Origin of the sequence: Thalassospira sp. (assembly GCF_002709775.1) — a bacterium.
Taxonomy (GTDB): Bacteria; Pseudomonadota; Alphaproteobacteria; order Rhodospirillales; family Thalassospiraceae; genus Thalassospira.
In genome coordinates, this window is sequence record NZ_PAQR01000010.1 from 113,134 (window position 1) to 170,804 (window position 57,671).

General features: G+C 55.2%; 45 protein-coding genes (2 of these 45 only partly in view). 16 read left to right on the forward strand and 29 right to left on the reverse strand.

The window, feature by feature from the left end:
- Window positions 1–267, reverse strand: partial view of a molybdenum ABC transporter ATP-binding protein gene (gene modC / locus CMO10_RS05710; protein ID WP_297019487.1) — the 5' end (the start) only. It extends 864 nt beyond the left edge of the window; only the first 267 of its 1,131 coding nucleotides appear in the window; its start codon is at window positions 265–267; the stop codon falls past the left edge of the window.
- Window positions 264–956, reverse strand: a complete 693-nt coding sequence (modB, locus tag CMO10_RS05715) for a molybdate ABC transporter permease subunit (RefSeq protein ID WP_297019491.1) — start codon at window positions 954–956, stop codon at window positions 264–266. Before modB ends, modC begins: the two co-directional genes overlap by 4 nt.
- 135 nt (window positions 957–1,091) lie before the next feature.
- Between modB and CMO10_RS05720 the strand changes: the two genes are divergently transcribed.
- Window positions 1,092–1,457: a winged helix-turn-helix domain-containing protein gene (locus CMO10_RS05720; protein WP_297019492.1), complete on the forward strand. Its 366-nt coding sequence runs from the start codon at window positions 1,092–1,094 to the stop codon at window positions 1,455–1,457.
- Between the two features lie 13 nt (window positions 1,458–1,470).
- Here the strand turns inward: CMO10_RS05720 and modA are convergent, their stop codons facing one another.
- From modA to CMO10_RS05750, 6 genes are all read right to left on the reverse strand, one after another.
- A complete protein-coding gene (gene modA, locus CMO10_RS05725) occupies window positions 1,471–2,253 on the reverse strand; it encodes a molybdate ABC transporter substrate-binding protein (protein ID WP_297019495.1) in 783 nt (260 codons plus the stop codon).
- A 158-nt stretch (window positions 2,254–2,411) separates the two neighbouring features.
- Complete coding sequence (locus CMO10_RS05730; protein WP_297019498.1) at window positions 2,412–2,930, reverse strand: hypothetical protein; 519 nt, start codon at window positions 2,928–2,930, stop codon at window positions 2,412–2,414.
- Between the two features lie 63 nt (window positions 2,931–2,993).
- Window positions 2,994–3,683, reverse strand: a complete 690-nt coding sequence (locus tag CMO10_RS05735) for an exonuclease domain-containing protein (protein ID WP_297019500.1) — start codon at window positions 3,681–3,683, stop codon at window positions 2,994–2,996.
- A 5-nt stretch (window positions 3,684–3,688) separates the two neighbouring features.
- Window positions 3,689–5,557 (reverse strand): DUF294 nucleotidyltransferase-like domain-containing protein, encoded by a 1,869-nt coding sequence (locus tag CMO10_RS05740; RefSeq protein ID WP_297019503.1) that lies wholly within the window; start codon window positions 5,555–5,557, stop codon window positions 3,689–3,691.
- A gap of 123 nt (window positions 5,558–5,680) precedes the next feature.
- Complete coding sequence (locus tag CMO10_RS05745) at window positions 5,681–7,447, reverse strand: sodium:solute symporter family protein (protein ID WP_044827964.1); 1,767 nt, start codon at window positions 7,445–7,447, stop codon at window positions 5,681–5,683.
- Window positions 7,448–7,471: 24 nt separating this feature from the next.
- Window positions 7,472–7,732 (reverse strand): DUF4212 domain-containing protein, encoded by a 261-nt coding sequence (locus CMO10_RS05750; RefSeq protein ID WP_044827965.1) that lies wholly within the window; start codon window positions 7,730–7,732, stop codon window positions 7,472–7,474.
- A gap of 586 nt (window positions 7,733–8,318) precedes the next feature.
- Here CMO10_RS05750 and ettA point away from each other — a divergent pair.
- The gene (ettA, locus tag CMO10_RS05755; RefSeq protein WP_297019509.1) at window positions 8,319–9,998 is read left to right on the forward strand and encodes an energy-dependent translational throttle protein EttA; all 1,680 of its coding nucleotides are present in this window, start codon (window positions 8,319–8,321) and stop codon (window positions 9,996–9,998) included.
- Between the two features lie 146 nt (window positions 9,999–10,144).
- On the opposite strand, the gene CMO10_RS05760 is transcribed toward ettA, so the two are convergent.
- Window positions 10,145–10,783: an MlaC/ttg2D family ABC transporter substrate-binding protein gene (locus CMO10_RS05760; protein WP_297019512.1), complete on the reverse strand. Its 639-nt coding sequence runs from the start codon at window positions 10,781–10,783 to the stop codon at window positions 10,145–10,147.
- Between the two features lie 9 nt (window positions 10,784–10,792).
- Window positions 10,793–11,578: an MlaA family lipoprotein gene (locus tag CMO10_RS05765; protein ID WP_044827968.1), complete on the reverse strand. Its 786-nt coding sequence runs from the start codon at window positions 11,576–11,578 to the stop codon at window positions 10,793–10,795.
- 302 nt (window positions 11,579–11,880) lie between these two features.
- On the opposite strand from CMO10_RS05765, the gene CMO10_RS05770 reads away from it, so the two are divergent.
- The 4 genes from CMO10_RS05770 to metH all read left to right on the forward strand — a co-directional run bounded on the left by CMO10_RS05770 (window position 11,881) and on the right by metH (window position 17,623).
- Window positions 11,881–12,846, forward strand: a complete 966-nt coding sequence (locus CMO10_RS05770) for an ArsR/SmtB family transcription factor (RefSeq protein ID WP_297019515.1) — start codon at window positions 11,881–11,883, stop codon at window positions 12,844–12,846.
- A 76-nt stretch (window positions 12,847–12,922) separates the two neighbouring features.
- Entirely contained in the window at window positions 12,923–13,816 is an 894-nt protein-coding gene (gene metF, locus CMO10_RS05775) for a methylenetetrahydrofolate reductase (RefSeq protein ID WP_082049613.1), read from the forward strand.
- Between the two features lie 43 nt (window positions 13,817–13,859).
- A complete protein-coding gene (locus CMO10_RS05780; RefSeq protein ID WP_297019518.1) occupies window positions 13,860–14,933 on the forward strand; it encodes a homocysteine S-methyltransferase family protein in 1,074 nt (357 codons plus the stop codon).
- Window positions 14,934–14,971: 38 nt separating this feature from the next.
- Window positions 14,972–17,623, forward strand: coding sequence for a methionine synthase (metH, locus tag CMO10_RS05785; RefSeq protein WP_297019520.1), 2,652 nt, complete (start codon window positions 14,972–14,974; stop codon window positions 17,621–17,623).
- A 77-nt stretch (window positions 17,624–17,700) separates the two neighbouring features.
- Here metH and CMO10_RS05790 read toward each other — a convergent pair whose 3' ends face one another.
- A complete protein-coding gene (locus CMO10_RS05790) occupies window positions 17,701–18,903 on the reverse strand; it encodes a multidrug effflux MFS transporter (RefSeq protein ID WP_297019523.1) in 1,203 nt (400 codons plus the stop codon).
- Between the two features lie 338 nt (window positions 18,904–19,241).
- Between CMO10_RS05790 and CMO10_RS05795 the strand changes: the two genes are divergently transcribed.
- The gene (locus tag CMO10_RS05795) at window positions 19,242–21,035 is read left to right on the forward strand and encodes a chloride channel protein (protein ID WP_044827972.1); all 1,794 of its coding nucleotides are present in this window, start codon (window positions 19,242–19,244) and stop codon (window positions 21,033–21,035) included.
- 68 nt (window positions 21,036–21,103) lie between these two features.
- Here CMO10_RS05795 and CMO10_RS05800 read toward each other — a convergent pair whose 3' ends face one another.
- Window positions 21,104–21,691, reverse strand: a complete 588-nt coding sequence (locus tag CMO10_RS05800; protein ID WP_297019528.1) for a hypothetical protein — start codon at window positions 21,689–21,691, stop codon at window positions 21,104–21,106.
- A 315-nt stretch (window positions 21,692–22,006) separates the two neighbouring features.
- On the opposite strand from CMO10_RS05800, the gene wecB reads away from it, so the two are divergent.
- The 5 genes from wecB (at window position 22,007) to CMO10_RS05825 (ending at window position 31,620) form a co-directional block, all read left to right on the forward strand.
- Entirely contained in the window at window positions 22,007–23,104 is a 1,098-nt protein-coding gene (wecB, locus tag CMO10_RS05805) for a non-hydrolyzing UDP-N-acetylglucosamine 2-epimerase (protein ID WP_297019530.1), read from the forward strand.
- Window positions 23,105–23,235: 131 nt separating this feature from the next.
- Window positions 23,236–25,590: an ATP-dependent helicase gene (locus tag CMO10_RS05810; protein ID WP_297019611.1), complete on the forward strand. Its 2,355-nt coding sequence runs from the start codon at window positions 23,236–23,238 to the stop codon at window positions 25,588–25,590.
- 74 nt (window positions 25,591–25,664) lie between these two features.
- Entirely contained in the window at window positions 25,665–26,546 is an 882-nt protein-coding gene (locus CMO10_RS05815) for a 50S ribosomal protein L11 methyltransferase (protein ID WP_297019534.1), read from the forward strand.
- Window positions 26,547–26,915: 369 nt separating this feature from the next.
- Window positions 26,916–28,001: an HD domain-containing phosphohydrolase gene (locus CMO10_RS05820; RefSeq protein WP_297019537.1), complete on the forward strand. Its 1,086-nt coding sequence runs from the start codon at window positions 26,916–26,918 to the stop codon at window positions 27,999–28,001.
- 19 nt (window positions 28,002–28,020) lie between these two features.
- Window positions 28,021–31,620: a PAS domain S-box protein gene (locus CMO10_RS05825; protein ID WP_297019539.1), complete on the forward strand. Its 3,600-nt coding sequence runs from the start codon at window positions 28,021–28,023 to the stop codon at window positions 31,618–31,620.
- 187 nt (window positions 31,621–31,807) lie between these two features.
- Here the strand turns inward: CMO10_RS05825 and CMO10_RS05830 are convergent, their stop codons facing one another.
- Entirely contained in the window at window positions 31,808–31,999 is a 192-nt protein-coding gene (locus CMO10_RS05830; RefSeq protein ID WP_152630638.1) for a hypothetical protein, read from the reverse strand.
- A gap of 266 nt (window positions 32,000–32,265) precedes the next feature.
- Here CMO10_RS05830 and CMO10_RS05835 point away from each other — a divergent pair, with 266 nt between their 5' ends.
- The gene (locus tag CMO10_RS05835) at window positions 32,266–34,290 is read left to right on the forward strand and encodes an aminopeptidase P family protein (protein WP_297019548.1); all 2,025 of its coding nucleotides are present in this window, start codon (window positions 32,266–32,268) and stop codon (window positions 34,288–34,290) included.
- A 157-nt stretch (window positions 34,291–34,447) separates the two neighbouring features.
- On the forward strand, window positions 34,448–35,500 hold the full coding sequence (gene mgrA / locus CMO10_RS05840; RefSeq protein WP_297019551.1) for an L-glyceraldehyde 3-phosphate reductase: 1,053 nt from the start codon (window positions 34,448–34,450) through the stop codon (window positions 35,498–35,500).
- A gap of 81 nt (window positions 35,501–35,581) precedes the next feature.
- Here the strand turns inward: mgrA and CMO10_RS05845 are convergent, their stop codons facing one another.
- Window positions 35,582–36,487 carry a LysR family transcriptional regulator gene (locus CMO10_RS05845; RefSeq protein ID WP_044827980.1) on the reverse strand — a complete coding sequence of 302 codons (906 nt, stop codon included), beginning with the start codon at window positions 36,485–36,487 and terminating at the stop codon, window positions 35,582–35,584.
- Window positions 36,488–36,627: 140 nt separating this feature from the next.
- On the opposite strand from CMO10_RS05845, the gene CMO10_RS05850 reads away from it, so the two are divergent.
- A complete protein-coding gene (locus CMO10_RS05850; RefSeq protein WP_297019555.1) occupies window positions 36,628–37,662 on the forward strand; it encodes a DMT family transporter in 1,035 nt (344 codons plus the stop codon).
- Between the two features lie 22 nt (window positions 37,663–37,684).
- On the opposite strand, the gene CMO10_RS05855 is transcribed toward CMO10_RS05850, so the two are convergent.
- Window positions 37,685–38,224: a thermonuclease family protein gene (locus tag CMO10_RS05855; protein ID WP_297019558.1), complete on the reverse strand. Its 540-nt coding sequence runs from the start codon at window positions 38,222–38,224 to the stop codon at window positions 37,685–37,687.
- A 219-nt stretch (window positions 38,225–38,443) separates the two neighbouring features.
- Between CMO10_RS05855 and CMO10_RS05860 the strand changes: the two genes are divergently transcribed.
- A complete protein-coding gene (locus CMO10_RS05860; protein WP_297019559.1) occupies window positions 38,444–39,640 on the forward strand; it encodes an EAL domain-containing protein in 1,197 nt (398 codons plus the stop codon).
- Window positions 39,641–39,688: 48 nt separating this feature from the next.
- Here CMO10_RS05860 and CMO10_RS05865 read toward each other — a convergent pair whose 3' ends face one another.
- The 14 genes from CMO10_RS05865 to murD all read right to left on the reverse strand — a co-directional run.
- Entirely contained in the window at window positions 39,689–40,081 is a 393-nt protein-coding gene (locus CMO10_RS05865) for a hypothetical protein (RefSeq protein ID WP_044827982.1), read from the reverse strand.
- A gap of 27 nt (window positions 40,082–40,108) precedes the next feature.
- Window positions 40,109–42,217: an NAD-dependent DNA ligase LigA gene (ligA, locus tag CMO10_RS05870; protein ID WP_297019562.1), complete on the reverse strand. Its 2,109-nt coding sequence runs from the start codon at window positions 42,215–42,217 to the stop codon at window positions 40,109–40,111.
- Between the two features lie 49 nt (window positions 42,218–42,266).
- Window positions 42,267–43,937, reverse strand: a complete 1,671-nt coding sequence (recN, locus tag CMO10_RS05875) for a DNA repair protein RecN (RefSeq protein WP_297019565.1) — start codon at window positions 43,935–43,937, stop codon at window positions 42,267–42,269.
- 252 nt (window positions 43,938–44,189) lie between these two features.
- On the reverse strand, window positions 44,190–45,014 hold the full coding sequence (locus tag CMO10_RS05880) for an outer membrane protein assembly factor BamD (protein ID WP_044827985.1): 825 nt from the start codon (window positions 45,012–45,014) through the stop codon (window positions 44,190–44,192).
- Between the two features lie 223 nt (window positions 45,015–45,237).
- Window positions 45,238–46,206 carry a UDP-3-O-acyl-N-acetylglucosamine deacetylase gene (gene lpxC, locus CMO10_RS05885; RefSeq protein ID WP_297019569.1) on the reverse strand — a complete coding sequence of 323 codons (969 nt, stop codon included), beginning with the start codon at window positions 46,204–46,206 and terminating at the stop codon, window positions 45,238–45,240.
- A 335-nt stretch (window positions 46,207–46,541) separates the two neighbouring features.
- A complete protein-coding gene (gene ftsZ, locus CMO10_RS05890; protein ID WP_297019573.1) occupies window positions 46,542–48,188 on the reverse strand; it encodes a cell division protein FtsZ in 1,647 nt (548 codons plus the stop codon).
- A 188-nt stretch (window positions 48,189–48,376) separates the two neighbouring features.
- Window positions 48,377–49,588 (reverse strand): cell division protein FtsA, encoded by a 1,212-nt coding sequence (ftsA, locus tag CMO10_RS05895; protein ID WP_297019576.1) that lies wholly within the window; start codon window positions 49,586–49,588, stop codon window positions 48,377–48,379.
- Window positions 49,589–49,860: 272 nt separating this feature from the next.
- Window positions 49,861–50,724, reverse strand: a complete 864-nt coding sequence (locus tag CMO10_RS05900; protein WP_297019578.1) for a cell division protein FtsQ/DivIB — start codon at window positions 50,722–50,724, stop codon at window positions 49,861–49,863.
- Entirely contained in the window at window positions 50,712–51,626 is a 915-nt protein-coding gene (locus tag CMO10_RS05905) for a D-alanine--D-alanine ligase (protein ID WP_297019581.1), read from the reverse strand. The genes CMO10_RS05900 and CMO10_RS05905 overlap by 13 nt, the downstream gene beginning before the upstream one ends.
- A complete protein-coding gene (gene murB, locus CMO10_RS05910; RefSeq protein WP_297019584.1) occupies window positions 51,623–52,567 on the reverse strand; it encodes a UDP-N-acetylmuramate dehydrogenase in 945 nt (314 codons plus the stop codon). The genes CMO10_RS05905 and murB overlap by 4 nt, the downstream gene beginning before the upstream one ends.
- A 7-nt stretch (window positions 52,568–52,574) precedes the next feature.
- On the reverse strand, window positions 52,575–53,984 hold the full coding sequence (murC, locus tag CMO10_RS05915) for a UDP-N-acetylmuramate--L-alanine ligase (protein WP_297019585.1): 1,410 nt from the start codon (window positions 53,982–53,984) through the stop codon (window positions 52,575–52,577).
- Window positions 53,981–55,180, reverse strand: a complete 1,200-nt coding sequence (gene murG / locus CMO10_RS05920) for an undecaprenyldiphospho-muramoylpentapeptide beta-N-acetylglucosaminyltransferase (protein ID WP_297019587.1) — start codon at window positions 55,178–55,180, stop codon at window positions 53,981–53,983. The genes murC and murG overlap by 4 nt, the downstream gene beginning before the upstream one ends.
- 154 nt (window positions 55,181–55,334) lie before the next feature.
- Window positions 55,335–56,474: a putative lipid II flippase FtsW gene (ftsW, locus tag CMO10_RS05925; RefSeq protein ID WP_297019590.1), complete on the reverse strand. Its 1,140-nt coding sequence runs from the start codon at window positions 56,472–56,474 to the stop codon at window positions 55,335–55,337.
- A protein-coding gene (murD, locus tag CMO10_RS05930; protein ID WP_297019593.1) for a UDP-N-acetylmuramoyl-L-alanine--D-glutamate ligase crosses the window boundary here: on the reverse strand, window positions 56,471–57,671 show its 3' portion. Its footprint extends 206 nt past the window's final position; the window shows 1,201 of its 1,407 coding nt (coding positions 207–1,407); its start codon lies beyond the right edge, outside the window; its stop codon occupies window positions 56,471–56,473. The genes ftsW and murD overlap by 4 nt, the downstream gene beginning before the upstream one ends.

The following is a 57,671-nucleotide window of genomic DNA, read 5'->3' on the forward strand; positions in this document are numbered from 1 at the left end:
AAACAGGCGGTTGTCCTGAAACACGCAGCCAACGCGACGTTCGCGCACGGGTAAATTGATGCCACGCGAATGTTCAAACAACACATGATCGTTGATCTGGATGTGGCCCCGGTTCGGGCGGACCAGACCAGCAATCATGTTCACCAGTGTGGTCTTGCCGCTGCCGGACGGGCCAAACAGGGCGGTGATGCCGGGTTCGGGAATGTTGAATTCCGCCGAAAGCCCGAAGTTCTTGAGGTGATATTCTACATTAACCCCGATGCTCATGACGCGGCCCTCTTGCGGATGCGGCGCAAGGCCAGTTCGGAAAGAAGCAGGCCGGTAAAGGCGAGGCCAATGGAAAGGGCAGCAAGGCGGGCTGCGGCCAGTTCACCGCCCGGCGTCTGGATCGCGGTATAGATCGCAAGGGGCAGGGTGCGGGTTTCACCCGGCACATTCGAGACAAAGGTAATGATGGCACCAAATTCCCCGAGACTTGCGGCAAAGGCCGTAATGGCACCGGCAATAATGCCGGGCAGGGCGAGGGGCAATGTCAGTGAAAAGAACCGGTCAATCGCCCCGGCACCAAGCGTTTCGGCCGCCTGATACAAACCATGATCGATGTTCTCAAGGCTGAGCCGAATGGCGCGCACCTGAAACGGGAAGCTTACGATGGCTGATGCCAATGCAGCACCCGTCCAGCTAAAGACAAAGCGCAGATCAAAGGTTTCGTAAAGCCAGGCGCCTAAAGGCGCGCGTGTGCCAAAACCGATCAGTAGCAAATAGCCCATGACAACCGGCGGCAGGATAAGCGGCAAATGCACAATGGCATCAAGAATGAAACGTCCGGGAAACCGGCCAAGTGCAAGTGCGGTGGCAACGGCGACCGCAAATGGCAGGGCACAGGCAACCGCAACCCCCGAAATGCGCAGGCTAAGCAGCAGCGCTTCGATTTCTGCGGGCGTCAGGCTAATCATGAGGGATATGTATCTCTGCGTGTTGTGTAGATCGCGATAAGCTCATAGTCGGCAAATTTGATGCGTTCGTCACGTAAAATAACGCCGCGATGCGTTGCACTGGCATTTGGACTAAGGCGAGGATAGTGTGTGGCCATGACAAGTGACGATTTGAAAATTCGTTTGAAGATTGATCTGCCCGGCAACATTCGCCTTGGTTACGGGAAGGTCGATTTGCTGCGTGCTGTTTTGGAACATCAGTCAATTTCGGCTGCTGCGCGGTCGATGGGGATGTCCTATCGCCGTGCGTGGCTTCTGATTGATGAACTTAACAAGTGCTTCACATCACCGGTGATTGAAACCCATGTCGGCGGACGCGCACATGGTGGCGCGCAATTAACCGACATGGGCAAACAAGTGATCGCCTTGTATGACCGGGCCTGTGAAAGGGCCGAAAGCGCATTGCAAGATGACCTTGATCAGCTTGCCGCCGTTCTGAAAGATCCTTTGCAAGACGCGTGATCATTTTCCGTGATCAGTTTGGTTCCGCCTTCGGTGATGCGAAGCCGAATTCAGCAAAAATGACGCCTGCTTCGTTTCCCAGAAGCCATGCCTGCAGGTCGCCCGCGCCTGCTGCTTTGGCATCCTTGATCATTGCGATGGGATAGGTGATTGCTGGGTGGGAGCCTTCCGGGAAGGTGGCGATGATTTTGACGTCCTGGGCAATTGCGGCATCGGTCCGATAAACAATACCCAGCGGTGCTTCGCCACGTTCGACCAGTGCCAGCGCAGCCCGGACGTTATCGGCGCGCGCCAGACGGTCTTCAACCGCATCCCATTGCCCCAGATGTGAGAGTGCCTGTTTGGCATAAATGCCGGCCGGAACGTGCTCAGGATCGCCAACAGCGATGCGATCTTCCGGGCTGATCAGATCAAGGAATCTCGTCTGATCATTGATCGTTATCTGCCCCAGCGAACTGTCGGTCGGTGCAATCAGAACCAGACTGTTTGCCAGAATATCCTGACGGCTTTCGGCCGCGATCAGGTCCTGATCTACCAGCCAGTCCATCCATTTCTGATTGGCCGATATGTACAGATCGGCGGGCGCACCTGCCGCGATTTGCCGGGCAAGGGTTGATGAGCTGGCAAAGGACAAACGCACATGGTTGCCGGTTTCGGCCTCATAGGTTTCTGCGGCCTTGGTCATGGCATTGGTCAGACTGGCAGCGGCGAAAACAGTGATGTCTTCGGCATTTGCGGCGGTGCTGGCTGTAAGGACGAGTGTGGCGGCAAACAGATTGCGGAGTAAGCGGTTCACGGTGGGGCTCCCGGTGAGTGATTCAGTATCGCTATATTTTTATGAATATAGCGATGTGTCAAGCAACGGATTGATAAAACCGCATCGATCTGGAAACGGGTAGAAATGAAAACAGCCCGCTCGTGGCGGGCTGTCTGGTTTAAATGCCAGAGCGTCGGTTACTGGCAAACCGCGGCACGCAGCGGATCATCAGCGCCCATATCGAACCATTCATCCATCCCGGTCGGGAAGCCGTTGCTATCAAGTGCGGTGTCCGGGGTGATATAGCCGCGCCGACCTTGTGCACAATCGACAAGGTGGGTCAGGGCAAGGGTTTCACCACCCTTACGCAGTAGCAAGGTCATGACACGCTTTTCGTCCGGGTTTTGCGGGTTGGCAACCAGCTTGTCGTGGTCAATCGCAGTAAAGCGATTGGTTGGCGCGGAAACCAGTGTCCAGGGCGCGAAGATGTTTTCGTCGGTGAATGTTTGAATGACGCTGATGGTTTGCGGCAGGCGTGCCTCATAGCGATCAAACCAGGTGTATTCATCCCAGATCATGTAGCCGAACATCGCAATTGCGGCGACAAAGGGAACGACATATTTCGGTGCTTTGCGGCCCCACAGGCGGAACAGCAGCATGACCACACCAGCCGATGCAAACCCGACAACAACTGTCGTGAAGATGAAGACGTACATACGGGGGTGGCTCCCAATTCGCTGTTATTGTTGGTGGGGCATTTGTTTAACCCTGATAACCGATTAGCGCAGTATCCGGTCGAGCTCAAGTTCGCCTTTTGGATCACGTTTGGCGATCTGCGCGAGAAACAGGCCAGAGGCGGCAATCGCATCGGATAGCGCATTATGTGCCCTAAAGGGTGGCAGGTTGTGATTTCGACGTAGGGTATCAAGGCGAAGGGCACCGGCCTTCATCGGCTCCCCACTGCGCCGGATGTCACGCAGTGCGAGCACAAGGGTATCGACTGTCGGGATTTGCAGTGGTGCGCCAAAGCAGCGTTTGCATGCCTGACCAAGAAAGCCCAGTTCAATCGGTGCATGATGGGAAATCAAAACGCGCCCGGCCATTTGCGGCAACAGATGTTCAAGGGCGGCTTCAATATTCGGGGCATCGGCGACGTCGCTATCAAAAATCCGGTGTACCACGACCGAGCTTTCACTGAGCTCCTTGGACGGCCTGACCAGAATATGCTCGCAACTTGAAAAATCGACCGCAAGCTGGCGAATGATCACCCAGCCAAGGCTGACGATTTCAGCCTTTTTGGGGTCGAGGCCCGTGGTTTCGAGATCAAGGGCGATAAATTCGGTTTCCATCACCGATCTGTCGGGGTCGGCTGGTGGGACATCGTAATAGGTCCGCAAAGCCCCGGTGGCCTTGCGCTGGATGAAATCACGGTACAGGCGGCTATCAAGGATCTTTTCGCGCAATCCCATATCGATCAGGTCCCGCTTTTGCCAAAGGCGTGCTCAAGCGCGCTCTGAAGGTTCTTGATCACCGAGAAGGCATCTTTCAGGTGGCTGCGCTCAAACGCTGACAGGCTTTCGGGTTGCAGGAAGTTATCGGGCTTTTCACCGCGCCGGATTTGCCGGACCTGATGTTTGAGACGTGTAATGCTGACAAATTCAAAGGCATCCAGAAGGTCGGACGCCCCCTGATTGCTAATCGATGGGAAGGCCTTGACGGCATTAAGGCGTTCATAGGTGTTTACCGCCTCAACCCCATTGGCAAGGGCATGGATGCGCGCCAGATCAACAATCGGCACGACACCATTGTGTTTCAGATCAAGGGTCTTGTCATGCTCGCCGCCACGGATCATGACGAAGTTCTTGAAGAAGCCAAGCGGTACATGATGGGTCAGGGCGTTGCCGACCATATAGGCCTGGAAAATGCGGTTGTCCTTGGCCTTGGAAACGATCATGCGGTGCAGGTCATCAAACAGGCTTTTGGTGCCATGGACTGGCCGCAGGTCAAACCAGACGGAACATAGCATCAGGGATTTTGGTTCGGGCTGTTCGATCCATTTATTGAAATATTGCTGCCAGGTGCGGGCCGGTTGGCGCCATTCATCGATCTTGGCCATCATGTCGCCCGGGCAATAGACATAGCCAACCTTGTGCAAGCCATCACAGACGTAATCAGCCAGCTTCTTGAAATACGCGCCGTGCTGTTCAGCATCATAGGCGTCATCAATGATCAGGCAGTTATCCTGATCCGACAGGGCGGTTTGTTCCTGTCGTCCTTGCGATCCGCCAGCCATCCAGACGTACGGAACAGGTGGCGGGCCAAATTCTTCTTCTGCCAGTTGCAGAAGGCGGGCAGTTGCCGCGTCCGACAGGGTTGTCACGATATGCCCGGCATTATGCGATGTCGCGCCCGCCTCGATCAGGTGGCTCAGGAGTTCGGGGACCTGGGCAATGACCTTTGCCATTTCTTCGGGTTCGGTCAGCTTGCCGATGCGGCCCGCCATATAAACAGCCGACAGCGATTGGCGGGCGAGCAGGTTATTGGTGGTGATCATGCCAACCGCCTTGCCATCCTTCATGACCGGCAGGTGGCGGATATTGTTGCGCGTCATGGTCAGAAGCGCATCGAAGGCGTATTGATCCGGCGAAATCGAGATCGGCTTTTCGGTCATGATGGCTGTGACCGGCTCGTCATAGCTGCGGCCCTTGGCAATCACGCGGTTTCGCAGGTCGCGGTCGGTCATGATGCCGGCAACGCCATCATCGCCCTCGGTGATCAGCAGGCAGGAAACACGTTCCTTGCTCATCAGCTGACCGGCTTCAAGGATCGATGCGGATTTGTCGATGCTGACCAGATCACGTGCGATCAGGTCGCTGACCTTCACACTCATCAGTTTGAGCTGATCGTCATCGCGGCTTTCAAGCAGTTGCATGCCGCTGCGCAGGCGATCCCCGCCCATCTGCGAGAAGAAATAGCTGAATTGCGGATACTTGCCCGTCAGGTCATGGAAGTCCTTTTCGGGCAGCAAGTAACACAGGCTGTCTTCAAGGGTGGTGATGTTGTTGGCAGCCCGTCCGTTCTGATACATCGCGCGTACGCCAAAACATTCACCCTCCGACAGGCGGGCAAGCAGTTGCCCGTTCGGATCACGAGTTTCGGTGCCGCCGGTGCGAATAATGTAAAGATGCAGGCATTGCTGTTCGGGCGACAGGACCTTGGTCCCAGCACGGAAATAGCGGGCCTGAAGACGCTTGGGCAGGGCGTTGATTTCTGCGTCGGGTAGCAGATCGAACGGGTGATGTTGTTTCAGAAATTCGGCAATTTCTTCGAGTTCGATGCTCATGACCTTTTTTCCTCCGCGAGGGCACGCCCTGATTGCATTGTTGCCTGAGTGAGGCCGAAAAGAAAAGCCCCCGGATCAAGGATCCGGGGGCCTGCAACAGTTTTTGGCAAACTGGTTGACCGATTAGTGGTCAACCGCGCCACCGGCCCCTTTCGGAACGCGGATATCTTCAATCATGTGCTGGATATGCTCTGGCGGCTCGGCGGTGACTTTCGACACAGCGAAAGCAACGATGAAGTTCAGAACCATACCAACCGCACCAATGCCTTCCGGCGAGATGCCAAACAGCCAGTTTTCAGGCGTGTTTGCAATGATCGGGTCGAAGAACACACCTTTATAGGCAAGGATATAGCCCATGGTGAAGACCAGACCGGTCAGCATGCCGGCAATCGCGCCTTCGCGGTTAACCTTCTTGGAGAAGATCCCCATGATGATAACCGGGAACAGCGAGGATGCGGCAAGACCGAAGGCGAAGGCCACCACCTGTGCCACAAAGCCCGGAGGATTGTAGCCCAGATAACCGGCAATCAGGATCGCGACCGCAGCGGCAATACGCCCTGCCATCAGTTCCTGTCCTTCTGTCATGTTTGGTGTGAATGTACCTTTGAGAAGGTCATGCGATACGCCAGACGAAATCACAAGCAACAGACCAGCAGCCGTCGACAGGGCAGCGGCGATACCACCTGCTGCAACCAGTGCGATGACCCAGTTCGGAAGCTGTGCGATTTCCGGGTTGGCCAGAACCATGATGTCACGGTCAACCTTCAGCTCGTTACCCTGCCAGCCGAACTCGGCTGCCTTGGCGGCGAACTCTGCGTTTGCGTCGTTGTAGTACTGGATACGGCCATCGCCGTTTTTGTCTTCAAACGACAGGAGGCCGGTAGCTTCCCAACGTTTCATCCAGTCCGGACGCTCTTCAAAGACAAGGTTACCTTCCGGATCGCCGACTTCGCCTGTCTGGATGGTTTCGGTCAGGTTCAGGCGAGCCATTGCACCAACTGCCGGAGCGGTGGTGTAAAGCAGCGCGATGAAGACCAGTGCCCAACCAGCCGAGGAACGTGCGTCACGAACTTTCGGAACGGTGAAGAAGCGAACGATAACGTGCGGCAGACCTGCGGTACCAACCATCAGGGCAACGGTGATTGCAAAGATATCAATCGTTGACTTGCTGGTGGTGGTGTATTCGAGGAAGCCGAGTTCCGTCACAACCTGGTTCAGGCGATCAAGCATGAATTCGCCGGTGCCATTCACGGTCGAGCCGAATGCCAGCTGCGGCAGCGGATTGCCGGTCAGCTGGAAGGCAATGAAGATTGCCGGAATGGTGTAGGCAACAATAAGAACGCAATACTGTGCAACCTGGGTATAGGTAATGCCCTTCATGCCGCCAAGAACGGCGTAGATGAAGACGATGCCCATGCCGACGATCAGGCCGGTCAGGATTTCAACTTCAAGGAAGCGCGAGAACACGATACCAACGCCGCGCATCTGACCTGCCACATAGGTGAACGAAATAAAGATCAGGCAGATAACAGCAACGATACGGGCTGCTTTGGAATAATAACGATCCCCGATGAATTCCGGCACGGTGAATTTGCCGTACTTGCGGAGATACGGTGCCAGAAGCATTGCCAGTAGGCAGTAGCCGCCGGTCCAACCCATCAGGTAAACCGAGCCGCCATAGCCAAGGAAGGCAATGAGGCCAGCCATAGAGATAAAGGAAGCAGCTGACATCCAGTCTGCTGCAGTCGCCATGCCGTTGACGACCGGGTTAACACCTTTGCCAGCGACATAGAATTCGCCGGTGGTGCTTGCCTTGGCCCAGATCGCGATGCCGATATACAGCGCGAAGCTCAAACCGACGGCAATATATGTAAGGGTAGTAAGATCCATCTTGTCTGTCTCCCAGATCCTGCGTCAGTCGTCGTCTTCGTGAACGCCGAATTCGCGGTCCAGTTTGTTCATCTTGGCCACATAGACGAAAATCAATGCGACAAAGACGTAAATGGACCCCTGTTGAGCAAACCAGAAACCAAGCTGGAAGCCCGCTATTTCGATCGAATTAAGGGCATCGACAAACAAGATGCCGAAACCGTAGGAAACGATGAACCAGATCACCACAAGTACCGAGACCAGTTTCACGTTTCTCTTCCAGTAGGCTGCGCTTTGTTCATCCATCGCGCGTCTCCTTCCTAGAAATGATAACTTTCCCTGCCGACATCGTTTTTGGATTGTTTTTGCCGGCCGCTTAAACGCGTGGCGTTGAGTGCATTGGGACACACTCATTGCCTGTAAAGGTCGATATCAGCTTTCTAGATGGGCCATAAGCTAATCATTAGTCGTATAGAACAGGGTGTTAGAGGCCTTTGCTCGGCAGCTGCGAACGAAAATAATGACAGAATTCGGTCAGTTTTCATTGTGTGCGATGCAGCATTTCAGGGTTGAAAAACTTGGCGCATTCATGCCTAAAAAGTGACGTTTTCGTACCGTAAAGGGCGCGTTGTCAGTCTTTTGATGGCATTTCTGACCGGAATCGGCCCCGCGTCGTTCTGGTTGGTATGCGTGCGGCTGAGGGCCAGCTCTTCACGCCATGACCGCATGCCAACCGTCTTGTTGTGACTTCGCGCTGGGTCTCTGCGGTTTGAAGTTGTTAAGAGACTGCCTGTCGGTTACAAACGGGCACAGTATTTCAGGTGCGCCTTGGGCGTGCCGGAGTGTTCCGACCCGACGGGGCGGACCCAACGACTTTTGGATGGGGAATTTAATGGCATCCTACCAGTATATTTACGTCATGAAGGACCTGACCAAGATCCTTCCGGGCGGTCGCGAACTTTTCAAGGGCATCACGCTGTCCTTCCTGCCGGGCGTAAAAATCGGTGTTCTCGGGAACAACGGCGCAGGTAAATCGACCCTGCTGAAAATCATGGCCGGCATCGAGAAGGATTATGCCGGTGAAGCCTGGCCTGCTGATGGCGTCAATGTCGGCTATCTTGAGCAGGAGCCGAAGCTTAATCCGGAAAAAGACGTTCTTGGTAACGTCATGGAAGGCTGTGGTTCTATCGTCGACGATCTTGCACGTTTCAACGAAATCAGCGGCAAATTCGCCGAGCCGATGACCGATGACGAAATGAATGATCTCCTTGCCGAGCAGGGCGAACTTCAGGAACGCATCGATGCGGCCAATGGCTGGGATCTGGAACGTACCCTTGAGATCGCGATGGACGCACTGCGTTGCCCGCCCAAGGATGCCGACGTTTCCAAGCTTTCCGGTGGTGAACGTCGTCGTGTGGCTCTTTGCCGTCTTCTGCTGGCAAAGCCTGACATCCTGCTGCTTGACGAACCGACCAACCACCTTGACGCTGAATCGGTTGCCTGGCTTGAACGTCACCTTGAAGATTATCAGGGTACTGTCATTCTGGTTACCCACGATCGTTACTTCCTTGATAACGTCACCGGCTGGATCCTTGAACTTGACCGTGGTCAGGGCATCCCGTTCGAAGGCAACTACTCCTCGTGGCTGGAACAGAAGCAGAAGCGTCTGGAACAGGAAGCCCGTCAGGAAGGCAGCCGTCAGAAACAGCTTGCGACCGAGCTTGAGTGGATCCGTCAGAACCCGAAAGGCCGTCAGGCAAAATCCAAGGCCCGTGTTCGTGCCTATGACGATCTTGTCGCCGAGGCCGCAAAAGCCGTTCCGGATTCAACCAAGATCGTTATTCCGATTGCCGAGCGTCTTGGCAATGAAGTCATCACCGCCGAAGGCCTGACCAAGGCTTACGGTGACAAGCTTCTGTTCGAGAACCTTGATTTCCGCCTGCCGCCGGGCGGCATTGTTGGTGTCATTGGTCCGAACGGTGCTGGTAAAACAACGCTGTTCAAGATGCTGACGGGTGCGGAAACGCCGGATTCAGGTGATCTGAAGATCGGTGAAACCGTCAAGATGGGCTATGTCGATCAGTCGCGTGACTCGCTTGATCCGAACAAGACCGTCTGGCAGGAAGTCTCCGATGGTCTTGACGAGATCCTTCTGGGCAAGCGCCCGATGAGCTCGCGTGCTTATGTTTCGCAGTTCGCCTTCAAGGGTGCGGATCAGCAGAAGAAAGTCGGCCAGCTGTCTGGTGGTGAGCGTAACCGCGTTCATCTTGCCAAGATGCTGAAGTCCGGCTCGAACGTCCTGCTGCTTGACGAACCGACCAACGATCTTGATGTCGATACCCTGCGTGCGCTTGAGGAAGGCCTCCTCGAGTTTGCCGGTTGTGCTGTGGTTATCTCGCACGATCGCTTCTTCCTTGACCGTATCGCGACCCATATTCTTGCCTATGAGGGCAACTCGCATGTCGAGTGGTTCGAAGGGAACTATCAGGAATATGAAGCCGACTACAAACGTCGCTATGGTGAAGAGGCCAGTCGCCCACACCGCATCAAATACAAGCCGCTGACCCGCTAAGGCGGACAACCGGTTTCAGATCAAAGGCCACCTTCCTCGGACGGTGGCCTTTTTTCATGCGTAAGCAGTGCCAGAGTGACGCAACAAAAAAAGCCACCGTCCGAGGAAGGTGGCTTTCGTATTCGATATTTGAGACGGGCTTTGTCTTAGAGGCCGGTCTTTGCCTTCAGTGCTGCGGTCAGTGCGCCGACATCATCGTTATTCTGCTGAATAACTGATGTGAACTCGTCACGCTGGGTGATGCCCATGCTCAGACCTTCGATGGAAACATCAATGATCTTGTAGCTGTCATCAAACATCCGCATCCGCCACACGATATTGATCGGCGGGCCGTCCGGACGGACAAACTGCGAATCGACGAAGGGGTCCTTGTTCTTCTGGGTCTCGTCACCAACGACAAACTGTTCGCCGTTGAATTCCTTGAACTGGTTGGCGTAATTCAGCGCCAGATAGTTCTGCAGAAGGACAGAGAACTCTTCGATTTCCTGGCTGGAAATCGTACGCCAGTAACGACCAAGAACGAAGCGCGAGACAACATCCATCTCGAAATAACGGTCCATAAGGGACACGAACTTTTCGCGGCGGACTTCGTCAGCAAGGGTATGGTCGGTGAGTTCGGCCATGGCCTGATCAGCCATGGTTTGAATAACATCGGCAGCGCTGGTTTCAACAGCGACTTCGGCAACGACGTCAGAAGACAGGCTCGTTGCCGACGCGTGGCCAGACCATGCTGCTACGATGGCGATCATCGCGGCAGCTGGTATGGCGATCTTGTTGTTTGCCATGATGGGCTCTTACTGGCTTGCTGCTTCGACGGCATCATCAAAGTCGAAAGATGCACTTTCATCTTCGACGGCGGATGCCGGTGCCGGGGCGCCGTTGCGAATCAGCGTATTACGCTGCTGACGATACAGGCTGCGCAGAGCTGCATAATAGTCGATCGACGATTTCTGCAGTTCGTTCAGCTGATTGATCGTGGCGTAACGCGTATGCAGCGCAGTCAGACCAAGAGAACCCCAGTAAAGCGCTTCTGCGGTGTCGCTGTTTTCGGCACCCCAAGTCAGCGGGTTGGCAACATAATCAACAGCAATACCCGTCGTGTCACGCAGGTTGGACGGACCAATCAGCGGAAGCACGATGTAAGGGCCGCCGCCGATGCCATAATGGGCAAGGGTCTGGCCGAAATCTTCGCGACGATACGGAATGCCGAAATCAGTCGCGACATCGTTAAAGCCAAGAAGACCAATCGTCGAGTTCATGATGAAACGCTGGAACGAGGCAGCAGCCTGATCCGGATCACCTTGCAGCAACGCGTTGAACGAGTTCAACGGTTCGTTGATGTTGCGCACAAAACTCGCGACGGAGGTTTTGACAGGTTGCGGGGCAATGTCGCGGTACCACATTGCAGCGGGATACAGGACCATGAAATCAACAGCGCCGTTAACGCCGTGAACCACGCGGTTCACCGGCTCAAGCGGGTCGTAATCACTCGTGTCCTGCGCTGGTTCTGTCGATGCGCACGCGGTCAGCAAAGACAGCGATCCTGCGGCACAAAGCGAAAGCAAAGTTCGGAACTTCATTATTTTTAGCCAACCGATGTTCGATACACAGACTTCCCCTGACCCAAAACGTTTTCAGTGAGGGACACCAAAAAACGTTACCGATCAACCTTCTGCTCGAAAGGGCGACCATGTAACGCACACGCCTTAGATATCCATCTGGTTAGCATAGGGGGAATTTAAACACCAGCATACAAAAAGTTGATCGCAATCAAGCAGTTTTCTGGTGTTGCATTTGAGCAACATGTTTTGCTGTGAAAATAGTCCTTGAACAAATATAAACATATCTTTATATCTTTCTCACCGACATGGAGGGTACTGGTATGGAACAGGTTCTGGCAAGATTGCGCGCAGCTGCAGAAGCAACGCGGCTTCGTCTGCTGGCGATCTGTGCCGAGTGCGAACTGACCGTAAGCGAGATCACCCAGATCATTGGTCAAAGCCAGCCCCGCGTATCCCGACATCTTAAACTATTGTGCGAAGCGGGCCTGCTTGTCCGGTTCCGTGAAGGCACGTGGGTATTCTATCGCACCCCCCATTCTGGTCCGGGTGCAGACCTTGTTCAGCCGGTGCTGGATCTGTTGCCCAAGGACGACGAAACCCTTTCGCTTGATCGTGCCCGTCTTGAGCAGGTGAAGGCGGAGCGTGAGAAGATCGCGACCGAGTATTTCCGTGCCAATGCCGAGGATTGGGATCGGATTCGATCCCTGCATGTCGATGAGGCCGTGGTCGAAAAGGCCTTGCTTGAGACGGTTGGTGATCTGACCGGCGGGCGTATTCTTGATGTCGGAACTGGCACCGGTCGGATCCTTGAGCTTCTGGGGCGCAATGCCGAGGAAGGCGTTGGCGTTGATATGTCGCGCGAAATGTTGGCGGTCGCACGTGCCCGTCTGCAGCGCGCGGATCTGTCGAACTGCCTTGTCCGGCAAGCCGATATGTATCAGCTGCCTTATCCGGGCGGCATGTTTGATGTCGTGACCCTTCATCAGGTGCTGCATTTTGCCGAAAAACCTGACGCTGCCCTTGCCGAGGCGGCGCGCGTTTTGGCGCCCGGTGGCAAGCTTGTGATCGTTGATTTTGCCCAGCATGAACATGAAGAACTGCGCGAAGAACATGCGCACCGACGTCTTGGTTTTGACGATGCGTCGATCAATGCGTGGTTCCGCGCCAACGGGCTTGAGCCAGACAATGTCGTAAGCCTGCCAGGCAAGCCGCTGACCGTTCGGATTTGGGTGGCGCATCCGATGTCCGATCAGGCGCAAAAGAATAGTGAGAAGGCTGCCGAATAACGCGCAGCCGTTACCAAAATACCTAAATAAAAAGACCCGACCGACGGGAACGTGAAGACAGGATTGAGATATTGATATGATGACGGTTCCAGAAATCAAGGCAGTACGCAAGAACCTGCGGGTTTCGTTCGAATTCTTTCCTCCGAAAACGGAAAAGATGGAAGAAACCATGTGGCGATCGATCCACCGGCTTGCGCCGCTCAATCCGTCTTTTGTCTCGGTGACTTATGGGGCAGGCGGCACCACGCGTGGCCGCACCCACGGCAGCGTGACCCGCATTCAAAAGGAAACCGGCATTCCGGCGGCGGCCCACCTGACCTGTGTTGGGCACACCAAGGAAGAGATCGATGAGATCGCACGCAGCTATTGGGACGAAGGCATTCGTTCCATCGTTGCCCTGCGTGGGGATATGCCCGAAGCGACTGGCAAGTACGAGCCGACCCCGGGTGGGTATGCCTATGCGGTTGATCTGGTTGCCGGGCTTAAGGAAATTGCCGATTTCGATATTTCCGTTTCCGCCTATCCGGAAACCCACCCGGATGCGCCAAGTGCTGATTTCGAGATCGAGTATCTCAAACGCAAGATCGATGCGGGTGCGAACCGCGCGATCACGCAGTTCTTCTTTGATAACGAAACCTATCTGCGGTTCCGTGACAAATGCGTTGCGGCCGGGATTGATGCGCCGATCGTTCCGGGAATTCTGCCGGTAACCAATTTTGCCTCGCTCTTGAATTTTGCGGGCATGTGTGGTGCTTCTGTTCCGCAGCGTTTGCATTGGCGTTTCGAGGGGCTTGATGAAGACCCGGATACGCGCCGCATGGTTGCTTTCCACGAAGCCATTTCACAAGTGGAAGGTTTGATCAGCGAAGGCGTGACCGACTTCCACTTCTATACGCTTAACCGTGCCGAACTGACCTATGCCATCTGCCATGCGCTGGGCATTCGCGGGACCGAACAGGCAGCTGCCTGAGGGACCCGTTGTTCTGTAACCGGACGCATGAAGATTTGATTGGATGAAAAAGATGAATGATCGCAAGGAACGCATTGCCCTGCTGCGCAAACGGGCCGAGGAAAAGATCCTGATCCTTGATGGCGCAATGGGCACGATGATCCAGAAGCACAAGCTGACCGAGGAAGACTATCGCGGTGAACGCTTCGCCGACTGGAAGCAGGATGTGAAGGGTAATAACGATCTTTTGTCGCTAACCCAGCCGGACATCATCAAGGACATCCACCTGCAATATATTGCAGCCGGCGCGGACCTGAACGGCACGAATACCTTTAGCGCGACGACGATTGCCCAGGCCGATTACGGCATGGAAGATCTGGCTTACGAGATCAATTTCGAAAGTGCTAGGATCGCGCGTGCCGCCTGCGACGAATGGGAAGCCGCCCATCCCGGTGATGTGCGATTTGTCAACGGCGCGATCGGCCCGACCAACCGTACTGCTTCGATTTCGCCGGATGTGAATAATCCGGGCTTCCGCGCGATCACCTTTGATCAGCTCAAAGAAGCCTACAAGGAAGCAGCAAACGGTTTGCTTGATGGCGGGGCGGATACGCTTCTGGTCGAAACCATATTTGATACGCTCAATGCCAAGGCCGCACTGTTTGCCATTGATGAGGTTCTTGAAGAACGCGGTGAAGATGTGCCGGTAATGATTTCTGGCACGATCACGGATGCATCGGGCCGGACCCTGTCGGGGCAGACGACCGAGGCGTTTTATAACTCCGTGCGTCATACCAAGCCGTTCTCGATTGGCCTTAACTGCGCATTGGGGGCTGCTCAGCTGCGTCCGTACGTGCAGGAACTTTCGCGTATTGCCGAATGCCGCGTTTCGGTTTACCCCAATGCTGGCCTGCCGAACGAGTTCGGCGAATATGATCAGTCGGACGCCGAAATGGCAGCTTTGGTCAAGGAATGGGCTGAAACCGGCATGGTCAACCTTCTGGGGGGCTGCTGTGGAACGACGCCGCCGCATATCAAGGCGATTGCCGATGCGGTTGCGAATGCCAAACCGCGCACTGTGCCGAAGTTCGAACCGCGTATGCGTTTGTCAGGCCTTGAGCCGTTTGACGCCGCATAATCCCGATATTGATTGCTGAAAAGAGATCGAAAAGACCCATGACCGACATTTCCAGATTTATCAATATTGGTGAACGGACCAACGTTGCCGGATCGCTGAAATTCAAGAAGCTGATCGTTGAAGAAGATTACGATGCAGCCCTTGAGATTGCCCGTCAGCAGGTCGAAAACGGCGCACAGATCATCGACATCAACATGGATGATGCGATGCTGGATGCTGAAACCGCGATGGTCAAGTTCATCAACCTGATCGCGGCCGAACCCGACATTGCCCGTGTGCCAATCATGGTCGACAGTTCCAAATGGAACGTGATTGAGTCCGGTCTGAAATGCCTGCAGGGCAAGGGGATCGTCAACTCGATCAGTCTGAAGGAAGGCGAAGAACCCTTCATCGCACAGGCCAAGATGCTGCGCCGTTATGGGGCGGCTGTTGTTGTCATGGCCTTTGATGAAAAAGGTCAGGCCGATACGGTTGATCGCAAGTTTGAAATCTGTAAACGCAGCTATGACGTGCTGGTCGAAAAAGTCGGCTTCCCGCCCGAAGACATCATTTTCGATCCGAACATCTTTGCTGTCGCGACCGGGATTGAGGAACACGACAATTACGCCGTCGATTTCATCGAGGCCTGCCGCCTGATCAAGACGCATCTGCCCTATGCCAAGATTTCCGGCGGTGTTTCAAACGTGTCCTTCTCGTTCCGTGGTAACAACCCGGTGCGTGAAGCCATGCATTCGGTGTTCCTCTATCACGCCATCAAGGCGGGACTGGATATGGGCATCGTCAATGCCGGTCAGCTGGTTGTTTACGAAGAAATCCCTGCGGAACTGCGTGAACGCGTTGAGGACGTCATCCTCAACCGTCGTTCGGACGCAACCGACCGCCTGCTTGAAGTGGCCGAGAAATACAAAGGTACCGGCGGGCCCGAGAAAAAGGCTGATCTTGAATGGCGTAAAAAGCCGGTCAATGAACGTCTGGCCCATGCGCTGGTCAATGGTATTGCCGAGTTTGTCGAAGAAGACACCGAAGAAGCCCGTCAGCAGGCAGACAAGCCGCTTCATGTGATTGAAGGGCCGCTGATGGATGGTATGAACATTGTTGGTGACCTGTTTGGCGCTGGCAAGATGTTCCTGCCGCAGGTTGTGAAATCTGCCCGTGTGATGAAAAAGGCTGTCGCCTATCTGATCCCGTTCATTGAGGAAGAAAAAGACGGCAAGCACGAAACCAATGGCAAGATCCTGCTGGCAACGGTGAAGGGCGATGTCCATGACATCGGCAAGAACATCGTCGGTGTGGTTCTGCAATGTAACAACTTCGAGGTCATTGACCTTGGTGTGATGGTGCCGACCCAGAAAATCATCGAGACCGCCAAGGCTGAGAAGGTCGACATGATCGGGCTTTCGGGCCTGATTACGCCGTCGCTTGAGGAAATGACCTATGTCGCGGCCGAAATGGAACGCGAAGGTCTTGATATCCCGCTTCTGATCGGCGGTGCGACGACATCGAAGGTCCATACCGCGGTCAAGATCGCGCCGAACTACCTGAAATCATCGGTGGTTTACGTGATCGATGCATCGCGTGCGGTTGGTGTTGCAAGCCAGTTGCTTTCCGAAACCCATCGCGAACGTTTTGCTACGGAAATTCGCAATGAATATGTCGCGATGGCGGAAAAGCACGCAGCACAACAGCTGCAGAAAAAGCGTTTCTCGCTTGCCGATGCACGCGCCAACAAGGCGCAGCTTGATTGGGAAAACTTCGAGGCACCGGTGCCGCTCAAACCGGGTATCACCCTGTTTGAAGAGTTCGATCTTGAAGAGCTGGTATCGCGCTTTGACTGGAAACCGTTCTTCGAGACCTGGGAACTGCATGGTCGCTTCCCCGATATCCTTCAGGATGAAAAGGTCGGTGAGACCGCACGCAGTCTTTATGAAGATGCGCAGGCGATGCTCAAGAAAATCATTGCCGAGAAATGGTTTAAACCCAAGGCGGTTGTCGGTCTGTGGCCGGCCAACTCGGTCGGTGATGATATCGAAGTCACCCCGGCACCGGATCACAATGAACCGGTAATGCTTCATACCCTGCGTCAGCAGATGTTCCGTGAAAATAACAAGCGCCCGAACCGTGCGTTGGCCGACTACATTGCGCCAAAAGACAGCGGCAAAACCGACTATATCGGTGCCTTCGTTGTTACGGCCGGACCGGAAGTCGAAGAAATTGCCGGCAAGCTTGAAGCAGAGCATGACGATTACAATGCCATTCTGGTCAAGGCCCTTGGTGACCGATTTGCCGAGGCCTTTTCCGAGCGCATGCATGAAGAGGTCCGTAAGGAGCTTTGGGGCTATGCCCCGGATGAGACGCTTGGCAATGATGACCTGATTGCTGAAAACTATCGCGGTATCCGTCCGGCACCGGGTTATCCGGCCTGCCCGGAACACACCGAAAAGGGCATTCTTTGGGATCTTCTGGATGCTGAAAAGAATGTCGGTGTGTCGCTTACCGAAAGCTATGCCATGACGCCGACCGCATCGGTCAGCGGGCTTTATTTCGCCAACCCGGATGCGAAGTATTTCGGTCTTGGCAAGATTGAGCGCGATCAGGTGGAAAGCTATGCCGAGCGCAAGGGCATGACCCTGGCAGAGGCAGAGCGCTGGTTGGCGCCGAACCTGAATTACGATCCGCGTCAGGCAAAATAATCGCCTTACCGGTCGCAATGAAAAGCCCCGCAGACTGCACTCTGCGGGGCTTTTTTATTGGGTGCGTTTAACGCGGTCTAGTGTGTAGGGCGACAGAACTTGCCACGCTCGGTAATGCCGACAATCACAATGCCAATCAGACCGAGCGAGAAGTAACCTGCCAGAAGCGGGATCACCGTGCCATTGAACTGCTGTCCGATAATGCCGCCCGCGATCACGCCGATCAGGGTGCTGTAGACACCAATCATCGAAGATGCGGTACCGGCAATCGCGCCGACCGGTTCCATTGCGAGTGAATTGAAATTCGGCATGGTCAGCGAGAAGCAGAACAGGATCGTCGTCAGGCCGATGCCAAACAGCAGCAAGGGCGGCTGCCCGTCAAACCAAATCGCAATAAGAACATTGATCAGGCTGCTGCCCGTCATGATGAACAGAGCAACATGCGAAATCTTGTGCATGCCGATCTTGCGCACGAGCCGCGCATTGACGAACGAAGAAACGCTCATGCAGGCAGCAATCATCCCGAAGACCAGCGGGAACCATACCCCAAGACCGTATACTTCGGTTTCAAAGATTTGCTGGGCCGATCCGATATAGGCCATCAGGCAGGCAAACATCATGCCCATGGCGGTGGCATAGCCGAGCGTCTGACGGTTGGTCACGGTGGTTCTGATGTCACGCACGATCCGGCGCATCGAAAGCCTGTGTCGGTATTCCGGGTGCAGGGTTTCCGGCATGCGCAGCAGATACCAGCAGACAATCGCAATCGCCAGGACAAGCGTGCTGACAAAAATCATGTGCCAGTTGGCCAGTGCCAGAATAAGGCTGCCTGATGCGGGGGCAAACACCGGCAGGATAATGAATACCATCATGACAAACGACATAACGCGTGCCATTTCGCGACCTTCGAAACAGTCACGCGTTATCGCCATGGTCAAAACGCGCGGCGCAGCAGCCCCAAGGCCCTGCACAAAACGTGCGACCAGAAGATGTTCAAAGCTGTCGGCAAAGATCGCCATGATCGTGCCGATGCAATAGATGCCAAGGCCGGCAATCAGGGTGGGGCGACGGCCGAAGCTGTCAGCAAGCGGTCCATAAACAATCTGCATCAGGCCAAATGCGATCATGAAAACATAGATCAGCATCTGCATACGGTTGCCGTCTTCGATCCCATAATCCTGTGCAATCGGCCCAAAGGCCGGCAACAGGTTATCAATCGACAGTGCAACCAGCCCGATGGTGATCGCCATCAGGCAGATAAATTCAACAAGTCCTGGCAACGGCCGAGCCGCCTGCGTACCCGTTGGTCGAGGGTCATTCATTATTTTTGGTTCCGTTGAGAACAATTGGTGGCGTCTCTGGCCCCGCTTTCACGCAGCGCGGGCAGAATGATGCATTTCGTGTGTTTTTGGCAATGACGGTTTTCTTAAACGGGATCGCGGCACTGGGGCTGCCCTGAACCCGGGTCACTTGTTGTTACACATCCACCCGGATCAATCAATGGGTGTCAGAAATGCGAAAATAACCGTGGTATTGCTTGTCTTTACCCTTTATTCGCAGGAAAAGCTGATCCTATGATCATTCCAAATCCCGCGTTGCCAACCCCGGTATAGTTGAAATGGCTGAAAAGCTTCTGAAATCGAACATCTTTTTGAACCGTCTACGCCGCATCGTCAAAAGCGAGCAACTGGTTCTGTCGATTTTGGCTTTGATTGTCGGCGCACTGGCCGGGGGTGGAACGATCCTGTTTCGTGACGGTTTGTTGTTCATCCAGTCGCTGTTTTTTGGAACCGGCGAAGAGGCCCTTCACCGTCATCTAAGCGAAATTCCGGTCTGGCAGCTTATTCTTGCGCCGACGGTCGGCGGTCTGATTGTCGGTGTTTTCATCTACAAGTTCCTGCCCGAAAAGCGCCCGCATGGGGTTGCCGACGTTATTGATGCTGCATCCTTCCATGATGCCCGCATGTCGACGCGCTGCGGGATCAAAAGTGCGATTGCCAGTGCGGTCTCGCTTGGCAGTGGGGCGTCCCTTGGCCGTGAAGGGCCGGTAGTCCATATGGGGGCGTCCTTTGGGGCGTGGCTTGCGCGTATTCTTCATTTGCGCCGTTCGGCCTCAAGAACCCTGTTGGGGTGTGGCGTCGCATCTGCGGTGGCGGCATCGTTCAACGCGCCCCTGGCTGGCGCGCTGTTTGCCCATGAAGTTGCCCTTGGCCATTACGCCCTGACAGCCTTTGCCCCGATTGTTTTGGCGTCTGTTACCGGGACGGTGATTACGCGGATTTATTTTGGCGATGAAGTCGCCTTCCTGATCCCCGGTCACGATATCCAGTCGTTCTGGGAATTTCCGGCCTTCGCCCTTTTGGGGATCATTGCCGGTATCGCGGCCGTTCTGGTCGTGCGCGCCATTCCGATCGTGCAAAAGACTGCTAACCGCACCAACGCACCGCTTTGGATCCGTCCGGCGGTGGCGGGGCTTGTGGTCGGATTGTTGGCCCTGATCTTTCCGCAGGTTGTTGGCGTCGGTTACGGTGCAATGAACGATGCGCTTAATGAAAGCTATAACCTGACCTTCCTGATCGGTTTGCTGCTTGCCAAGGGTTTTGCTGTTTCGATCTGTATGGGGCTTGGTTTTGCCGGTGGCATCTTCAGCCCGGCGCTTTTCCTTGGTGCGATGCTGGGCGGGGCGTTCGGGATTATCGCCACCAACGTCTTCCCGGATTTGTCATCGGGCTATTCGGCCTACACGCTTGTCGGCATGGGGGCCTTGGCCGCAGCCGTTCTTGGCGCGCCGATTTCAACCACACTGATCATCTTTGAATTGACCGGTGACTATGCCCTGACGGCGGCGGTGATGGTGGCATCTGTTCTGGCAACAGTGATTATGGATCAGTTCCAGGGCGGCTCGTTCTTCCAGTGGCAGCTGAAATGCCGTGGCGTTTCGACCCGTTGGGGCCGGGAAGTCAATTTGCTTCGAACGATCAAGGTTGCCGAGATCATGAAGCGTGAATACGAAACCGTCCCGCTTGACGAGGGGCTGCCGATGGTGCGCGAAAAGCTGATCAATGCGCCCTATTCGGAACTGTTTGTCATTGATGATCAGGGCAAGCTGCATGGCACCATCACGCTAACCGATTTGCGCCACGCGGCCTTTGATCCGAAGCTGGGCGATGAAGTAACGGCAGGCCAGGTCGCCCGATCAAAGCCGCCGGTGCTGTATCGCACCGACAGTATCGAAAAGGCCATCAAACTGATGGAGCAAACCGGTGAAGAACATCTGCCGGTCCTAAATAGTGCAGAAGAGCGCCATATCATCGGCTTCGTCCATGAAAAGGACGCGATGATGGCCTATAACAACGCATTGCTTGAACTTCAAAGTGAAGAGCGCGGCGACGCGCCGCCCAAACTGTTCTAGTCCGTAGCGCAAAAGAAAGAGCAGCGCCGTTAAGCGCTGCTCCGTTCAAGGTTTTATAGCCGATGTGATCAGGCGGCCAATGCGGGTTGCTGTCCTGCTGGCTGACCAGACATGACCTGGGCTGCGACCCGGCTATCAAGACCGGCAACGTTTTCGGGAAGATCGGTTGCGGCCTGCTCGGCTGCGTTATCGATCTCCTGACGTTCCCTGCGTTTTTCAATCTCGGCCTTTTCGTTCTGTTTTTCGTCCTTTGGTGGCGGACTCAAACTGTCACGAAGGGCTGATTTGAATTCCTCCTCGGCATCCTGCTCTGCAAGTGCAGGATCGTCATTTTCCGGATCGGAATTCGAAGAAACGACGCCGTCATTGGTCTTGATACCGTTTGCGCTGTCATTGGCTTTGACTGCGTCCATGGCCGCAGCAAAGCTTGATGACCCGCTTCCGATATCCTGAAATTCAAGCATGACGGACTGAACCGCATCGGAAAGCTGACTTTTCGACGAGCCACCTTCCGGTCCGATTGCCGCAACACTTGAAACAGGTGCAGCGCTACCTGCGCTAAAACCTTCGATACCTTCGTGTGCACCTGGCCGTTCCGCAGAACTGGCCCGGGTTGATATCGGCAACCCGTTGCCCAATCCAAAAATAGTACTCATTGCGAGATACCTTTCTCTGGGATGCACAAAGCACGACCAGCACCCCCGGAACGTCGCCGAGGGTGTCAGACATGCTTACCATCAGAAATCAAAGCAATTTTCAGACCATGGATGCGGGACGTAAGGGTTCGCAAATTACATGCGAAGACCATTGAGAAGGTTGATGCCTGTACTTGGCATTCCTGACACCCTACCTGTGATGGTTGGCGGCAGAAAATACCGATACCAAAGAAGGTTACGGGGAGCCGGACTTATCTATTAGGCTATGGGAGGACGGTCGAATTTTCCCAGAAGCAGGATGCGTGTCGATAAGATATGAAACTCCACCTCATTGCCGGCGCCAGACCCAACTTCATGAAGATTGCACCGCTTTGGCGCGGGTTGGTGGGCCATCCATTCCTGCGCCCGTCTTTTGTTCATACGGCACAGCATTGCGATGATGTGATGTCTTTGGCGATTTGGCGGGAACTCGGACTGCCGGATCCCGATCATGTCCTGAATTGGGAGCCGGCAGAAAACAGCGACCCAGTTGAGGACATGATGCGGGCGTATGAGGCGCTTTGTCATACCGATCGTCCCGACATGGTTCTGGTCGTGGGGGATGTGAACTCATCGCGGGCGGCCGCGCTGGTCGCCGCAGAAATGGAAATTCTCCTTGTTCATCTCGAAGCGGGCTTGCGCTGCTTTGATCTCGACATGCCCGAGGAACAAAACCGTATCGCGATTGATCACAAGGCGGATCTTTTGCTGACCCCGTCAGCGGATGCAGATCAGAACCTGTTGGCCGAGGGCATCGAGCCAGGCCGTATCAAGCTGGTTGGCAATATCATGGCCGACACACTGGCAATGATGCGGACGCAGATCAATCAGGAAGATGCTGCCAGTAAGGTTGGTGTGAATAAGGGGCGCTATGTGCTTGTGACGCTGCATCGGCCAAGCAATGTCGATGACCCTGAAAGGCTTCGCCAGATATGTCAGGCGTTCAAGGAACTGGCCGCAGAGGCAGAGGTTTGCTTTGTCCTTCACCCCCGGACTCAGACACGTCTCGCAGTACAGGGCTTGATTAAGGAGCTGAGTGCAGCAGGTGTCCGGTTGTTGCCGCCGATGGGGTATGTCCGGTTTGCCAGTTTGATGCGTGATGCCGGTGTCGTTGTTACCGACTCTGGCGGCGTTCAGGAAGAAACGAGCTGTTTAGGTGTGCCTTGTTTGACGCTGCGCACATCAACAGAGCGACCGATTACGATGACGCAAGGGACCAATCGACTTGTTGAAGTCGATCAGCTGACCCATGCGGTGACCTCAGTACTTCATGCTTCCTGCGATCGCGCACGTATCCCGGCCAATATCCCGGTATGGGATGGCAAGACAGCGTCTCGCGTCGTTCGGGAGCTTGAAGCCTTTTGGCGGGGCTAAGCCGGGTGGGGTAAACGATCTGGCGAAAGACTTGGTTGATGCGGGTGATGTGGTGCAGAATGTAAAAATCGTCGGGTCGATATGGAACGAGACTGGCCCCCTTTGCACAGCGTGATATATATGCTGTCATGATGGATGATCCCTTCGAAATTGATGAATTCGCCGCCAGCCCCGAAATGCGTCTGGCCGACACACCGACCCCGGCATATCTCGATAATCTGAATGCCGAGCAGCGCGATGCTGTCGAAACCCTTGATGGACCTTTGCTGGTTCTGGCGGGTGCCGGCACCGGGAAAACGCGCGTGCTGACCACTCGGCTCGCGCACCTGCTTGAAACCAAGGCGCAGACCGAACGCCTGCACCCGCAGCAGATTCTTGCTGTGACCTTTACCAATCGTGCGGCAAAGGAAATGCAGGAACGTGTCGCACAGGCTCTGGGGCGCCCGGTGGAAGGCTGGTGGCTGGGAACTTTCCACTCGCTTTCGGCGCGCTTGTTGCGCCGCCACGCCGATCTGATCGGGCTGCAGTCAAACTTCACCATTCTTGATAGCGATGATCAGGTCCGCCTGCTTAAGCAGATCATGGATGCCGAGCAGATCGATCCGAAAAAATGGCCAGCCAAGCAGCTGATGGGCATCATTCAGCGTTGGAAGGACAAGGGCCTGACGCCTGATCGGGTCAATGAGAGTGTCGAGTTCGCCAATGGCGGGGCAAAGCACCTTTACAAGATCTATCAGGAACGTCTCAAAGTCCTGAATGCCTGCGATTTTGGTGATCTTTTGCTGCATTGCCTGACCCTTTTCCAGCAGCATCCGGAAGTCCTGAAGCAGTATCAGAACACCTTCCGCTATATTCTGGTCGATGAGTATCAAGATACCAACGTTGCCCAGTATCTGTGGCTGCGCGCGATGGCGATGGTTCATCGCAATATCTGCTGCGTTGGTGATGATGATCAGGCGATCTATAGCTGGCGCGGGGCTGAGGTCGGTAACATCCTGCGCTTTGAGTCTGATTTCCCAGGCGCGAAAGTCGTTCGCCTTGAACAGAACTATCGTTCCACCCCGCATATTCTGGCCGCGGCATCCAAACTGATCACGTTCAATGACGGACGTTTGGGCAAAGAGCTTTGGACTGAAATCGATACCGGCGAGAAAGTCTTTGTCAAAGGTGTCTGGGATGGCGAGGCGGAGGCACGCCTGATCGGTGAAGATATCGAAGCCCTGCAAAGCAAGGGTGTCGGCGCATCCCAAATCGCCATTCTGGTCCGTGCCGGTTTCCAGACCCGTGAGTTTGAAGAACGGCTGATCACACTTGGCATTCCCTATCGGGTTGTTGGTGGCCCACGTTTCTATGAGCGTCAGGAAATTCGTGATGCGCTGGCTTATATCCGGCTTGTTGCGCAGCCAGAGGACAGTCTGGCGTTCGAGCGCATCGTCAATGTGCCCAAGCGTGGGGTTGGCAAGGCAACGCTTCAGACGCTGCATCAATATTCCCGCGATCAGGCGATCTCGCTTCCGGCGGCGGCGCGTGATCTGATCGATACCGAAGAACTCAAACCCAAGATGCGCCAAAGCATCGGTGGTCTTCTGGGCGATTTCAAACGTTGGCGCGAAATGTTGTCGGGCAGCAGCCATGTCGAGGTCGTCGAAACCGTCCTTGATGAGAGCGGCTACACCGACATGTGGCGCACATCCAAGGAGATTGATGCGCCGGGCCGTTTGGAGAACTTGAAGGAACTCGTTTCCGCGATTGGCGAGTTTGAAAACCTCACCAGCTTCCTTGAACATGTGTCGCTGGTGATGGAAAACGCGCAGAACGATCATGAGGAAAAAGTCACGATCATGACCCTGCACGCCGCCAAGGGGCTTGAGTTCGACTATGTCTTCCTGCCGGGATGGGAAGAAGGCGTATTCCCCCATCAGCGTGCCATGGATGAAAGCGGGGTCAAGGGCCTCGAGGAAGAGCGTCGTCTGGCCTATGTCGGGATTACGCGTGCGCGCAAACGTGCAACCATCTGTTATGCCGCCAATCGTCGTATCTATAACCAGTGGCAATCAGCCCTTCCTTCGCGCTTTGTCGATGAGTTGCCAGACGAGCATATCGAACGGATCAGTGATACCGGCCTTGGCGGGCATGGTGGTAACCACTCGCCGGGTGCCTGGGGTGCCGATGACTGGATGAAAATGCCAAGCTGGGCCAGTGACAGTGCGTCGGATCGCAACAAGACATTGGGTGCCGGGGATCGCAAATTTGCCTCAAGCGGTTGGCAGGATCGCGTGCGCAAGAATGTGATTGATGTGAAGCCCGATGGTGAAACCAGCTATTCCACCAGTTCGAAATCATCGAAATACAAGGTCGGCGACACTGTGCGTCATCGCAAGTTCGGATCGGGCACGGTGCGGGCCGTTGATGGCAACAAGCTGGAAATCCATTTCGAGAGTGTTGGCACAAAGAAAGTGGTCGACAGCTTCATCCTGCCGGGGTAAGCCCCAGCCAACTTTTTCGGATGACCGATTAACCGGGCAGAGCACCTTCGCCGCCCACACAAACGAGAAGTGATATGACCGAACCCGTTCTTTGCTACAACTTCCAGTTCGAAGTTGATGGCGCCTACGCGCAAGCCTTTGCCGACGCGCTGTTTGATTACTGTGATGCGCTGTCGCATTTCGAACGCGAAGGTGATCCGAGTGCCCCCTGGCGGATTGAAGGTTTTGCTGGTGAGCTGTTTGACAAGGGTGCGGTGGAAACAGCGGTTTCTATCATGGCGTCGGCTGTTGGTATTGAAACACCGACTGTGACCTTTGGAACCTATGAGCCAAAGGACTGGGTCAGCGAGAACCTGCGCAGCTTCAAGCCGATCTCGGTCGGGCGCTTCTTTGTGCATGGTTCGCACTGGGATGAAGAAATCCCGGTTGCAAAGACAGCACTTCAGGTCGACGCCGGTCTGGCATTCGGTTCCGGTGAACATCAGACGACCAAGGGTTGCCTGGCTGCTATTGACTGGTTGGCCAAGCGTGGAGCACGTCACAACGCGCTTGATATGGGTTGCGGGTCGGGCATTCTCGGCATGGCTTGCGCCAAAACCTGGCGCTGCCCGGTGATGATGGCCGATATTGATCCGGCATCGGTTCGGGTTGCCCGGGAAAATGCCAAAACCAACAAGGTTGCGGATCTCGTCACCGCCATTCATTCAAACGGTTTTCAGGATTCCCGTATCCGTGACGCCGGATATTACGACATTGTTTGCGCCAATATCCTTGCCCGCCCGCTGCGTGGTATGGCACATGACCTGACCAATACGCTTTCGGAAAACGGTGTGGTAATCCTTTCGGGTCTTCTGGCGCACCAGGAACAGTTTGTTCTTTCGGCTTATCGCGAAGTCGGTCTTTCGCTGGTCAATCGCTTCAAGGTGGAAAACTGGACCACACTGGTTGTCGGGTAAGCCACAGACGCACTGATAAACGCTATTACGGCTGTCCATCGTGTATGATGGGCAGCCTTTTTTTTGTGCCGTCTCGGTTCCGCATTTGAAGAGGTGGATCGTGTCGTTTGTGTGCAATCCACCATCCGCACACCTCCGATTCGCGTGCTGGCCTGGCGGCATCGACGGAAATCTTGTCGTCGGCAGAACTTCCCGGTCAGGTTTCAATTGCAGGTTTATCCGCTATTTTCCGCGAAATATCTGGGAATTGGGGGAAACAGTGCGTGAAATCCAAACATTCATCTCCTGCGTATGTTGCAATATACAATACTAACGGATAGGGTGTTGCTATTCTGTTGTACGATTTTTATTCGGCATGGAGCAGACTGTTTGAGCGAGCTTGATCACCGCATTCTCGTTGTTGATGACGAACCACCCATTCGGAAATTACTGGCGCGCATATTGGAGCGCGCCGGTTTTGATGTTGTGGTTGCATCCGATGGACTTGAGGCGCTTGAGAAAATAAAAGCAGACGCATCATTGCGTCTGGTTGTTTCTGATTTGCGTATGCCCAATTGCAGCGGCCTTGAATTCGTCAAGCGCGCGATCAATGAATACAAGCGAGACTTTGAATTCATTCTGCTGACCGGTGATGGCGACAAGTCCGACGCGGTGACGGCGCTGCGTCTTGGTGTGCGCGAGTTCCTTGATAAACCGATCGAGCGTGCCGAGCTCGAGCGTGCGGCTCTTGATGCACAAGCACGTCTTCTTGAGCGAGATCGTGAAGGCGAACGGGTTCGCAAACTCGAACTTGACAATATCACTCAGTCCAGGACCCTTGACGACATCAGCCGCAAGCTTGGCGGTGCCGAGCAGGAAATGATCGACCGGCTTAGCCTGATTTCACAGTATCGCGATATCGAGACGGCTGAACATTGTGTGCGGGTCGGTCTTTATTCCCAATTACTTGCCGATATGGCCGGGCTTGATCAGGATGTTCAACGGACAATCCGCCTTGCCGGCATTCTTCATGACATAGGCAAAGTCGGCGTGCCCGATGAGGTGCTTCTGAAAAACGGAAAGTTGACTGACGAAGAGTTCAAGGTCATGCAGCGTCATACGGAGATCGGCTTTGCTATGTTGAATTCTTCTGGCAATCCGGTTCTGGAACAGGCCGCCATTATTGCCCGATATCACCATGAACATTGGCAAGGGTCGGGCTATTGCGCAGGACTTTCGGGAACAGATATTCCTATGGTGGCGCGGATTGTATCGTTGGCGGATGTCTATGATGCTCTGCGAAGTGCACGCCGCTATAAGCCAGCCTATGGTCATCTTGATGCAGTTAACATCATCACCAAAGGTGACGACAGGACATCGCCGGAAATGTTTGATCCGAAGCTTCTGGGACTGTTCGCCGAAAATCACCAGCGCTTTGAAACGATCTATAACAGCATGCCCGACCAGTTGGTCTGAGAACGGAACCTGACAGCTCATGCCAAAGAGATTAAGCGCCACTCTTGACCGGACGCGGAACCGTATCGCCGACTTCATGTTGTTTGTGATGTCGATCGGTGGTCTGCCCGCATTGGTGTCATCAATGTTGCGCGAAGCAAGCCAACGTTCGATGACGGTCGAGGTTGTCCATCTTCTGGTTTTTCTGGCGGTCCTGACATGCCTTGTCCTGCGCAAGCGACTGTCGACCTATATCAAGTCGGTTGTGATCGTCGCAGCGATGACTTCAATGTCGCTGCTTTATATCGTCTGGTTCTCGCCCGCCAGCGGGATGGCGATGATGATTGTTTCAACCGTGATCGTCGGGTTGTTCTGGCGACTTTTGGTCACGATCCGATACGCGGTGTTCTGTTTCCTGACGATTGTCAGCGTCGCCGTGATGCGTATCTATGATCTAGACGGCGGCTTGATAACTGACAGTGGGACTGTGCCTCATACGATACCGGTCTGGGGTTCTGCATTGTTTGGCTACATCTGGATGACGGCGTCGCTGGTTGTTGGTGTCGTCTGGATGCGTCAGGCGCTTTTGCAGACCAGTATGGATCAGGTGCGTTCGCAGAACGAACTGATGTCTGGCAAGAAGTTCCTTGAGCAAATCCGCGAAAGCGCGTCTGAAGTTGCCAACCATTTCTCGTCCCTTGATCGCATTGAGAACGCATCCTTCAGGCCAACTCTGAAGCGTTTTGCTGATCTTATGAATTGCGAACGCGCAAGCCTGTGGCTGCAAAGGGATGATGGTGATGTAGAGTGTGTTGGTTTGTTTGATGCCAACAATCCGTCTGCGAAACATGATGGCATGCTTCTGAAAAAGTCGGATCTGCCACGGTATTTTGCCGCCCTTGAAACCGGGCAGGTCATTGATGCGGATAATGCGGTTACCGACCCACGTACCTCGGAACTGGCAGATGCCTATCTGATCCCGATGGATATCCGGGCGATCCTTGATGTGTCGCTGATTTCTGCGGCCGGTCGCATGGGTATCCTGTGCTTTGAGTCTGTTGGACGGGCAAGAATATGGCGCCCCGAGGAAATCGTCTTTGCCCATATGGCGGGCGGGCTTCTGGCGGCTGCGGCTGGCATGAAAAACGTTATGGAAGCCAATGACGAACTCAGCTTCTCGCGCCGGCGGTTTGAGGCGGTGGCCAATTACACCGTTGGCTGGGAAAGCTGGATTTCACCGGAAGGAAAATTGGTCTGGGTAAATCCCGGTATCGAGCGTGTTCTGGGCTACACGGTCGAAGAATGCATGGCGCTTGATGACTATCCGCTGTCATTTGTCGCAGTCGAGGATCGCGACCGCGTCCGTCACTACATTGACGAGGGGCTTGATGGCCTTTCGGGCAGTGACCGCGAATTTACAGGCCTTCACAAAGACGGCCGCAAGGTCGGGATCGATATGTCCTGGCAGCCGATTGCTGATAGTGACGGTGGAAACTTGGGCATCAGGGTCAGTTGCCGCGATATTACCGAGCGTATCCGCTATCGCCGCGATCTTGAAGTTGCCAAGACTGATCTTGAAGCCAACCAGCGCCGCCTCCGTGCACATTTCAACAATGCCAAGATCGGTGTGTTCTACTGGACGCCTGATCGGACAATCATCGAGGTCAACGAAACCGCCTGCCAACTGTTTGGCTATAGCGCGGAAGAGATGGTCGGCAAGAAGCTTGAACTTCTGGTTCCGGAAGAAGACCGCGCGCGTCTTGGAAGCCTGATCCAGCGGATCATGGAAACGCAAAACAGCGTCAATAACCGGTTTGAAAACCTCAAGAGTGATGGCTCGCGGATTATCTGTGAATGGTACGAAAGCCCGATATTTGATGCTAATGGCGATCTTGATTGTATTGCCAGCTTCGCATTGGACGTGACCGAGCGCGAACGCCATCAGGAAACGCTGGAATCAATTTATCGTGGCATTCGCTATCAGGTTGGAACCGGCTTCTTTGACAACCTGACACAGGTTCTGTGTGAAACCCTTGATATGACCTATTGCCATATCGCCGAGATTGTTGGCGATCGGGTTAAGTCAGTCGCCTTCCATTCGCCAGACAGCACGCGAGAGGGGCTTGATTTTCCCTTGGCCGGGTCGGCAGCCGAACGCGTTATCAAGGAAGGCGTTTTTGTCTGCAAGGACGATTTCAAAAGCGTGATGCCTGATGTGCTCATGGTGACCGACATCGATGTGGTCGGTTATGTTGGTGCTGCCCTTTATGACAGCGACGGAAACGTAAACGGCATTCTGGTGACCGTATCAGACAAGCCGCTGGCGGATCCCGAACTGGCGAGGTCAATTGTCGAAGTCTTTGCGTCGCGCGCGTCTGCCGAACTGCAACGCCTACAGTCCGAACGCAAACGTGAAAAGCTTGAACAGCAACTGCGGCATTCCCAGCGAATGGAAACCATGGGTGTGCTGGCAGGCGGCATCGCGCATGATTTCAACAATATCCTCCAGCCCATCAGTGGCTATGCCGAGTTGCTGTATTCCGATCTGCCAGAAGATTCGCCGCTGCGTGACGATGTCATGGAAATCCGGCAGGGCGCCGATCGCGCGCGTGATCTGGTTCGCCAAATTCTGGCATTCAGCCGCAATTCCGAAACCGAACGTTCGCCCATTGATGTCGGGTCGATGATCACTGGTACTGCGCGTTTTGCGCGTGGTTCGCTGCCATCCAGTGTCTCGCTCAAGGTCGAGTTGGGGGCAAAGGGCATGACGGTCATGGGCAATGCGACCCAGCTTGATCAATGTTTGATGAACCTGATCACCAACGCCTATCACGCGGTTGGTGATCAGGGCGAAATTCGCGTCAAGGCCAGCCCGTTTGAAGTCACCGAAGACAGTCTCGAAGTGCACCCCTTGCTGACATCGGGGCGCTATATCCAGATCTGTGTGGTCGATAACGGTGTCGGTATGGAGCCGGAAATCGCCAAGAAAATCTTCGATCCGTTCTTTACGACCAAGGAACCGGGCAAGGGGACGGGGCTTGGCCTGTCGACCGTGCACGGGATTATCGCCGGTCATAAGGGCGAGATTTCTGTTTATAGCCGTCTGGGGCAGGGTACCCGGTTCTCGATCCTGTTGCCCGAACATGACCGCGAAGCCTGTGATGAAAAACGCGATACGCGTGGTTTGTCGGTTGGTGCGGGCGGCCACCTTGCCGTCGTCGATGACGAGGAAAAGAACCTTAAACTCTGCGCACGCATGCTTGAGCGGATCGGATATTCGGTGGAAACCTTTAACGAGGCCGCCAAGGCGCTTGAGGCACTGAGCGCACCGGATGCCGATTTTGACGGGATTCTGACCGATCAGACCATGCCGGGCATGACCGGTCACAAGATGATCGAAAAGTTGCGTGAAGCCGGCAACAACATCCCCGTTGTCGTGATGACGGGGTATGCCTCAGACGAGGTGACAGCATCCTTCAAGGCCCTTGGGGTGGCCCGTATTCTTGCCAAGCCGCTTGATATCATCGAGCTGCATGACGGATTGGCTGCCGTGTTTGGGGAAACCAAGGACGCGGAGCCGGCACCAGCCATTGCGGCAGATGCGCCGGACTCTGATACGGACCTGAAACCGGTTGAGTAGGGCGGTGGAAAGACTTCTACCGCCCGCCCGATACCGCGCAAGGCGGGAACCGGTCAAAAAGAAACGGCCCTGCTGTGGAGAAGCAGGGCCGTTTCAGAGGGAAAAGACAAAAATGCCGCAAGGATCATGAACCGTGATCCTGCGCGTCGTCATTTGATATCAGACCAACCCGGGCGGGACTGATCCGTTATTCCGTGTCCTGGGCGTCGTGCTGATCATATGGAATACGATCTGCAATGTCGTCTGCCGGATGGGCAGGGCCAGTATCAAGACCGAGCGCAGCTTTTTGACCCAGGGTCAGGCGCTCAAGGCCATCATAGGCCGTCTGGCGACGACGGGATTGTATGACGCTCAAGGCAGTAATAGGAAAACGGATCACCGTTCATGGTCTCCAGCAAATTGACGTCCCGACGGGCCATCTTTTTGTCATGGGACTGTCATACGTTAACCTTTGGCTAATGTGCATTGCGAAGCTTGCAACGCATTCATTCGCGAGATGCATGCACAGCTGTTTTGCGGGTGAAAAATGGCCTAGCATGCGGGCATGGTCTTTGGTGCTTGCGCGACATCGGTACTAACCCTTACATAGGTGTAGGTCCTGCGCCTAACCCGCCTACCGCCCCACATGTTTTAAAGAGGATCTTCATGGCCATTTCCGGTGATGCTCAACTTGCCAAACTGCTTGAAGCCGCCAATGTCGACAAGGATGTTAGCGCTGTCATCGATCTGATTGACGGTGTTCTGGCCGCCGCCGAAGGCAGCACGCGAGAAGACTGGATCGATCTGATCTGCCAATCCCCGGGTGATGAATTGCGGGCTGAATTGCTTGCACTGCGTGATGAACGCAAAAGCCGCTTTAAAATGGCCAAGGATGATTTTGACGCAGCCCACAGACTGGATGCCTTGCGCACCTATCTTTCGGCCAAGGGCGTTGATGGTTTTGTCGTGCCGCGTGCCGATGAGCATCAGGGCGAAAACGTGCCGGCCCGGGCCGAGCGCCTGGCATGGTTGACAGGCTTTACCGGCTCTGCCGGGGCGGCTGTCGTTCTGCGCGACAAGGCAGCTGTCTTTGTCGATGGTCGCTACACCATTCAGGTTCGTCAGCAAGTTAGCCGGGATCTTTTTGAATATCGCCATTTGGTCGAAGAACCGGTGGTCGGCTGGTTGCACGACAATCTGAAATCCGGGCAGAAGCTTGCCTATGATCCGTGGCTGCATACCGTGCAGCAGGCAACACATCTTCGTTCTGCCTGCGACGCGGTCGGGGCGGAACTGATTGCGATTGACACCAACCCGATTGATGCCATCTGGCATGCCCAACCACATCTGCCACTTGGTCCGGTGCGTCCGCATCCGATGGAATATGCCGGGAAGTCCAGTTTTGAAAAGCGCACCCAGATTGCCGAAATCCTGTCACGCATTTCATGCGATAGCGCCATTTTATCTGCACCTGACAGCATTGCCTGGCTTTTGAATATCCGTGGTGCCGATGTGCCGCAAACGCCGCTGGCACTTGGCTATGCGATCATTAACGGGGATGCTTCGGTTGATCTGTTCATGGATGAACGCAAGGTTGCAGCGGAAACCTTCGCATGGTTGTCGGGCGAGGCCAATCTGCGTGCGCCGGGCGAACTTGCAGACGCCCTGCAGGCAATGGGCAATCAATCCGTGCGTCTGGATGAAGCAACGGCGGCCGACTGGCTTCGCATGCAGCTTTCCGATGCAGGTGCGACTGTTCGTGTCGGGCGCGATCCGGTGGCCATTCCCAAGGCGTGCAAGAATGATGTCGAACTCGAAGGATCGCGCAAGGCCCACAAGCGCGATGGCGAGAAGATCATTCGGTATTTCAAATGGCTTGATGAAGCCGCCGCCGGTGGTGACATCGATGAGCGTGCGGCAGCCGACATGTTGCTGTCGATGCGGGCCGAAGACCCGCTGTTCCGCGACTCAAGCTTTGAAACCATTCCGGGCAGCGGTCCGAACGGGGCGCTTTGCCATTACCGCAATACCCCGGAAACCAACCGCAAACTCACACCGGGCGAGATTTTCCTGATTGATTCCGGTGCGCAGTATCTTGATGGCACCACCGATATCACCCGAACAACCGTGATTGGCGAGCCGTCTCAGGAACATCGCGATCGCTTTACCCGCGTGCTCAAGGGCCATATCGCGCTTGCCCGTGCTGTGTTCCCGGTGGGAACCACCGGCCAGCAGCTTGATACACTGGCCCGCATGCCGCTGTGGGAAGCCGGGCTTGATTTTGACCATGGGACGGGGCATGGCGTTGGCAGTTACCTTGGCGTGCATGAAGGCCCGCAACGTATTTCCAAAGCTCCGAACAAGGTGGCATTGAAACCCGGCATGATCGTCTCAAACGAACCGGGCTTCTATAAGGAAGGCGAATACGGCATCCGGATTGAAAACCTGATTGCGGTAACCGAAATTGATGCGCCGATTGGCGCAGATCGCAAGATGCTTGGCTTTGAGACGCTGACCTTCTCGCCGATTGAGCGCAAGCTGATTGATCCGGAATTGATGACCAGGGACGAGCTGCAGTGGCTTAATGACTACCACGCGCAAGTCTATGCAATGTATGCCGATGATCTTGATGATGATCATCGGGAATGGCTGCAAAACGCGACGGCGCCGATCAAAAAGAAGCAGGACTGACCCGGGTAATGGGTGAGATGTAGTAAAAGGCCGCGTCGGTTTATGGCGCGGCTTTTTGCATCCTCGACACTGACAAACAGGATCGAATGCCGTTATAAGACGGTATTGGATCGATTCAAGGAAAGCGGCAAACCGCTTCTGAAAGCAGGAGGAACATATGGCTGAAGTCGAAGCCCAGTGGATGGCAAATCCCGATCGCTATGATGACGAGAATTGGAACCGTTGCGGGCGCAGTGGATTGCTTCTGCCGAAAATCACGCTTGGTCTGTGGCAGAATTTCGGTGGCGTGGATGTTTATGAAACTCAGCGCGCGATGATCCGCCGCGCCTTTGACCGTGGTGTGTTTCATTTCGATCTTGCCAATAACTATGGCCCGCCGCCGGGTTCGGCCGAGGAAAACTTTGGCAAGGTTTTATCGCAGGATCTGAAACGCCACCGGGACGAGTTGGTGATTTCGACCAAGGCAGGTTACCGCATGTGGCCGGGACCGTTCGGAGAATGGGGTTCGCGCAAATATCTGATCTCCAGCCTTGATCAAAGCTTGAAGCGGATGGGGCTGGATTATGTCGATATCTTCTATTCCCACCGGGTTGATCCCAATACGCCGCTTGCCGAAACCATGGGCGCACTTGATCAGATCGTACGGTCCGGCAAGGCGCTTTATGTCGGGATTTCGTCCTATTCACCGGAAATGACCCGCGAAGCACATGCGATCCTCAAAGACATGGGAACGCCATGTGTCATTCATCAGCCGTCCTATTCGATGGTCAATCGTTGGGTCGAGGATGGGCTGCTTGATACCCTGTCCGAGCTCGGCATGGGATGTATTGCCTTCTCGCCGCTGGCACAGGGGCTTCTGACCAACAAGTATCTCAATGGTGTGCCCGAAGATTCCCGTGCCGCACTCGAAGGATCCTTCCAGCCGGGCATGTTGTCAGACGAGAACCTTGATCGGGTTCGCGCCCTGAATGAAATCGCCAAACGCCGTGGTCAGACCCTGGCGCAAATGGCGATTGCCTGGGTGCTGCGCCGCCCAGAGGTTACATCGGCCCTGATTGGTGCACGTCACGTCCAGCAGCTCGATAACAGCCTTGATGCGCTTAATAACCTTGAATTCAGTGCAGAAGAACTGGCCGAGATCGACAAATATGCCGGGGATGCGGGTATCAACCTCTGGCAAAAGTCCTCGGACAGTCAGGCTCCTGTCTGATCCTGACGTCTGCATAATCATGATGAAAACCCCGACCGGAGCGTGCTCTGATCGGGGTTTTCTAATTGTGGCTAATCCAGCTTATTGGTTGGCCATCGGAACGGTCCCGGCCAGATCGCGCAAGGTATCGACAACGGCCTTGCCCCCGGCACTGAGCGGGCGGTCTTGTAACCAGGACAGCATCACCTTGCGTGACAGCTCCGGATTGGTGATCCGCCGTGCCTTGAGACGCCCGGTAGAAAGTTCCTGAACCAGCGAACTGCGCGGAAGAACCGTGTGCCCGACATTGCGGCTAACCAGATCGACCAACACACGAAGGGCGTCGGCCTCTACCACCGGGGTCAACGGACGACCGGCGCGAAAGGCCGCTTCTTGCATCATGGCGCGTAGTCCGTGCTTGTTGGTTGGCATGATCAGGGGCAGGGACAGGACATCCTCATAGGCGATTTCGGTTTCCTGCTCGCCGACCTGCGACGGATGGGAAATCAGAAACAGGTCTTCACGCCAAAGCGGTTCGGCATGCAGGCTGCGCGAAATCATGCCGTCATGAAGAATGCCGATATCAAGGCGCCCCGAAAGCAACCCTTCCTGCACATCACCGGTCAGGTCTTCGGCAACCGTGATGTTGAGATCGGGATAGCGATCGCGCAGGGTTTCGATCAAGGCCCCGGTAATCACGATCCCGGCACTGGGCGGGACACCGACATGAACGTGACCGGTAATCTGGCTGCTGCGCGCGGACAGGTCGGCCTCAAGCCGGGCAAGGTCGGTCAGGATGACACGGGCGCGTTCGGCCAGCATCTGGCCGGCCTCGGTCAGTTTGACGCCACGCCCGGTGCGTTCGAGCAGTTTGGTATCAAGGGTTTCTTCAAGCAGGTTCAACTGCCGACTGAGTGCCGGCTGCGACAGGTTAAGCCGCTCTGCCGCGCGCGACAGGCTTCCGAGTTCGGCAATATGAACAAAGCTTCTGAGTTGTTTGATATCCATGCGTCACGATCCTGCACGGGTTCCTGCGGTGGTTTTGCTATCTGATATAGCCAAAGCTGATATCTGATAGCAATTAATTCGAATTGAATAATGGCAGCTTGCAGGTGACTATGGCAACCAAGAGAGGATCGGAGAAACTCATGACGCCACCATCGTCACCCTCAGAGCCTGGGCAACAGAGCATCCCGGCATCAGACGCCAATGTGGCTGCGCCGTCAACTGCACCTGTCGTGTCGCCAGCGGGTTCGGCCCTGACCATTGTTTTGCTGGCGACTGTCGCCTTGGCCATGAAAGGCCTTCTGGCCAAGTTTGTCTATGCCACCGGCATGACCGTTGATGGCTTGTTACTGCTACGGTTTCTGATTGCGATGCCGTTCTTCTGGCTTGGCGTGGTTATGTTTGGCAAGAACCGGCCTGGCGAACGCAAGATGAAACCGGTCGATCTGGCTTGGGGCGGGCTTTATGGCGGCATGTTTTTTCTGGCCGCCCTGTTTGATTTCACGGCCGTTTCGCTGATTGATGTCACGGTGTCGCGGATTGTCTTGTTTACCTTCCCCGCGATCGTGATGATCCTTGAAGCCCTTCACAAGGGACGCTTCCCGCCATTTCGCCAGATCGTCTGCTTTGTCATTACCTATGTCGGGTTGGTTCTGGTTCTGGCACCGGGCGGGTTTGGTGAGGTATCTCAGACATTGTGGTACGGGGCGGCCTGGGCTTTTTGCTCCGCACTGACCTATGCGATTTATCTTTATTTCGGGCAGCGGATGATTACGACCGTTGGCTCCATGCATTTTGCCGCCCTGATCAATACGGCGGCGGGTATCTGCATGGTGGTTTACGAGCTGATCGTGCAGAACCCGCTGAACCTGAATATGGCGGGGATCATGTGGACGGTGGGGATTTCGATCTTTTGCACCGTTATCCCGTTCTTCCTGCTCTATGAAGGCATCCGCCGGGTCGGCGAAACACAGGCATCGCTGATCTCATTGTCCGGTCCTGCCATGACATTCTTTGCTGCATGGCTGTTCCTGGGCGAGGTCCTGACAATCCCACAATTGATCGGATTTGCGGTGGTTACGATCGGCGTGGCGTCATTGAAAAACAGCTTTACACTGGCGGGGTTGGGGCGGTTGCTTGCACGGCCTTTTGCCTCTGGCGGGCCAACGCAGCGCTAAGCGATCTTGGTGATCCGTCGGTTTACCAGCGGCGGATATCAATTTCGTGTTCAGGCAGGCGTTCACCTCGGCGCCATTTTAGCGGATCGATAAATTCCCCGGCCCAGACACCACTGCGGGCTTGGCGGGCCTGATTTTCATAGGCCTCGTATTCTGGCACCTGATCGGGGCGGGCAACCGCCATGCCACGCAGGATCAGGCTTTGCCCAATGTCGACCCCATTGGCATTGCGACAGACGGCCATATTGCGATTATAGCGGTTCTTGCCGCGCATTTCGCAAGTGATCGGGGTGGCGACCAGAAGGTTGGTGGTAAGCTGCCATGCCTCGGCCCCGCAGGCTGTGCTTTGACCATTGACCAGACATTTCTGGAAACGGTTCATCGCATCCGCCCCCCACAGATCAACACGCTTGAAGCCAAACTCCAGCGTATCGGCATCAATGGCGCGTGCTGGACCGGACAAAGTGTCAAAGTCCGGATCGGCAAATCCGTATGATGGGCGCAGGGTAAAAAACGCAATAAGGACAAGTGCAAAAACGCCTGTGAAACGGTGGTTTTTCATTTCGATACTTATCCTTAAGGGCGGGTCATTCGCGGTCTAGGGTATTGGCAAATAATACAATTTTGACCCAGCGCAACATTTCTATCAGCTCAGATTGATATAAGTTCCCTTCATTGAAGGTCAATGATCGCAGTTTGTGCTTTCCGGGTAAATCCTTTGCCGATTTTCCCCGTCATCACACTGTTTGCGGCTTTCAATATGCTGCCACGGAGGTGTTCCTTGAACAGATCTCTTTCCAAGGAAATGCTGGAAAGTATTCGAAAATCGGGTTTGCATAAGCCCGGTCACAGTGCATTCGTTCTTGATTTTGCGGGTATACCTGCTGCTCGGAACCTGACGGTCTTTTGTGCGATTGTGCGCTATGTCGAAGACAGTTGCTTGTCAGGTGTGCGGGCGAAACTGCTTTCACGCTACGCGATATCGGTTCTGGTTCCCCATGAAAACCGGGGCAGGATGGTTGAGTTCGTTGAAGGACTGAACGGTTTTCTGTTGTCGCGGCGTTATGGCGGCATTGATATCCGGTTGTTTGATCTTGACCATGAAACACCGCATTTTGCGATGCTTTGTATCGAGTATTTGCGCTCTGCCTCTATCGGGACTGCGCAAGAGTTCCTCGATTTCCATACGGAAAGCCCGGACTGCGTTTCCAAACTAGGCGAGTTGATAGAACTCGAACGTGTCGTCGGGCAGGCGGACATGTCCATGCATTTACGGTTTCAATCCCTATGGCATCTCGAGCCTGGAATGGCGCCCAGCCAGTATGGCGAGGAAATGTGGGTATCCATGGCCGCGATGGAAGAGATCACCGGTAAAAGCATCCTTCATGATCCGTGGATGTTTTCCCGGTTTACCGAGTTTCTGGATAACAGGGTTTTATCCCATATCACCAAGGAACGAAGTACGCCGCGCGGCCGGCAATTCCTGAACCTTAATCCGGTGGCAGCGGTAAGTGCCAATTTTGATCGCATGATCAAAACGCTTCCGATGACACAGATACGCCAATTGATTGTCGAATTTGCTTTGCCGGTTTGGCGCGATAACGCCAAGGTCGCGGCCTCGATCCTCAAGCGTTTTGAGCGTTTCGGTATCGGGCTTGCCCTTGATGCAATACCGATCCAGAACCTTGCCGATATGTCTGATGAGGAGCTCAGCGTCGCGCGGTTTCTGAAGCTTTATGTCGCAACAGTTCAGCCTGACGTGATCACGAGCTGTATGGCCAAAGTGCCTAAGGACGTTCTGGATCGCGTTGTGCTCTGCCGATGTGAAACCGTTGAACAGATCAAGGCCGGCGTGCAGGCGGGGGCGAAGTATTTTCAGGGATACGGTTTGCCGGAGTTCCTGAATAAACCTGATGAGGTCGAAAGCGTCCTTGGAACCGGTCGGGTGCGAAAACTTCACCTTGTCGGGAGACGCTAGATCTCCGCTGGGTGCATCCGGTGGCAGGTGGTGGCAGGTATAAGCGACCTAATACAGGTCGCTATATCTGATTTCATCAAGCTGCGCGAAGATGACTTTCCATTGGTCATCCTGCTTAAGCAGGGCAAAGGCGTAGTCACAATCAAAGATCAGGTTGTTTTCCGAATTGCCAAAGCGGAAGGAGACAATCGCACGTGCGCCGCCGGGAAGAGCGGAATGCTGTTCAACCACCATGGATTTTGCCATGGCCAGATCGGCGTTTTTCAGTTCTTCGAAAAAGGACTGGTGATATTTGTGCAGGTCTGACGAGTTCGCAATTGCCTGAACACCGGACAGATCGTTGATCAGGCACGGGAAGTGAAAGAAATCATCAAGCGCGTTTTCTTCGAGCTTGAGATGGGCGTCGACATAACGGCGAAAAAAATTTCCAAGGTCTTCCATCAGCACACTTCCCCAGTGAGAACGTTTTTATTCAGCTGCAATCAGATCAAGCCATCCTTGTTCATCAAGCACTGTAACACCTAATTCTTCTGCTTTCTTTAATTTGGAACCCGCACCCGGTCCCGCAACCAGATAATCGGTTTTTGCTGAAACCGATCCCGCGACTTTTGCACCCAAGCTCTCGGCTTTGACCTTGGCCTCGTTGCGCGAAAACAGTTCCAGCTTCCCGGTAAAGACCACGGTCTTGCCATTGACCGGATTGTCGCTGACTTGCGGGGCTTCGACATCGGTGATGGTCAGAAGGCCTTGCAGGTCATCAAGGACCTCGCGATTGTGATCCTCGGCCATGAATTCGATCAGGTCCTTGGCGACACCCGGGCCGATCTGATCAATATTGATCAGTTCACGCAGGGCTTCGCTGTCGGCCTCGTTGGCGGCGACCATTGCGCTGCGCCATTCGGAAAGTGACCCGTAATGACGGGCGAGAAGCTTTGCAGTGGCTTGCCCGATCTGACGAATGCCAAGCGCGTAGATGAAGCGGTCCAGCCCAATGGTGCGGCGTTCATTAATGCCGTCAAACAGCTTGGTGGCGGACTTGTCGCCCCAACCGTCAAGCTTGCGGATGGCATCGCCATGATCACTTTCAAGGCGGAAGATATCGCCAGGCGACTTAAGCCAGCCCAGTTCAAAGAACGCCTCGACATTCTTGGCCCCCATGCCATCGATATCAAAGGCATTGCGTGACACGAAATGCTTCAGACGCTCAACCGCCTGTGCCGGGCAGATCAGGCCGCCTGTGCAGCGCGTGACAGCTTCGCCTTCTTCGCGCATGGCGTGGCTGCCGCATTTCGGACATTCGCTCGGGAATTCATAGGGGGTGGCGTCCGCCGGATGTTTGCCATCGTCTTCGAGAATGACTTCAACGACCTGCGGGATGACGTCGCCAGCACGCTGGACGACCACCAGGTCGCCAACCCAAACGCCCAGACGATCGATCTCGTCACGGTTATGCAAGGTAGCGTTCGATACCACGACACCGCCCACCGTGACCGGTTCCAGTCGCGCGACCGGGGTCAGGGCACCAGTGCGCCCGACCTGAATGTCGATGGCCTTGATCCGGGTGCGGGCCTTTTCGGCCGGGAATTTATGGGCGATTGCCCAGCGTGGTGAACGGCTAACAAAACCAAGGCGCAGCTGCAGTTCGAAGTCATTGACCTTATAGACGATGCCATCAATGTCATAATCAAGGTCCGGGCGCTGTGTGCCCAGTTCATCATAGAACGCCATGATGTCATCGGCATCATTAAGCAACCGGGTCAGCGGGTTGGTGACAAAGCCCCATCCTTCGACCTTGTGCAGGAAATCCCACTGGGTCTGGGCAAGGCTTTCAGACAGTTCACCAAAGCTATAGGCAAAGAAGCGCAGGGGGCGCTTGGCGCTGATCGACGGGTCAAGCTGGCGCAGTGAGCCTGCCGCTGCATTGCGCGGATTGGCAAAGGTCTTGCCGCCGGTTTCGGCCTGTGTCGCGTTCAGCTTCTGGAAGGCAGAGCGCGCCATATAGACCTCGCCACGGATTTCAACCACGTCGGGTGCATCATCGGGCAGGGTCTTGGGGATGTCGTCGATATGGGCGACATTGGCCGTCACATCTTCGCCTTCGGACCCGTCACCACGGGTGGCAGCCGTTACCAGTTTACGGTTCTCATAACGCAGCGACAGGGAAAGGCCGTCGATCTTGGGTTCCCCGACCACTTCTACCGGGCTGTGCGCCGTCAGGTTCAGGAAACGGCGAATACGGGCCAGAAAATCAACGATGTCTTCGCGCGAAAACGCATTGCCCAGCGACAGCATCGGGCGGGCATGCTTGACCTTGGCAAAACCTTCTGCCGGGGCTGCGCCGACTTCCTGTGTCGGGCTGTTCTTCTTAAGCGTTGGATAGTGTGACTCAAGTTCGATCAAACGATTGAACAGCGCGTCATAGGTCGCATCGGAGACCAGCGGATCATCATTAACGTGATAGGCCTCGTTATAAGACCGGATACGTTCGGAAATTTCCGCATGCTGCTTGCGCGCTTCAGTGCTCGAAGACGGCATTTCAGGAAGGTCGGAGATGTTTGACGCTTGTTCGGCGCTCATATTCTTTTTGTTCCGTATTCAAGGTTTGGCCGACATTGTGGCGTCGGGATCAATTGGGTTGTTCAAGCAGGCTGTCGGCGGCCGCGCGGGCCTCGGCGGTCACGGAATGACCGGCCAGCATGCGGGCAATTTCCTCGCGCCGGGCGCCATCGACCAAGGCATCGACACGGGTGACCATGGTGCCCTCTGCCTCGCGCTTGGCGATATAGAAGTGGGTTCGGCCGCGGGCTGCGACCTGTGGGCTGTGGGTAATGACAAGGATCTGGCGTTCCTGTGCCAGAAGATGCAGGCGCTGACCAATGGCCGCTGCCGTAGCCCCGCCTACACCACTATCGACTTCGTCAAACACCAGGCTGGGCACTGCAGATACGCGCGCCAGAACGACCTTAAGCGCAAGCAGGAAACGCGAAAGTTCCCCGCCCGATGCGATCTTGTTGAGTGCGCCCGGTGGACTTCCGGGGTTGGTGGCGACGGTGAATTGCACCCGGTCAATACCGTCCATTCCCCAGTCGGCTTCTTCGAGTTCGGCAATGTCGGTGACGAAGCGCGCCTTTTCCATGCGAAGCGGAGGTAGCTCGGCATTAATCGCGCCATCAAGCTTGGCCGCAGCATCTTTGCGGGCGGCATGAAGCTTCTCGCCGGCTTCGATATAGGCCTTGCGATACTCGCCAACGGATGTGGTCAGGCGGTGCAGTTCCTTCTCGCCGAATTCCAGCTGATCGATCTGGGATCGGAAATCCTTCATCAGCGGATTAAGGCCGTCGACCGGGACATTGTATTTGCGGGCGGCAGCACGCAGTGCAAACAGGCGTTCCTCGACATTTTCCTGATGGCCGGTATCGAGATTAAGATCGGCCAGGGTGGCCGAGATTGCCCGGTTGGCTTCTTCAAGTTCGATGGCTGCGCGGTCAAGGGCCTCAATGATCGGTTCAAACCGGCCATCGGCCTTTTCAAGTTCGCGTTCAAGGCAGCGCTGCGCACTACGAAGCGCACTTTCTGCCCCCTTGCCACGTGAAAGTTCCGATCCGGCATCATTCAGGGCGGCAACCAGCTTTTCGCCATGCATCAGGAACTGGCGTTCCTCGGCCAGGCGTTCTTCCTCGCCTTCTTCGGGGGCGAGCTTTTCAAGTTCGTCCACGGCGTGGCGCAGCCATTCTTCCTCTTCACGGGCCTTATCAATCCGGGCACGTGCAGCGTTCAGTTCCTTTTGCGTTTCACGCCAGGCGCGCCAGTGATCGCGCACGGTCATCGCAAGTGTGCCAAGATTGCCATGGGCATCAAGGGTCGCGCGGTGCGTGGTCGGATCAAGAAGCCCGTGCTGGTCAAACTGCCCCTGAATTTCAACGCAGTAATTGCCAACGTCGCGCAAAAGACCGACCGACACGGACTGATCATTCACATAGGCGCGCGATCGCCCATCGGACGTCACCACACGGCGCACGACAAGGTCTTCGCCTTCAAGGTCGATATCCTGATCGGAAAGCAGGGTGAAAACCGGATGGCCCTGCGGCAGATTGAAGGTTGCCGTCACACTGCATTTGTCGCAGCCATGGCGGACAAGGCCGCTATCGGCGCGCGCACCCAAGGCAAGTCCAAGCGAATCAAGCAGGATCGATTTACCAGCACCGGTTTCACCTGTGAGCACGCTAAGCCCGTCGTGAAAATCGAGATCCAGTTTGTCGATAAGGACTACATTCCGAATGCTGAGGCGTCGAAGCATTGCTGGGTACTGATGTTGTTAACGGAGCAGCAGACAGGTACTTGTTGGTGAATGTGCAGAGTGCCCAATCCCGCCCGGCCTTGCAAGCCTTGCGAAGGCGAAACGGTCTGCAATTCAGTCACGGCAACGGCGTTTGGTTAAACTGCAGTAATTTCAGATGCTAACCGCAAGTTGTTCTTTTTTTGTTCTATATTGTCGCAAGGCGGATTGTCAAGCAAACCCTTGGCCTTGCGACGGTTTGGTTAGCTTGATTCAGAAAAGGCTTGAGATGGAGTTTGTGGTGGCGTCCCACCAGCTTTCCTCTTCGCGCTCCGGGGCTTCTTCGCCCAGCATGAGGCTATAGGATTCGCTGTAATATTCACTGCCCGGGAAGTTGTGGCCAAGAACCGCTGCCGTGCGTTTGGCTTCACCCTCAAGACCAAGCGAAAGATAGCATTCGGTCAGACGTGCAAGGGCCTCGGGAACGTGGGTGGTGGTCTGATAGTTTTCGATCACCGCCTTGAACCGGTTGATCGCTGCCAGATACTCGTTGCGGTCCTGATAGTAGCGCCCGACATCCATTTCCTTGCCAGCAAGGTGATCGACCGTCAGGTCCTTTTTCAGCTTGGCATCGCGGGCATATTTGCTATCGGGGAAGCGGCGGATGACATCATCAAGCGCATCCATCGCATGCTGGGTCATCTGCTGATCACGGCCGACATCGGAAATCTGTTCGTAATAGGACAGCGCCTTGAGGTAATAGGCGTACGGCACATCCGGGTTCGCCGGATGGAGCGAGATAAAGCGATCCAGTGCATTGATCGCATCATCGTATTTGTTGTCCTGATAGTACGAATAGGCCGACATCAGGGTCGCCTTGGTCGCCCAGACGGAATAGGGGTGCTGGCGTTCGACTTCGTCAAAGGCCTCGGCAGCCTGCTGGTATTCCTTGGCATCCAGCAGGTCCTGCGCGCCGTTATACAGTTCGGAAACCGGACGTTCGACATATTCCGGTGCCTCATTGCTTGAACATGCCGCAAGCATCAGCGACACGCCGCAAATGGCAATGAGTTGTTTGGCGCGAACGGTACTTAGCACTGTGACCTATCCTCGAAATTTGTGATGCACTCACCGTAAAATCCGCCGGACTATATCATGTGAAGGGCGTGCTTGGGCAAGTAGTTGTGTCGCCAAAAGGTGACTTTTATTCGACATCATTTGTTCCGGCCATGATCGGATCACCGAAAACCGGGATGTAAAACAAAAATGGCGACCACACAGGCCGCCATTTTTATATTTCTTATGCCAGCCCGTCCTGAACTCAGGCGGTGGCAAGAACCGGTTCGGAAACGCCGCGCAGGGCCGACTTGGTCAGTGGCACAACCCGATAAGCATCTTCATCAGCGAGCAATGCCTGCAGCAGCAGGTTGTTGACGTGATGGCCTGATTTATAGGCGGTAACCTTGCCCTGCAGCTGTTTGCCGGCAGTGTAAAGATCGCCCAGCGCATCAAGGATTTTGTGGCGGACGAATTCGTCCTCGTAACGCAGGCCTTCTTCGTTCATGACCTCGTCACCCGAAAGGACGACCGCGTTATCAAGCGAGCCACCACGTGCCAGACCGGCAGAGCGCATGGCTTCGACTTCGTGCAGGAAACCAAAGGTGCGGGCACGGGCGATATCGGCAACAAACACGCCGTCATCAAATTTGACGGACATGCGCTGGTTGGCAATCGCCTTGCTGGCGAAATCGATTTCGAAATCAATTTCGAAACCATTGGCCGGTTCGACGCGCGCGGTGCAGCCGTTATATTCGACTTCAACGGATTTAAGGACTTCGATGACCTGACGCGGCGCATCGAGTTCTTCGATGCCAACGCAATCAATCAGGAAGTTAAACGGTGCAGAGCTGCCATCCATGACCGGAACTTCATCGGCATCGATATCAATGAGCACGTTATCAATGCGCGAACCGGCAAGGGCAGCCATCAGATGTTCGATGGTCCCGATTTTGATGCCCTTGGATGCATCGCCAAGGCACGTGCAAAGACGGGTGTCGATCACACCATCGTAACGTGCCGGGAACAACGGCTGGTCATCCAGATCCGTGCGGCGAAATACGATGCCATGATCAGCAGGGGCAGGGTGCAGGGTAATGCGAATCTTCTGGCCGGAATGCAAACCGACACCGGCACAACCGATGGAGGCCTTCAACGTGCGCTGGGCCACATAGCCGTCACCGGAATGGCCTGTCTGCGCGATGGCAGCACCAAGATCGGCAATATTGTTCACAGGAACCCCCAAATCAGGTCAGTCAGTTTGTCATCAATCACGGTCAAAGCATGTTCAAAGCCGTCTTCAAATTCATCGGCCCCTGCTTTGTTAGTTTGAAACACTACTGAGGATCGAACAATCACTCAAATCACTCTTTGTTACGCTTTGTAAACTTCATAGTGCTTTGAATTTAAATAAGAAATCATGGTTTTGTTCGGCAGGTTACGCCATTTGTAATCGCACGTGCCGGAGGCCCTTGTCACAATCGCGCTTTGGCAGCGTCATATGATCTGGTGCATCCAAAAAAAAGGGGAAGGCTTGGTGCCTTCCCCATCTTCGCGCGGAGACCGTCGTCAGTTGGCCTGACGACGAAGGAAGGCCGGGATTTCAAGAAGGTCATCAGACGCACCCTGCGTCTTGCCCCGGGAAGCGGGCTCCTTCTTCATGACAGGTTCGCTGTCTTCGCCAAGCGGCATCTCGGTTTGACGCGGGGCAGGTGCCTGCGGCTGCGAGACTTTCGGTTCCGCATGCTGATGCGGTTCCTTGGCGGTTTTGTTCTTGCCAAACAGGCTGCTCAGAACCGAACGCGGCGAGGTTGCATTCTGGGCATCGGCTGCTTCGAATACATCCGGGCTATGTGCAGTATGCTCAGCCTGGCTCGGCGTTACAGCGCGCGGCGGAATGAAGGCCATGTCGCCGTTGCTGGTGGTTTTTTCAGTCGGCTTGTCAGCGCGCAGAACCGGTTTCGGTTTGAGGACCGTCTGGCCGATTTCAATCGAACCGGTTTCCTGTGCTTCGGCCTGATGGCTGATTTCCGGTTGCTGTGCGCTGCCGGTGGCAGCAAAGCGATCGGCCGGAATGTGATCAACCGATCCACCACCGACATAGTCACCAGCACCGGTGCTTTCAGCTGCTGCGTTGCCCGCACCATGCTGTGCAAAGGACGGGGCTGCTGCCGACTGTTCTGCCGGTTTCGGTGCCACAGGCTGTGCGACGGAAACGGTGGTCGGCTGCGGACGGCGAACTTCTTCGGCGTCGATGCCGGTTGCCACAACAGAAACGCGCAGCGCGCCTTCGATGGTCGGATCAAAGGTCGAACCGAAGATGATGTTGGCTTCGGATGCAACTTCCTCGCGGATACGGTTGGCGGCTTCGTCAACTTCGTAAAGCGCCATGTCCATGCCGCCGGTGATGTTGATGAGGACCGCACGGGCACCCTTCATCGAAGCATCTTCAAGAAGCGGATTGGCTATTGCAGCTTCGGCAGCCTCAAGTGCACGTTTTTCACCCGATGCTTCGCCGGTGCCCATCATGGCTTTGCCCATCTCGCTCATTACAGTGCGGATATCGGCAAAGTCGAGGTTCACAAGACCCGGAACCATCATGAGGTCGGTAATCGAACGCACACCGTTACGCAGAACGTCATCAGCCATCTGGAAGGCATCTGCGAAAGTGGTTTTTTCATTCGCAACCCGGAACAGGTTCTGGTTCGGAATGATGATCAGGGTGTCAACATACTGCTGAAGCTGCTCGATACCCTGCTCGGCGGTACGCATACGGCGCGTGCCTTCGAAATGGAACGGCTTGGTAACAACACCGACGGTCAGAATGCCGGCCTCTTTGGCGGCACGTGCGATGACCGGGGCGGCACCGGTACCCGTACCACCGCCCATGCCGGCGGTGATGAATACCATGTGGCTGCCTTCAAGCTGTGCCTGAATTTCTTCAATGGATTCTTCTGCGGCGGCACTGCCTGCATCAGGACGTGCGCCTGCACCCAGCCCCTGGGTGATCTTGCGGCCAAGCTGCATCTTACGCGTTGCTTTTGCCTGGGTCAGGGCTTGAGAATCGGTGTTGGCAACAACGAAGTCACATCCTTCGAGTTCGGATGCGATCATGTTGTTAACGGCGTTGCCACCGGCACCGCCGACACCGATAACGGTAATCTTCGGTTTTAGGTTTTCTTCCGTTTCAGGAACGGAAAAACTGATTGTACTCATTGTTTGCTCTTCCTCTCCGCGCTTTAGAGCTTAAAGATCACACAAGCCTTCCCTTTGCTTGTGCGTGCCAGAAATACTTCGGGCACAAAGACCTCCGAGTCCGTTTTAGCGGGCAAAGAGTTATTGCCTTCTTAATGCGGGCAAAAGTTTTCAGAAAAATGGATAAAAAAGTACGCGCGGTTTGCGTATCAGAAGTTCTCTTTGAACCAGGCGCCCAGGCGACCCCAACGCCCACCCGATTGACGGATTTGCGCCATGGCTTCACTCAGCGGGTCATTCTGTTGGGCAACAGCGCGCAAAAGCAGGCCCGAACAGGCCGAAAAGGCCGGGCCAGCGGTGGCTTCGGCAAGGCCGGAAACGCCATGCGGCAGGGCGATTGTTGCCGGTCGTTCAAACATCTGGCTGGCCAGATCGGCAATTGCGTTAAGCTGGCTGGCACCACCGGTCAGAACGATGCTGCGGCCGCCAATCTGCGACAGGCCGTGTTCTTCCAGCTGATCACGAATCAACTCGAAGGTTTCTTCAAGCCTTGGCTTGATGATGTTGATCAGCATCGAGCGCGGCACATGATTGAAGTTGTTTTCGTCTTCATCACCAATGGTCGGAACCGCAAGGATTTCCTGATCATCAGACGGTGATGTTAGCGCACTGCCATGCAGGGTTTTCATGCGTTCGGCATGGTTAAGCGACGTATTCAGCCCATAGGCAATATCGCGCGTCACATGTGCGCCGCCAACCGGGATAGACGTGGTGTAGACTACCTGACCGGCGTTGAACACTGCGACACTGGTCGTGCCGGCCCCCATGTCGATCACCGTGGCGCCCAGATCGCGCTGATCGGGTGTCAGGGCGGCAAGGCCTGATGCCAGTGGCGTCACCACGGTTTCCTCGATCGCCAGATGGCAGCGTGCCAGCAGGGTATCGAGATTGCGCAGTGGCGCCGTCTGGGTGCGAACAAAGTGCAGATCAAGACCAAGGGTCGATCCATACATGCCGCGCGGATCATTCATGGTGTTGGCACCATCAAGGCGGAAGCCAAGTGGCACCGTGTGGATCAACTCATCACCTGCCTGACGCAGAAGAGCTTCTTTCTGGTCATTGAGTTTTCGGATCTCGAGATTGCCGATCGGACGGGAGCCAAGCGGCAGCTCAACCGTGTGGGTCTCCGATTCCGGGCGACCGCCAGACAGATTGACAATGACCGATTCGATGGTTTGACCTGCCATCTTTTCAGCAGCATTGACCGCGGCAAGGACGACTTCCTGCGCTGCATCAAGATTGGAAATGGATCCGCTTTGCAGACCCTTGGACATGTTGTGACCAATGCCGATGATCTTGGGCGGCTGGTCCTTTTCACGCCGCGCAATAAAACAGCAGACCTTGGACGTTCCAATGTCCAAAGCCGCAATCAATCCTGATCTGGTTTTGCCGCGTGCCAATTGAATGCTCTGAATTTTTATCGGTTATGTGGCGGGAGTTTTATAACTCTACCTTATTAAGCCTGTTTTCGACCAAAAGCGGTTGCAATTTGGTTAAGGCAGACCATCGCATAACGCATCTTTCATGCGAATGTTCGCAAGAACTGTGTAAAAACAATATCGGCAGTCTCAAAAGAACCGTCGAAGGCGCTTTTTTGGCGATCCGTCGGTAAGCAGGCAGAAGGGCGGTCAATTCAGACCGCGCCTTCCTTCTTTGGCGGGTTGCGCCTTTGTTCGGCAGCCCCGGGTGTCAGGCGGACAAACGTCCGATCCGGCAGGCGTAAATCAACGATCAGAACATCGCGATCAAGAATGCCATGTTCACGATCGAGCAATTCTAGGCGCTGCCAGGCCTTTCCCATGTTTTCTTCGGGCAGGCGAATGAACATGCCGTTGACAAGCTGGATGTTCCAGCGGCGATGACCGATGCGCTGGGCACCGGTGATTTGTTCATAAAGATGCGGGATGCTCTGCAAGGTGGTCAGCATTTCTGCAGCGGCCTTGGGTGCGTCATCCCCGACCAGAACCGGCAGATCAAGATAATCACCTAGTTCATAGTTCTGAAGCTGCTCACCATCGCCATCGATCAGGACATGATCGCGGCCTTCGGTTTGCCAAAGGGCAAGCGGTTTACGTTCTACGACCGAGACAATCAGGGTATCGGGCAATTGGCGTTCGACCGTTGCGCTGCGTACCCATGAAAGTTCTTCGACCCGCTCACGCGCGGCATCGACATCAAAGGTAATGATCGGCGTGCCCGGTTTCTGACCAATGGCGGCAAGAAGGGCGTTGGTATCGGTCTTTTCGCGGCCCGAGACTTCGATATTCTTGACCGTCATGCCAAATTCGGCGGACAGGCGAACACTTTCCTGTTCAGCCATATCAAGCCATTTGTCAGCCTTGCCGGTATATAGAAGGGCGGCTGGAATGATGGTAATGGCGCCAATAAAGCCGCTCCACCACATGACGCGGGCGATCTTTTTAACGTTGGATGCGACGCCATGCTGTTTATCAAGCTTCTCGCGCCGTTCGCGGGCCTGTTCCTCTAGCGTTCGCATGAGGCGTCCTCCACCATCCACGCAACGATATCGGCAAAGCTAAGCCCGTCATGACGTGCTGCATCCGGGACAAGTGATGTCGGCGTCATGCCCGGCTGCGTATTGATTTCAAGGATTGCCAGACGGTCCTGTTCCGGGTCATAGCGGAAATCGGCACGCGCCACACCACGGCAGCCAAGCGCCTTATAGGCTTCTTCGGCATGGCGCTGCAGGCGGTCGCGCAAATCGCCTTCGATGTCGGCCGGAACGATATGTTCCGATCCGCCCTGAGCGTATTTGGATTCAAAATCATAGAAGGCATGATTGCCGGTCAGGATTTCGATGACTTCCATCGCCTTGCCATCCTTGACCGCCACGGTCATTTCGCGGCCGGGAATGAATTCTTCCTGCATGACGCCTTCGCCGTGATCCCAGCTGCGGGCCAGCATGTTTTGTTCTTCCTCGACCGTCAGGATGATTTCAACCCCGACAGAGGATCCCTCGTTATTGGGTTTAAGAACATAGGGCGGAGGCAATGCCTTGCCCGATGCAATGTCTTCGCGCGTCACCCAGACATGGCGTGCGCAGGGAATTTCATATTCGGCAAACATCGCCTTGGCTGACATCTTGTCCATGGCAATGGCCGATGCCCGAACACCCGAATGGGTATAGGGGATGTTCATGATTTCAAGCAGCCCCTGAACCGCGCCATCTTCGCCCCAGCGTCCATGCAGGGCGTTAAAGATCACATCGGGCTTGGGATCAATTGCGCCAAGCTGGCTTGCGATATCGCGCGTCGCATCGACCTCTGTGACCTCATAGCCCTTTTCGCGCAGTGCCTTGGCGCATTCGCGCCCGGATGACAGGGAAACTTCCCGTTCTGCTGACCAACCGCCCAGAATGACAGCGACATGTTTGCTCATGCGTCTTTTCCTATGATCGAGTGGCCAAGGCGTTCGCCAATGCGCCGGATTTCCCAGCGCAGCTCAACGCCGCTATGTTCTTTGACCCGTTTTCGGACTTCATCGCCAAGCTGCTCAAGATCAAGGGCGGTGGCATCGCCGGTATTGATCATGAAGTTGCAATGTTGCTCCGACATCTGTGCGCCGCCGATTTTGAGGCCACGACACCCGGCGGCATCAATGACTTCCCAGGCACGGTCCGGCACCGGATTGGCAAATGTCGACCCGCCAGTGCGTGACTTGATCGGTTGCGATTCCGCGCGTGCCTTTTGGATTTCATCCATGCGTTTGGCGATATCTTCGGGGTCACCCGACGATGCGCGCAAGATTGCGGATGTGAATATCCAGTCTTCGGGAAGCCCGCAGTGGCGATAGGTCATATTCATTTCGTCTGGCGTGACGGTATGGATGTTACCGCTGCCATCAATTGCGGTGGCAGAAACCAGGACATCCTTGATCTCGGTGCCATAAGCGCCGGCATTCATGCGCAATGCGCCGCCAATGGTGCCGGGGATCCCTGACAGAAATTCGAGGCCGGCAATACCGTTCATCTGTGCAGTTTGCGCAACATTTAGGTCGAGCGCCCCTGCACCGGCATGAAGGGCACCATCTTTGACCACCACATCGGTAAACGGGCGGCCAAGGCGGATCACAACGCCGCGAATGCCGCCATCACGCACCAGAAGGTTTGAGCCGACCCCGATGACGGTGACGGGCATGTCTTCCGGCTTGCTTTTCAGGAAGTCGGCAAGATCGGCTTCATCAGCCGGGCGAAACATCACGTCTGCCGGGCCGCCGACCTGAAACCAGGTGACCTTGGCAAGTTGCGCGCCTTCACGCAGCTTGCCACGCACCTTGGGCAGGCGGTCAATCAGGGGCGTATGGTGTTCCGGCGTGCTCATATCTGTTTCAGTTCTTGATCGCTTCAAGTTGGGCGGGCAGGGCATTGGCCCAGGCACTGATCGAACCAGCCCCCAGGCAAACGACGAGATCGCCCGGTTTGGCTTCAGCCTTGATGACTTCGGCCAGTTTTTCCGGACCTTCAAGTGCGCTGACATGGCGATGGCCACGGTTGCGCAGACCCTCGACAAGGGCATCACGCGAGGCACCCTCAATCGGGCTTTCGCCAGCTTCATAAACATCGGCAACAATCACGCTGTCGGCATCGTTAAAGCAGGTGCAGAAATCTTCAAACAGGTCATGCAGGCGCGAATAGCGATGCGGCTGCACCACAGCAATAACGTTGTTCTGGGTTGCCTGACGGGCAGCTTTCAGCACCGCCTTGATTTCAACCGGGTGATGGCCGTAATCGTCAATGATGGTCACGCCATCGACTTCGCCGGTTTTGGTGAAGCGGCGTTTGACACCGGTAAAGCCATCAAAGGCAGAAACGATTTTCTCGTCCGGGATACCAAGTTCCAGCGCGACGGTAATCGCCGCCAGCGAGTTCGAAACGTTGTGATCGCCGACCATCGGCAGACGAACATCCTTGATCACGCGTTCTTCGCTATCAACCCGTTCGCGGATGACGACGTCAAAGACACTGTCGCCGATATTGGTGCGCACATTAACGGCGCGCACATCAGCCTGCGGCGAGAAGCCGAATGTGAAAATACGACGATCCGTCACACGACCAATCAGGGCCTGAACTTCGGGATGGTCGATGCACAGAACGGCAAAACCATAAAACGGGATGTTCTGAACGAAGTTTTTGAAGGCTTCGCGCAGCTGATCAAAGTCTTTCCAGTGATCAAGATGTTCGGGATCAATGTTGGTTACGACCGAGATCGTCGAGGGCACTTTGACAAAGGTGCCATCAGACTCGTCGGCCTCAACCACCATCCAGTCACCTTCGCCAAGGCGCGCATTGGTACCGTATGAATTAATGATCCCGCCATTGATCACGGTCGGATCCAGTCCGGCAGCATCAAGCATGGTCGCAACCAGCGAGGTGGTTGTGGTTTTGCCATGCGTGCCGCCAATCGCGATTGCAGCCTTAAGGCGCATCAGCTCAGCCAGCATTTCAGCACGGCGCACGACCGGGATCATGGATGCGCGCGCGGCAATGACTTCGGGGTTGTTGGGCTTAACGGCGGTGGAGATGACAACGACCTTGGCGTCTTCGACATTTTCCGCCTTGTGGCCGACAAAGACCTTGATACCAAGGGCGCGCAGGCGCTGCACATTGGCATTGTCGGAAATGTCCGATCCCTGCACTGAATAACCGAGGTTATTGAGGATTTCGGCAATACCGGACATGCCGATGCCACCAATACCGACAAAGTGGATGGTGCCGATGTTGAGCGGCAGGGGGTTCATTGAGTGTCTCCTCGGTCTTTGCTTATGTTCTTTGTATCCGGGCTTCCCGCCGGGTTCAGGCCCAGCATATCAAGCACCATGTCAGCCAAACGCTCTGCGGCGTTGGCGCGGCCACTGCTTTTGGCGGCCTTGGCCGCACGCGTCAGTGCAGCCGGGTTGGTCAAAAGTTTTGCCAAACGATCTGTCACGGCCTCACTACTAAAGCGATCCTGTGGCATCAACCATGCACCGCCTGAATCTTCGATCTGCTGGGCGTTATAGCGCTGATGATCATCAATGGCATGGGGCAATGGCACCAGAAAGCCCGGACGTCCGGCAGCGGTCAACTCGGCAACGGTCGATGCACCCGAACGGGCAATCACCAGATGGCAATCGCGCAAGCGTTCCGGGATGTCGTCAATGAAGGATGCCAGCGTCACGTCGATCTGCGATCCGGCATAGGTCTTACGCACGGCATCGATGTCTTCTTCACGCGCCTGCTGAGTCACGACCAGACGTTTGCGGAGGTCTTCGGGCAGGTTGACCAGGGCTGTTGGCAAAACTTCGGACAGGATACGTGCCCCTTGCGACCCACCGGTAATCAGAAGGCGAACCGGTCCATCACTTGTCGGTGCGTCATATTCGCTTGATGCAAGGGCGGCGACTTCTGCGCGCACCGGGTTGCCTGTCCAGATCACTTTGGCTTCGTCACCTGGTGCTATCATCGTGACCTTGGCAAAGGATGTCGCAATGCGCTGTGCGTCACTGGCAACCAGACGGTTGGCGCGACCAAGAACTGCATTTTGTTCATGAATGGCATAGCGAATGCCAAGCCACTTGGCAGACATCGTCGCGGGAATGGAGGCATAACCCCCAAAGCCGATAACTGCTGCCGGTTTGACCTTTTTTATGCGGCTTCTGGCCTTGAGCGTGCCAAGGCCAAGGCGGGCAGCCCCAATCAGGCGCCCCTTGATACCTTTGCCGGCAATGCCGCCTGCCGGAAGGATGACGGTTTCAACGCCTTCAACGCCTTCGGTATAGCGTGCAGCTCGGGCATCGGTGAAAAACAGAACCTGCGCGCCGCGGCGGACCAATGATTTGGATAAGGCAACAGCCGGGAACATATGCCCGCCGGTGCCGCCGGATGTTACGGCGATCACCTGACCTGCCAGCGGTGTCTTGGCGGCAGAAAGTTCTGGATTTGCGAAGTCAGTCATCTTGTCCACATGTAAAACGACGGCGGTGCAGGGAAGGTCCCCGACAGTTACCCCCATCAGAACCCGACAAAGGTTAATATCCCTTCAAACCGGACCCTGAATAAGGCTCGATTTTGTCGTTTTGATGCAGAAAGTTTTTAAGGTGCGATGTTGGCTATTCGCCGGGGCGTTTACGCGTCAGCGCCAGGACAAATCCCATCCCGATCGCAATACCAATCGTGGCCGAACCACCGTAGGATACGAACGGCAATGTCATGCCCTTTGGCGGGACCAGTTGCAGGGTGGATGCCATGTTGATCACGGCTTGCAATCCGAACTGAACCAGAATGCCGGTGACAGCCAGAACAACAAACAGATTGCGTTCCCCCATCAGGCGCGACAGACCGCGCATGATGATGAAGGTAAAGACACCAACCACCAGTACGCAGAACAGAAGGCCGAATTCCTCGCCCGCAACGGCAAAGATAAAGTCCGAATGGGCATCCGGGATGGAGTTCTTCACCCAGCCTTCACCCGGACCACGGCCCATGATGCCGCCACTCATGAAGGCTTCCATGGATCGTTCGATCTGATAGCTGTCACCCGATGCCGGATCGAGGAAGCGGTCCACACGCGACTGAACGTGCGGCAGGATCAGATAGGCGGTCACTGCCAGTCCAACTGCGCCAAGCCCAAGGCAAAAAACCAGAATGATCGGAAGACCTGCAAGAAAGATCTGCACCGACCAGATCGAGGTGATCACAACGGTCTGGCCAAAGTCCGGCTGGATCATCAAAAGGAAGATACAAACCGCCAAAATCAGGCTTGAAACGATATAGCCCGGGAAGTTCGGGTTCAGCCGCCCTTCGGCAAACATCCAGGCGATCACAACCGCGAATGCGGGTTTCAGGAATTCCGAAGGCTGCAGGTTAATCCCGGCAATGTTGATCCAGCGGACAGCGCCCTTGATGTCTGATCCGATGAATGGGGTAATGATCAGCAAGAAGATCACGCCCAGAAACATGAAGGACGCCAGCCGCCTGATCCATTTCACCGGCAGCAGTGAAATGCCAAACATGCAAATCGTCGCCATGCCCAGGAAGACAAACTGGCGTGTAACAAAGTGGAAGCTGTCGACATTGATGCGATCGGCAACCGGCGGGCTTGCCGACATCACCAGAAGTGCACCAATCCCCATCAGAAGAATGATGGCAGCCAGCAACCAGCGATCAACCGTCCACCACCAAATCCCCAGAACCGAGGTATCGGCACGCGAAAAGGCGATATGGGTGTTATGACCAAAAAGGGACTTCATGCACTTTCCTTCCCGGTCAGATCACCTTTTGCCAAGGCGGTATAAAGATCGCGGAATGCATCGCCGCGCGTTTCAAAGCTTTTGAACTGATCAAACGACGCGCAGGCCGGGGTGAGCATCACCACCGGTTTGTCATCACCACTTGCCTTGGCATCCGCAAAGGCGGCCTTGGTCGCGACATCAAGCGTTTCGCATTTCGCCCACGGCAGGTCATTGCCAAGGGTCTCGGAAAATTCGTTGGTCGCAGCGCCAATCAGATAGGCTTTCTTGATGTGGGGATAGAATTCCTGCAATCCCTCGATCCCGCCTTCCTTTGGTTTGCCGCCAGCAATCCAGTAGATGTTTCGATAGGCTGACAGCGCCTTTGCCGATGCCTCGGCATTGGTGGCCTTGCTGTCATTGACGAACACAACACCGTCAATGGTGCCGAGTAATTCCTGACGGTGGGCCAGTCCCGGGAAGGACATGATGCCATCAATGATCCGGGTGGCGTCGACACCCCGCGCACGACATAGCCCATAGGCGAAGGCAATGTTTTGCCAGTTATGACGGCCGGGCATGTGGGTGACGGTCGCAAGATCGAGGATTCGGGTTTGCGCCCCACTCATATCGTCAATCAACCAGCCATCGGCATCGACATAGATGCCATGATCGACCGGCTGCTTGACTGAAACCTCGATGATATGGCGACCACCTTCACGGGCGAGTTCAACCGCCATTTTGGCGCAGGGTTCGTCATCAACAGAAATAATCGCCCATTTCGGCCCCTTGGAGCGGGCAAAGATCAGGTGCTTAGCGCCGATATAGCCATCCAGCCCGCCATGGCGATCAAGATGATCCGGGGTGATGTTCAAAAGCGCACAGGCGTCAAAGGCCGCATGTTCAAGCAGCTCAAGCTGGTAGGAGGACAACTCAAGAACAAGGCAATCATCCGTGGTGGAAGGCTCAAGCCCGAGGGCGGCATTGCCAAGGTTGCCCCCCGCCTGTGTTTTGATCCCGGCCTGGTCGATAATATGAGCTGTCAGCGCGGTGGTGGTTGATTTGCCATTGGTGCCGGTGATGGCAAGGGTTGGCACATCTGGCTGTGCCGTGCACAGCAGCTCAACATCGCAAATGATCGGTTTGCCCGCACGGCGTGCCTTTTCAGCCGCCGGATGCGGGGTCGGGAAGGTGGACGGGATGCCCGGGCTGATGACC

Coding starts and splice junctions, on each gene's coding strand:
- recN (WP_297019565.1), bottom strand. CDS start 43,937: ATGCTTCGACGCCTCAGCATTCGGAATGTAGTCCTTATCGACAAACTG.
- ftsW (WP_297019590.1), bottom strand. CDS start 56,474: ATGAAGTCCCTTTTTGGTCATAACACCCATATCGCCTTTTCGCGTGCC.
- CMO10_RS05760 (WP_297019512.1), bottom strand. CDS start 10,783: ATGGCAAACAACAAGATCGCCATACCAGCTGCCGCGATGATCGCCATC.
- CMO10_RS05855 (WP_297019558.1), bottom strand. CDS start 38,224: ATGAAAAACCACCGTTTCACAGGCGTTTTTGCACTTGTCCTTATTGCG.
- CMO10_RS05770 (WP_297019515.1), top strand. CDS start 11,881: ATGGAACAGGTTCTGGCAAGATTGCGCGCAGCTGCAGAAGCAACGCGG.
- mgrA (WP_297019551.1), top strand. CDS start 34,448: ATGGCTGAAGTCGAAGCCCAGTGGATGGCAAATCCCGATCGCTATGAT.
- wecB (WP_297019530.1), top strand. CDS start 22,007: ATGAAACTCCACCTCATTGCCGGCGCCAGACCCAACTTCATGAAGATT.
- CMO10_RS05780 (WP_297019518.1), top strand. CDS start 13,860: ATGAAAAAGATGAATGATCGCAAGGAACGCATTGCCCTGCTGCGCAAA.
- CMO10_RS05905 (WP_297019581.1), bottom strand. CDS start 51,626: ATGAGCAAACATGTCGCTGTCATTCTGGGCGGTTGGTCAGCAGAACGG.
- CMO10_RS05810 (WP_297019611.1), top strand. CDS start 23,236: ATGGATGATCCCTTCGAAATTGATGAATTCGCCGCCAGCCCCGAAATG.
- metH (WP_297019520.1), top strand. CDS start 14,972: ATGACCGACATTTCCAGATTTATCAATATTGGTGAACGGACCAACGTT.
- CMO10_RS05800 (WP_297019528.1), bottom strand. CDS start 21,691: ATGAGTACTATTTTTGGATTGGGCAACGGGTTGCCGATATCAACCCGG.
- CMO10_RS05815 (WP_297019534.1), top strand. CDS start 25,665: ATGACCGAACCCGTTCTTTGCTACAACTTCCAGTTCGAAGTTGATGGC.
- CMO10_RS05720 (WP_297019492.1), top strand. CDS start 1,092: ATGACAAGTGACGATTTGAAAATTCGTTTGAAGATTGATCTGCCCGGC.
- CMO10_RS05735 (WP_297019500.1), bottom strand. CDS start 3,683: ATGGGATTGCGCGAAAAGATCCTTGATAGCCGCCTGTACCGTGATTTC.
- metF (WP_082049613.1), top strand. CDS start 12,923: ATGATGACGGTTCCAGAAATCAAGGCAGTACGCAAGAACCTGCGGGTT.
- ftsZ (WP_297019573.1), bottom strand. CDS start 48,188: ATGAGTACAATCAGTTTTTCCGTTCCTGAAACGGAAGAAAACCTAAAA.
- CMO10_RS05865 (WP_044827982.1), bottom strand. CDS start 40,081: ATGGAAGACCTTGGAAATTTTTTTCGCCGTTATGTCGACGCCCATCTC.
- CMO10_RS05730 (WP_297019498.1), bottom strand. CDS start 2,930: ATGTACGTCTTCATCTTCACGACAGTTGTTGTCGGGTTTGCATCGGCT.
- CMO10_RS05845 (WP_044827980.1), bottom strand. CDS start 36,487: ATGGATATCAAACAACTCAGAAGCTTTGTTCATATTGCCGAACTCGGA.
- CMO10_RS05795 (WP_044827972.1), top strand. CDS start 19,242: ATGGCTGAAAAGCTTCTGAAATCGAACATCTTTTTGAACCGTCTACGC.
- ettA (WP_297019509.1), top strand. CDS start 8,319: ATGGCATCCTACCAGTATATTTACGTCATGAAGGACCTGACCAAGATC.
- CMO10_RS05745 (WP_044827964.1), bottom strand. CDS start 7,447: ATGGATCTTACTACCCTTACATATATTGCCGTCGGTTTGAGCTTCGCG.
- murC (WP_297019585.1), bottom strand. CDS start 53,984: ATGAACCCCCTGCCGCTCAACATCGGCACCATCCACTTTGTCGGTATT.
- modB (WP_297019491.1), bottom strand. CDS start 956: ATGATTAGCCTGACGCCCGCAGAAATCGAAGCGCTGCTGCTTAGCCTG.
- CMO10_RS05835 (WP_297019548.1), top strand. CDS start 32,266: ATGGCCATTTCCGGTGATGCTCAACTTGCCAAACTGCTTGAAGCCGCC.
- murB (WP_297019584.1), bottom strand. CDS start 52,567: ATGAGCACGCCGGAACACCATACGCCCCTGATTGACCGCCTGCCCAAG.
- CMO10_RS05740 (WP_297019503.1), bottom strand. CDS start 5,557: ATGAGCATCGAACTCGAAGAAATTGCCGAATTTCTGAAACAACATCAC.
- CMO10_RS05765 (WP_044827968.1), bottom strand. CDS start 11,578: ATGAAGTTCCGAACTTTGCTTTCGCTTTGTGCCGCAGGATCGCTGTCT.
- CMO10_RS05825 (WP_297019539.1), top strand. CDS start 28,021: ATGCCAAAGAGATTAAGCGCCACTCTTGACCGGACGCGGAACCGTATC.
- ligA (WP_297019562.1), bottom strand. CDS start 42,217: ATGAGCGCCGAACAAGCGTCAAACATCTCCGACCTTCCTGAAATGCCG.
- CMO10_RS05850 (WP_297019555.1), top strand. CDS start 36,628: ATGACGCCACCATCGTCACCCTCAGAGCCTGGGCAACAGAGCATCCCG.
- murG (WP_297019587.1), bottom strand. CDS start 55,180: ATGACTGACTTCGCAAATCCAGAACTTTCTGCCGCCAAGACACCGCTG.
- CMO10_RS05900 (WP_297019578.1), bottom strand. CDS start 50,724: ATGCGAACGCTAGAGGAACAGGCCCGCGAACGGCGCGAGAAGCTTGAT.
- CMO10_RS05750 (WP_044827965.1), bottom strand. CDS start 7,732: ATGGATGAACAAAGCGCAGCCTACTGGAAGAGAAACGTGAAACTGGTC.